The following is a 57671-nucleotide window of genomic DNA, read 5'->3' as shown; positions in this document are numbered from 1 at the left end:
AGGAGGAGATGCGGGCGGTCGTCGGGCACGAGGTCGGGCACGCGCTGTCCGGGCACGCGGTCTACCGGACCATCCTGCTGTTCCTGACCTCGCTCGCCGTCCGGGTCGCCTGGATCCCGCTGGGCAACGTGGCGATCATGGCGATCGTGACGGCCCTGCGCGAGTGGTTCCGCAAGTCGGAGCTGTCCGCCGACCGTGCGGGCCTGCTGGTCGGCCAGGACCTGCAGGCGTCCATGCGGGGCCTGATGAAGATCGCGGGCGGCAACCACCTGCACGAGATGAACGTGGATGCGTTCCTGGAGCAGGCCGAGGAGTACGAGGCGGGCGGCGACCTGCGCGACTCGGTGCTGAAGATCCTGAACGTGCTGCCGCGCACGCACCCGTTCACCACGGTGCGGGCAGCCGAGCTGAAGAAGTGGGCGGCCTCCCGGGAGTACCAGCGGGTGATGGACGGCCACTACCCGCGGCGCGACGAGGACAAGGACACCTCGGTGCGGGACTCCTTCCGGGAGTCGGCGGCCGGTTACGCCTCGCACGTGCGCAGTTCCAAGGACCCGCTGATGAAGCTGGTGACCGACATCGCGGGCGGCGCCGGTGACCTCGGCGACCGCGTGCGGCGGGGCTTCGGCGGTTTCACGTCCTCGCAGCCGCGGCCGCCCAAGGGCGACGCGGACGGGGACGGGGCGTCGGAGGGCCCGGGCGGGACGTCCGAGGGGCCCGAGGCGCCCGGCGGGGAGGCCGGTTCCGGAGGCCCGGAGGACCGTCCGCCGCGCGACGGCGCCTGAGCGGCCAGGTCTCCCGGGGGCACGGGGCAGGTCCCCGGGGCGGCGCCTCACACCTTCGGCTGCCTCACACCTTCGGCTGGGCGCCCTGCGCGAGGGTGCCGCACAGGGCCGTGGCGTTGTCCGAGGTGTACGGGTCGGTGCCGGCGGGCGTGCCGGTGCCCGCGCTGCGGCCGGCCAGCAGGGGGCGCAGGTGGTTCGCCGAGTCCTCGGCGCAGGAGAGCGGCCCTGCCTGGACGTACGAGGCGACGAGCTGGGTCTGGTGCAGGCGCAGGTCGTCCCGGTCGTAGCGGAAGTGCAGCTCGCGCCGGACGGTGAACAGCGACACCTCGGCCCGCGCGTCGCCGGCCGGGCGCAGCGCGTACACCATGGTGTGGTCGGCGGTGACCTCCAGGGTGGACGCGTCGCTCTCCACGACCCGCACGCTGCCGTCGACCCGAATCTCGGGGTCGGCCAGTTCCGCGTGGGACGGATCGAAGCGGATCAGCCAGCCGGTGGGGGTGTGCCGCCCGTCGACGGCCGGGCTCTCGAAGCTCTCGTCGAACTGGGAGAGCTGGTCCGGGTCGAGGAGCACGCGCACCGAGCGCACCGGGCCGCCGCCGAGCACCCCCGGGTCGAGCCCCGAGCGGACGATGTAGTTCTTGGCCGTGGTCAGCGCGTTGAGCACCTGGTCCTCGGAGAAGTGCGCCGTGCGCTCGGCCCCCGGCAGCGGGATGCCCTTGGCCGCGGACCGGAAGTGCTCCGCCGGGCTGTGCTCGTAGAGGAACGCCGCGTTCCCGCCCGCCGGCACCGGGTCCCGGGGGGCGAGCGGGACGACGGTCAGCCGCGCCGGGGCGGCGGTCCGCTGCCCGGCGGGCTCCTGGTACGGGTGCCGCACGCCCATGTAGATGGCGGTGCCGAAGGCGACCGCTATCAGGACGACGAGGATCAGCGCCTGCCGTGACAGGCCGGCCCGGCGCAGCGGGGGGCGGCGGCGCACGGCCGGGGCGTGGTCGGTGATGCGTTCCTGGGCGGAGAACTCCTGGAGCCGGGCAGCGCGGACGAACGACTCGTCGAAGACGACGGATCGGTATTCGTCCTCGCCGCCTCCGGAGCCGCCCTCGGGCGTTCCTCCGGGCGGCTCGCCAAGCCCTGCCATACCTTCAGGGTAGGTCTGCGGAAGGCCGCGTAAACGCGCCGGTGCAGGTCAAGTTGGGACAGCTTGTGACCTGCCGGACGGGCAGGTCAGGGAGTGCGCGGGAGCACCGGGACGGCCGGCTGGGAGTAGTCGGCGGAGGCCGAGGGGGTCACGGTGCCGCCCTGCTCCGGGCCGGTGGAGGCGGGCGGCGGCACCTGCTGGGGGCCGCCGCCCGAGGAGGCGCCCCGGTAGACGGCCACGAAGGCCAGCGCGACCATGCCGACGCCCATGACAAGGGCCAGTATCCAGGCGACCGGCCGGTGCCAGCGGACCTGCTTCCCGTACGCCGCAGGGGCGCCGTAGGGCCGGTCGAGGGGGTCGCGGTCGTCGTCGGGGTCGTCGAGGTCGGGATCATGGCCGAAATCGCCGTACCCGTCGTCGTAGCGTTCGGCGCTGCGGCCGCGGCGGGCCGCTTCGGCCTCGGTGGCCTCCGCCCTGGCCTGCGCGGCGGCAAGGAGGCGTTCGACGGCGGTCGGCTCGTGCACCCCGGCCGCCTGTACGAAGGCCTCGTCGAAGACCACGGAGGCGAACTCTTCGTCCGACACCCCGCGGTCGTGGTCGTCGTCGGGCTCCCAGCCGTCAGGGAACGGCGTGCCCCCCACGTCCTCCGGCACGGGTCCAGAGTAGACCTGGGGGGTCGTTTTGGGCAGACGGCGGGGAAATTGGTCCGGTGGGCGGGATGCCCCGGATGGACGCGGTCGACGCGTGTGCGGCCTGCCGTCAGCGCCGTACGTGCCCGTCGCCGGTGACGATGTACTTGGTGCTGGTCAGCTCCGGCAGGCCCATCGGGCCCCGGGCGTGGAGCTTCTGCGTGGAGATGCCGATCTCGGCGCCGAAGCCGAACTGGCCGCCGTCGGTGAAGCGGGTGGAGGTGTTCACGGCGACGGTGGTGGAGTCGACCAGCTGGGTGAACCGCCGGGCGGCCTGCTGCGAGGTGGTCACGATGGCCTCGGTGTGGCCGGAGGTCCACAGCCGGATGTGCTCGACGGCCCGGTCCAGGGAGTCGACGACGGCCGCCGCGATGTCGTACGACAGGTACTCGGTCTCCCAGTCCTCGGGGGTCGCCTCGACGACGGTCGCCCCGGAGTCCGCGGCGTACGCCAGCACCCGCTCGTCGGCGTGCACGGTGACGCCGGCCTCGGCGAGGGCGGCCAGCGCGCGGGGCAGGAACTCGGCGGCGACGTCCTGGTGGACCAGGAGGGTCTCGGCGGCGTTGCAGACGCTGACGCGCTGGGCCTTGGAGTTGATCAGGATGTCGACGGCCATGTCCAGGTCGGCTTCCGCGTCGACGTAGACGTGGCAGTTGCCGGTGCCGGTCTCGATGACGGGGACGGTGGACTCCTGGACGACCGTGTTGATCAGCGAGGCGCCGCCGCGCGGGATGAGCACGTCGACCAGGCCGCGGGCCCGCATCAGCTCGCGCACGCTCTCGCGGCCCTCGCCGGGCACCAGCTGCACGGCGTCGGCGGGCAGCCCGGCCCCGCCCACGGCGTCGCGGACGACCCGGACGAGGGCGGTGTTGGACTGGTACGCGGAGGACGACCCCCGCAGCAGTACCGCGTTGCCGGACTTCAGGCAGAGGGCGGCGGCGTCCACCGTGACGTTGGGCCGGCCCTCGTAGATGATGCCGACCACGCCGAGCGGGACCCGCACCTGGCGCAGGTCGATGCCGTTGGGGAGGGTGTTGCCGCGCACGACCTGGCCGACCGGGTCGGGCAGGGCGACGACGTCGCGCACGTCGGAGGCGATGGCACGGACCCGCTCCGGGGTGAGGGTGAGCCGGTCGATGATCGCTTCGCTGGTCCCGGCGGCACGGGCCTTGGCCACGTCCTGGGCGTTGGCCTCGACGATCTCGCTCGTACGGACCTCGAGCGCGTCCGCGACGGCGAGCAGCGCGTCGTCCTTGGCGGCCCGCGGCAGCGGCGCGAGGTCGGCGGCGGCGGACTTGGCCCGGTAGGCGGCCCTGGTGACCGGGGTCATCGAGTCGTACGGCGAGAGCGTGGTCATGGGGGAAGGGTAGTGCGCGGGGACCGGGCGTCCGTCTGCCGTCCCACCCCGCGAGACGGGTCAAAACGGGTGCACGCCGACGGGCGTCGCGGGGGCGGGCCCGTACCCCGCGGCGATGCGCTGGTGGTAGGTGGCCCGGTCGATGACCTCGAGGCCGACGATCTCCCAGGGCGGCAGGCCCGCGGTCTGCCGGTGCTCGCCCCACAGGCGCAGGGCGACGGCGGCGGCGTCGTGCAGGTCGCGGGCCTCCTCCCAGTAGCGGATCTCCGCGTGGTCGTCGGCGTACCTGCTGGTCAGCAGGAAGGGGTGGTCGTGCGCGAGCTGTTCCAGGGCGCGGCGGACCTCGGTGAGCGGGGCGCGGGCGCCGGAGACGCTGAGGGTGACGTGCCACAGGCGCGGGGTGTGGTCGGGTTCCTCGCCGCGGAACCGGTCGCCGGCCGCCACGCTGGTCAGGGCCCGTTCGTCGCCGGGGGCGCGGGAGGTGCCGCGGGTGCCGCCGGGACGGGATGCGGTGCCGCCGCGGGAGCCCGAACCGCCCCGGGTGCCGCTGCCGCCGCGGGAGCCGTTACTGCCGCGGGACGCCGCCGGTCCAGGGCGCACTCCGCTCACGACGGCCTCCTTCGCACATGGCTGGGCCCGGTGGTCGGCCGGGCTTGTCCCTGAGGAAAGTTGAGCAGGCCGCACGGGATCGCGGGGCGCTTTTGCGGAACGTCCACTACCGATTCGGGGACGTTTCGACCCATTACGGGTGCAGGATCACCAGATCGTCCCTGTGTACGACCTCGCGTTCGTACGCGGGTCCGAGTTCGCGCGCCAGTTCCCGGGTGGAGCGGCCGACCAGCCGGGGCATCTCCCTGGCGTCGAAGTTGACCAGCCCCCGGGCGACCGCCCGGCCGGTGCCGTCCCGCAGCTCGACCGGGTCGCCCGCGGCGAACTCGCCCTCAACGCCCGCGATTCCGGCCGGCAGCAGCGACTTGCGGCCCTCGACGACCGCGCGGACCGCCCCGTCGTCGAGGACCAGCGCCCCCTGCGGTGCGGAGGCGTGCTGCAGCCACAGCAGCCGGTCGGCGAAGCGCCTGCCGGTGGCGTGGAAGTAGGTGCCGGTGTCGCCCCCGGCCAGGGCGTCGGCCGCGTGGACCGCGCTGGTCAGCACCACGGGAATGCCGGCGGCGGCGGCGATCCGGGCCGCCTCGACCTTGGTGACCATGCCGCCGGTGCCCACTCCGGCCCGGCCCGCGCTGCCGATGTCGACGCCCGCGAGGTCGGCCATGTCCCGCACCTCGGCCAGCCGCGAGGTGCCCGGCCGGCTCGGGTCGCCGTCGTACACGCCGTCCACGTCGGACAGCAGCACCAGCAGGTCGGCGCGGACCAGGTGGGCGACGAGGGCGGCGAGGCGGTCGTTGTCGCCGAAGCGGATCTCGTCGGTGGCGACGGTGTCGTTCTCGTTGACGACCGGGAAGGCACCCATCGCGAGGAGCTTGTCCAGGGTGCGGGAGGCGTTGCGGTGGTGGGCGCGGCGGCTCATGTCGTCGCTGGTCAGCAGCACCTGGCCGACGCGGACGCCGTAGCGGGCGAAGGACGCGGTGTAGCGGGCGACCAGCAGTCCCTGTCCGACGCTGGCGGCGGCCTGCTGGCGGGCCAGGTCCCGGGGGCGGCGCGGGAGGCCCAGCGGGGCGAGGCCCGCGGCGATGGCGCCGGAGGAGACGAGGACGATCTCCTTGTCCGCGCCCCTCGCCTTGGCCAGCACGTCGACGAGCGCGTCGACCCGGTCGGCGTCCAGGCCGCCCGCCGCGGTCGTCAGCGAGGAGGACCCGACCTTGACGACGATCCTGCGGGCCTCGCCCACGGCCTGCCTCGTGCCCGGCCCTGTCCCCGGCCTTGCCCCTGCCACGGCCCGTCCGCCTCTCCCGTCGACATGCGCCGAATCCTGCGCCCGCCGGGCAATCTACGGGAACCGGGACCCGCGCCGCACCACGGTTCAGGCTGCGGACGGGCGCCGCTGCACGCGCCTCCTTCGCTGGTCGGCCCAGGCAGGGACCGGAGGCCGGCACGGGCGTGTCGTCCGACGGTCACCGCGCGTTAACCCGGTTGCCCGATGCGCGACGAGCCTGGAGAGACCGCAGTGCCCCTGTTCCCGCCCCGCCGCCGTCTCCCCCGCCGGCCCCGGCTGCCCCGGCCGGAGGGCCCCGCCCTGCCCCGTCGGCGGACCGCGGTGAAGCTGCTCGTCGTGGGCGGGCTGGCGTCCGTCTTCGCCGCGCAGGCGCTGGGCGCGCTGCTGCCGCACGTGCCGCTGCTGCTCGCCGCGACCGCCGCCTCGCTCGCCGCCGAGGGGGTGCTGCACCGGTGGGGACGGGGCATGGTGTCGCTGTTCGCCAAGTCGCACGCCGACGTCACGGTCCGGCACGTGCTGCGGGACCTGCTCCTCGTGGTGGGCCTGCTGCGCCTGGGCGAGCAGCACCGGGAGGGCGCGTACGCCCCGCTCGTCGCCGGGCTGCTCGTCCTGTACGCGCTGCACTGGGCGATCCAGGCGGTCTCCGTCCTGGTCCGGCGCACCCGGACGCTGCCCGTGGTGACCCGGAACATCGACGCGTCGGCGCTGCGGCTGACCCCGGCGCCCCCGGTGCTGCTGCGCCGCCCCGGGTACCGGCTGACGGTCTTCGGGCTGCCGTCTACGGCGGGGCTGCTCGCCACGGTGGCCGCCGACGCGCCGGTGTGGGGCGCGGCGGGCCTCGGGGTGTCCCTCGCCGTGGCCGTGACGGGCCTGGGGGCGCTGTCGCTGCGGCTGCTGCCGGGGCGCCGGCCCGCAGGCGAGCAGGAGGTGCTCGACTGGTTCGAGGGGTGGCTGGCGCGGTACCGGCCGACGGTCGGCCTGTACTTCTCGGGCGGGGCGTCCTCGGCGTACCAGGCGAACATGTGGCTGGAGCCCCTGGCCCGGCTGGCGGAGCGGCCGGTGATCGTGCTGCGGGAGCGGTTCATGGTGGAGCGGATCGCGGCGACGGACGTCCCGGTGGTGTGCCTGCCGAAGGTGACCACGCTGATGCGCCTGGAGCACTCCACGCTCCGCGTGCTCCTGCACCCGTCCAATTCCGGGAAGACCTCGCAGGTCCTGCGCATCCCCACGGTCAAGCACGCCTTCGTCAACCACGGGGAGAGCGACAAGCTGTCCTCGTGCAACCCGTACGCGAAGGCCTACGACGAGGTGTGGGTGGCGGGACCGGCGGCGCGGGAGCGGTACGCGCTGGCGGAGGTCGGCGTGGAGGACAAGGACGTGGTGGAGATCGGCCGCCCGCAGCTGGACGCCGTACGGCCGTGCGCGGGGCCGCCGGCGCCGGGTGCGTTCACCACGGTCCTGTACGCGCCGACCTGGGAGGGCTGGGACGGCAACCCCGGCAACACGTCGGTGGTCGAGGCCGGCGAGAACCTGGTGCGGGCGCTGCTGGCCGATCCGGGCGTCCGGCTGCTGTACAAGCCGCACCCGCTGACCGGGTCGGTGGACCCGCGGGCCGGGGCCGCCGATCTGCGGATCCGGGAGCTGGTGCGGGCGGCGAACCGGGCGCGCGGCGGGGCGCGGCCGGACGCGTCGGCGTCCGCGGGGACGGTCCGGCGGACGACGGATCCGGAGGGGCTCACCGCGGCCGGTTTCCGTGCGGCGGCCGACCAGGCGGAGCGGATGCTGCTGCGGTCCGCTCCGGAGCCCGGACGCGCCGGGGCTCTGGCGCGGGCGGCGGCGGCCCGGGAGGAGGCGTACTGGGCGTCGCTGCCCGAGGGGGAGCACCAGGTCGTCACCGGCGCCCGGCCGCCGCTCTACTTCTGCTTCAACCGGTCGGACCTGCTGATCAGCGACGTCTCCAGTGTGATCAGCGACTTCCTGGCCAGCGGCAAGCCGTACGCGGTCGCCAACACCAGCGGGCTGGCGGAGGACGTGTTCCGCAAGTCCTTCCCCACGGTGGCGGCGGCGACCGTGCTGACACCGGACGCGGCCGGGGTTCCGGCGCTCCTTGACACGGTCCGGCACCCCGAGCGGGACAAGCTGGCCGGGGAACGTGCCGCGCTGTCCCTGCGGCTGCTCGGCCCGGCCGACCCGCCCTCCCAGGAGCGCTTCGGGGCGGCGGTGCGGGCGCTGTCCGCCGTGGCCGAGGCACACCGCGCCCGCACGGTGGAACGCCTCGCCGCGGGCACCCCGCTCCCCGGCCCCCGGCCCCCGGCAGCGGACGGCACCGCTGCCCGCCGCCCGGCACAGCGCGAGGGCGCCTGAGCCGGGCGGCGGGCTCCGCACGAGGGCCCCTGAGCCGCCGGGCGCGGGCCGCCGCCGGGACGTCGCCGGCCCGCGGAAGGGCTGAGGGCTACGTCCGGCCGGAAGGCGGCCCGCGGGCCCGTGGCCGTGCGGCGCGCCTCCCCGGTCACGGCCCCCGCTCACGCCTCAGGGTCGCGGGTCGGACGGGCCCGGGCAGGCCCGCACCCCGGCCGTCCCACCGCGACACCGCACCCACGGAAACTTCGCGTGAATCCTTTACCCTGAGCCAGCGGCGCGCTTCGGGCCGTCCGACGCCCGAAGGGCGCGCCCCGACCCCGGCGCGTGGTCCCGTGATCAGATCCAGAACAGGTTGTAAGGATGCCCAAGCTCTCTCTCATCGTTCCCGTGTACAGGGTGCAGGGCTACCTGTACGAGTGCCTCGACTCGATACTCGGCCAGGACTGCACGGACTTCGAGGTGATCGCGGTCGACGACTGCTCACCGGACGGCTCGGGCGCCATCCTCGACGAGTACGCGGCACGCGACGCCCGGATCAAGGTGATCCACCTCGCCGAGAACGTGGGCCTCGGCCGCGCGCGCAACGCCGGGCTGGAGCAGGCCCGGGGCGACTACGTGCTGTTCCTGGACAGTGACGACACGTTCTCCGAGGGCGCGCTGGGGGCGATATGCGAGCGCCTCGAGGCCACGGGCAACCCCGAGATCCTGATCTACGACTACGCCCGCACCTACTGGAACGGCTCGGTCAAGCGCAATCAGCGTGCCGACCTCCTCGCGCAGGACGCCGGACCGGCCGCCTTCTCGCTCGACGACCGGCCCGAGCTGCTCGACCTGCTGCAGATCGTGTGGAACAAGGCCTACCGGCGCGACTTCGTGGAGCGGACCGGGCTGACCTTCCCGCCCGGGTACTACGAGGACGCCCCCTGGACGTTCTGCTCCATGATCAGCGCCGAGCGGATCGCCGTACTGGACCGCGTCTGCGTGTACTACCGCCAGCGCCGCGAGGGCGGGAACATCCTCAAGACGGTCAGCCGCAAGCACTTCGACGTCTTCGACCAGTACGAGCGTGTCTTCGCCTACCTCGACGCGCACCCGGAGCTGTCCCGGTGGCGCGGTGCGCTGTTCCGCAAGATGGTCGACCACTACCTGACGGTGCTGGAGCGTCCGGGCCGGCTGCCGCAGAACGCCAGGGCCGAGTTCTTCCACCGCGCCTCCGCCGACTACCGCGCCCGGGTGCCCGAGGGCTTCCAGCGGCCGGCCGACGGCCGGGGCCACAAGTACGGGACGCTGGAGCGGGACGCGTACGCGACGCTGACCGGTGCCACCCGGGTGCTCAGGCTGCGGCAGAAGGCGCGCACGAACGCCCGCAGGACCATCAACCAGTCCAAGCGCCGGGCGATGGGCGTCTTCTACCGTTCGCAGCTGCGGCTGCCGATCGACGAGAACCTGGCGGTGTTCTCGGCCTACTGGAGCCGCAGCGTCTCGTGCAACCCCGCGGCCATCGACGCCGCGCTGGCCTCCCTCGCCCCGCACGTCCGCCGGGTGTGGGTGATCCGGCCGGACGCCGTGGACCGGGTGCCCGAGGGCGTGGACTACGTACGCCTGGGTTCCAAGGAGTACTGGGCCGCCGTGGCCCGTGCCAAGTACCTGGTCAACAACGTGAACTTCCCCGACAGCGTGGTCAAGCGCGAGGGCCAGGTGCACGTCCAGACGCACCACGGCACGCCCCTGAAGACCATGGGCCTGGACCAGCAGAAGTACCCGGCCTCCACCAACATGAGCTTCGGCGCGCTCCTCAAGCGCTGCGACCGCTGGGACTACAGCATCAGCGCCAACCGGTTCTCCACCACGGTGTGGGAGCGGGTGTACCCCGCCTCGTACACGTCCCTGGAGACCGGTTACCCGCGCAACGACGTGCTGGTCACCGCGACGGCCGACGACGTGCGCGCGGCCCGCGGGGAGCTGGGTCTGGCCGAGGACACGACGGCCTTCCTCTACATGCCGACGCACCGGGAGTACCAGAGCGGTTTCGTGCCGCGTCTCGACCTGGAGCGGCTCGCCGAGCGGCTGGGCCCCGACGTCACGCTCCTCGTGCGCGGCCACTACTTCTACGGGACCTCGTCGTCGCGGCTCGCGGAGCTGCAGTCCGCGGGCCGGATCATGGACGTCTCGGACCACCCCTCGGTCGAGCGGCTGTACCTCGCCTCGGACGCGCTGATCACGGACTACTCGTCGGCGATGTTCGACTACGCCAACCTGGACCGGCCCATCGTGGTCTTCGCCGACGACTGGGACACGTACTCCGTGGTCCGCGGCGCGTACTTCGACGTGCTGAAGGAGGCTCCGGGCGCCGTCGCCACGACGCAGGAGGGGCTGACCGAGATCCTCCGCTCGGGCGAGTGGCGGGCGGAGCCGGCGGCCAGGGCCCGGGAACGCTTCCGGCGGCGTTTCTGTGATTTCGACGACGGGCGGGCAGCCGAACGGGTGGTCCGGCGCGTCTTCATGGGCGAGGACGCCGCGGAGCGCCTCCCCTTCCTGCCTCTGGAGGAAAGGACGCCGGCTCCGTCCGCCGGACCGGACCGCGCCGCGCCGGGTCCGGTACCCGTCAACTGACATGAGGCAGCCGCGCGGTCTGCCAGGAACGGGACCAGAACCGGGACCGGGGCGGCCGGCCGGGAACGTCGGCCGCGCCCCGGCCCGCCGCGGCCCCGGTCGCTTCGCCCGCCGGGACCGTGCCGCCCGCCCCGTCCTACCGCCTCCTGCCGCCGCTCCTCGCCCGTGGAGGTCTGCCGCCCGCCCGTGCGACCGCCTCCGTTCCCGCCCCGCACCCGGCGCCCGCGGCCTCCTCCGGCTCCACGCCCCTGAGGGCGGCGGCTGCGGTGAGCGGCGCGAGCAGAGGGTGGCGGCCCCGCGCGGCAGTACTGCCCGGAACGCTACGCCTCGACGGACGCAACGGCGCGGCCCGGACGGGTGCCGTCCGGGCCGCGCCCTCGCCGTACCGGTGCGGTTGGGGCGCGGCTCACCGGGCGAGTGGGGCGAGCCGTGGCGACGGCCTCCCGGTCAGTCCAGGGGCAGCGGCTCGGGGTCCGCCGGAGCGACGCCCGTGACCCGGAAGTTGTCGGCGTGTGCCAGGGTGAACCGCTCCCAGCCGGCGGCGGAGTCCGAGCGGGCGCGCAGCAGCCCCGCCTCTTCACCGGTGTAGTTGGACTCGGCGGCGACGTACTTGTCGTTCGCGTCCGACCGGAGGGAGTACTTCCCCTCCCCCTGCGGCACCAGCGTGAACCGCTCCCAGCCACCGGTCGGAGCGGCGCTGCGGGCGCGCAGCATGCCCTCGTGGGTCCCGGAGTCGTTCAGCTCGGTGGCGACGAACAGGCGGGAGGCCTCGGAGCGGAGCGAGACCGTCGTGCCGCCGTCGCGGGTGTGCAGCGTGAACTGCTCCCAGCCGGCCACCGTGTCGGCGCGGGCCCGCAGCCTGCCCTCCTGGTTTCCGGTGTTGTTCAGCTCGGCGGAGACGTACTTGCCGTTCACCTCGGCCTTCAGGGACCAGCGGGCCACCTGGGTGCCGATCCAGTCCGTGATGTCGTCCACCCGGGCCTGGACGGCGCCGCGGCGCGTCTCCTCGGAGCCGAAGCAGCCGCCCTGCCAGGAACGGCTGTTGACGGCTACGAGGGTGTCGCCCCCGGTGCCGGTGCGGACCGTCGGGCCGCCCGCGTCGCCCTTGCAGACGGCTGCGTCGCCCTGCCCCTCGACGTCCAGTTCCACCGCACGCGTACCGGTGACGGTGAAGGTCCCGGCGTGCGGCCGCCCGGGCACCCACTCGTCCGCGGTGCGGCCGAGTCCGACGACGGTGAGATCCTCGCCGGCCGTGGGTGCCCCGGCGTCGAGCGCCACCGGCTCGATGTCCGTCACCGGCGCGGACAGCCGCGCCAGCACCACGTCCCGGTCCGTGCGCGGCACCAGTTCGACGATGTCGCGCACCTGGCCGGAGGCTGCCGGTCCGTTGCCGCCGACGGTCGCCCGGGCCGGCCGTGAGGGCGGTCCGGCCGTGACCGGTCCGGGCAGGGCCGGGTCGTCCGCGAAGCAGCTCGCCGCGGTGACCAGCCAGCGGGCCTCGACCAGCGCTCCGGAACAGGCGTGTTCCGTGTCTCCCAGCTCGATCCGCGCGGCGTAGGACCTCTCCCCGTCGCCGACCGCTTCCCCGACCGTCGCCCGGGCCGGGCCCGCGACGAGGGTTCCGGCGGCGACCAGGGCGCCGGTGAGCCATGCGCCGTGTCTCCGCACCCTGTCCCTGTGTCTCTTCCTGGCCACGTCTGTCACCGGCTGCGTCCCCTCCTGTGTGTCCTGTGTGTGCCCGGCGCCGCCCCCTCGGGCTCGGGCGAGCGCAGCCGGACGGTCCGGCCGGGCCCTGCTCGCCCTACTTGCTCGTGACGATCTCGACCAGCATGTGGTCGCCGTCCTCCGGATCGGCCGCCTCGCCCACGTTGGTCCAGGCGTCCTTCGCGATCTCGTAGTGCTTCTCCTGGTCACCCACGGTCATGGTCACGTCGGTCTCGTAGGAGTTCCCCTTGACTCCGTACACGGCGGGGATCTCCATTGTCAGGCGCCCGGAGTCTCCGGTCACGCGGAAACAGATCTTCGCCTGGCTGCGCGACCAGACTTCCAGCAGCCCCGCCTCGCTGTCGCACTCCGCGAGGACGATATGGCCGTCACCCCTCTTGAGCAGAATTCCCTGCTCCTCCAAAATCTTGTCGGCCTGCGGATAGTTGAAATCCTCCACCGCGTAGCCCGGGGCGTCGTCGGCCACGCTGCTCATCGGCAGCGAATCATTCGCCTCCTGTCCGACACCGAATGCAATTCCGGCGCCGACGGCAGCCACTGCGACGACCGGCACGAGCAGACGAGTTGCGTTACGCATTCGCCCTCCCTCCCCAAAAAGTCAGCACAAGCGCACAGAACCTTCACCGTAAGTCAAAAGTTGACCACAGGACACCCCCTTTACTCACTCGTGATCTTGCGATCGCAGTCCGTTTCGGGTGCACATGGAGTATAAAACCTGTTCTTTCCCTCTTTTTGTTCACAAAGGGATCACGAAGGATCCGGGAGGAGCGGAGATGTCGCACGGAATCGCACTCTTGCCGAATTGCCAATTCCCCTGAAAGGTTGTCCACCGTCGACCAGAAATTCGCGCGCCGACGGTATCCGTACACCCGTAAGACGGACCGAGGAGACGAAGAATTCACATGCTGAGACAGAGACGACCGGGCCGGCAGGTTTCCGAGTGGGGCCCCTCACGCAGGCGCTTTCTCACCCTGGCCGTTGCCGCCACGGCCGCCACCGCGGTGGGAGGCCGCAACGCGCCGCACGCCAGGGCGGCCGACGGGGAGCCGGCGGAGGACGCCCGCTCCCGGGCCGTCGACGCCTGGCTCCTCGGCGGCCGGGCCGTGCGGTCCGAGGCCGAGGAGGCCCTGACCGGCACCCCCGAGGTGCTGACGGCGTTCCTCGCCACCGGACTCGCGCGCGCCCGGGCCGAGGACGAACGTGTCTCCGTGCTGGAGATGCTCAACTACGCGGGCCCCGGAGTCCGCGAGGAGGCCCAGGCCGCCCTCAGCGGCAGCGACGCGGACCTGCACGCCTTCGTCACCAAGGGGTACGAGGTGCCCCTGGCCGACGACCGGCGGGTCGCCGTCCTGACGGTCCTCGGCGCGGGCGGCAAGGCCGTGGTCCGCGAAGCCAACAAGGCGCTCGACGACGGCTCGCCCGACGCGCTGAACGCGTTCCTCGAGAAGGGGCAGTTCACCGCGCGCGAGGAGGACGAGCGGGTCGAGACGGTCACCATGCTGTCCGGCGCGGGGCCGAACCTGGTCCAGGCGATCAACCGGGCCCTGGACGGCACGGCGGCCGACATCAGGGAGTTCCTGCGGCACGGGCAGCACCTGGCCCGCGCCCGTGACCAGGAGCAGCTGACCATCGGACAGCTGGTGGTGCAGGCCCAGAACGCCGGCGCGCGCGCCCACGAGGCAACGGTCAAGGCGAAGGAGGCGGCGGAACACGCCGAAGCCGCCTCCCTGGAGGCCAAGAAGGCCGCCCTGCTGGCCGCCGAGGAGAGCGCCGCCGCCAAGGACGACGCCCTCAAGGCGTCCCGGGCGGCCGGGCGGGCCGCGGACGCCGCGAACGGGGCGGCCGCCGCCGCGCGCACGGCGGTCGCCGCCTCCCGCACCGCGATCTCCGCCGCCCGTACCGCCGCGAGCGCCGCGCAGGCCGCGGCCGCCGCCGCTGCCGCCGCCTCCCGCGCGTCCGTCCGCGCCTACCGGGCCGCCTCCGCGGCCTCCAAGGACGCCGGTCAGGCCTCGGCCGCGCGTCAGGCGGCCGAGGTGGCCCGGGACACCGCCAAGCGGGCGCGTACCGCCGCTGCCGCAGCCTCCGCGGCCGCCGACGCCAGCACGCAGGCCAAGACGTCGAGCGCCGCCGCGGCCCGCGCGGGGCAGAACGCGGCGGCCTCCGCCAACGCCGCCGCCCAGGCCGCCGCCTCGGCGGGCGTCTCCCAGGCGCAGGCCAAGCGGGCCCGGGACGCCGCCGCGCTGGCCACTCGCGCCGCCAACACCGCCACGGCCGCGGCGAACAGGGCCGGAGCCCTCGCCGACCGGGCGGCCGTCGCCGCGCGGGACGCCCACAAGGCGGCCAGCAGCGCCGCCGAGCACGCCGAGGCCGCGGCCGACGCGGCCGAGGACGCCGCCGAGCACGCGGGCGAGGCCGCGGACTGGGCGAACGAGGCGACCAAACAGGCCAACAAGGCCGTCGCCGCGGCCACGGACGCCGCCGACGCGGTCACCCAGGCACAGAACGTCGCGGCACTCGCCCGCGAGACCGAGGCCGCGTGGCTGGCCGAGGAGCGCGCCAGGGCCATCGAGATGGCCCAGGAGCTGAAGCAGGAGGAAGAGGAGTACCGGGCCCGGATCGAGCGGGTCCAGACCCAGCAGAAGCTGACCGACCAGGAGACCCTCAACCTGCTGGCCGAGGCCCGCGCCCAGAGCGACCCCGCCCAGGTGGCGGCCGTGGGACGCAAAGCCGCCGCCAGGCTCATGGACGCCACGGGCACCTGGACCCGGCAGGCCGCCCAGGACGCCCTGGCCGGCGACGACCAGGCCGTCGTCGACTGGGTCGGCCGGGCGCACGCCGAGGGCACCCGCCTCGACGACCGCGAGCGGGTGCTCACCCTGGCCACGGCGGGCAGCGCCGACCTCGCCGACGCGGCGCAGAAGGTGCTCGCCGACAGCGACGAGCAGGGCGTGACCGACTTCCTGACCGGCGGAGCCCTGACGGTCCAGGCCGACGACTACCGCGTCGAAGTGCTCAGGACCCTGCAGAACGCCGGCCGTGCCGTGACCGCGGCCGCGAACGCGGCGCTGGACGACGGCAGCGTCGAAGCCCTGCACGAGTACCTGCTCACCGGCTACCCCGAGGCCAAGGAGGAGGACGACCGCGTCGCGACCGTCTCGGCCCTCAGCGGCGCCGGACCCAACGTCGAGGCCGCGGCCCAGGCGGCGCTCGAGGGCCCGGGCTGGATGCTCGAGCGTTTCGTCTCGATCGCGCTGCACAAGGCGCAGCAGGCCGACGACGACACCGCCACCCACGTGGCGTCGATCCAGGCCCAGATCGCCCGCGCCGCGGCCATCGCGGCCGCGGCCTTCCAGGAGGCCGCCGAGGCGGCGAAGGCGGCGGCCGACGCCCGCGGCGCGGCGGACGAGGCCGCGGACTGGGCCACCAAAGCGGCCGCGTCGGCCAAGGACGCGAAGGGCCACGCCGAGGACGCGGCGCAGTCGGCCGCTTCCGCCGACGCGTCGGCCGCCGCCGCGGCGTCCTCCGCGCAGCGGGCGTCCGCCGCCGCGGCCACCGCGCGCTCGGCCGGCCGGCAGGCCAACTACTCCGCCAACCAGGCCATCGCCTCGGCCAACACCGCCGTGGCGGCGGCGAGCAGCGCGCAGGCCTCCGCGGACCGCGCGTACGCGGACGCGGTCGCGGCCGGCAAGGACGCCGCCGCGGCTCGGGCCGCGTCCCGGGAGGCGAAGGCGGCCTACCAGGAGAAGCGGCAGCAGGAGATGGCCCAGCAGGCGGCGAAGGCCGCCCAGGAGGCCAAGCACAACGCCGACAACAACGTCAATCCCGCCGACTCCGCCGCCAACGACAAGGTCGACTTCGACAAGATCGACCAGGACAACGTCGACAGCGCCGCCAAGGCCGCCACCTACATGGGCCGGGTGAGCGCGGTCCTGGGCGGCGCTGCGGTGGTCGCCGCGTTCATCCCGGGTGGGCAGCTGGTCGCGGCCGGGCTCGCCGGGGCGTCCCTGGTGTTCGCGGGGGCCAGCGCGCTGTACAACCTCAAGGCCTACGGCTGGGGTTCCGAGTTCGCCACCAGCGTGGCCGGCATCGCACTGACCCTGGGCCTCTCGGGAGTGGGCAGCCTCGCCGCCAACTCCATGGTCAGCAACGTGGGGAAGGCCGCCGTCAAGGGCGTCCACGATACCGTGTCCTCGGTCGTGGGCTGGTTCACCTCGTAGGCGCCCGACACACTCCGGGCGGGGGCGCGGCCGCGTCCCCGCCCGTCCACTAGGAGGGATCCGTGCACAACTCCCCGTGGTGGTGGCTCTTCGCCGCCCTCGGCGCGCTGTTCTGGTACGCGGTGATGCTGCCGGCGATGCCCACGGCCAAACACCGGGCGCTGGTCAGCCTGGGCCCGCCGCTGACGCTGGTCCCGCTGGCCGCGTACAGCCTGAAGGCCGGGGAGCCGCTCACCGGACTGCTCCCCGTCTACTGCGCGTTGGTCGCCTCCGTGCCCGTGGGCATCCTGGGGCACGGCAAGCGGCTGCGCGCCGTGCTGTCCGACCCCGACGTGCCCTACGACGAGGCGACCGGCCCCTGGACGCTCCAGGCGGCCTGCGCCATGGCACTGTTCGTCGGCCTCGCCGCCTACTACGTGAGCCGCTGAGCCGCGCCGGGACGCCCGCTCAGAACGGCTCGAAGCCGTCGAACTCCTGCTGCGCCTCGTCGCGTTCGGCATCCCGGTCGCGCCGCCGCTGGGCGGCCGGGCGGGGTGCCTCGAAGCGGTGGTCCTCGCCGCGGCGGCCGAGCATCTCGGCACCGGCCGACACGGACGGCTCCCAGTCGAAGACGACCGCGTTGTCCTCGGGGCCGATGGCCACGCCGTCGCCGTTGCGGGCGCCCGCCTTCATCAACCGCTCCTCGACACCGAGGCGGTTGAGGCGGTCGGAGAGGTAGCCGACGGCCTCGTCGTTGTTGAAGTCGGTCTGGCGCACCCAGCGTTCGGGCTTCTCGCCGCGCACCCGGAACAGGCCGTCCTCCTCGCGGGTGACGGTGAAGCCGGCGTCGTCCACGGCCTTGGGCCGGATCACGATCCGCGTGGCCTCCTCCTTGGGCCGGGCGGCACGCGCCCCGGCGACCAGGTCGGCCAGCGCGAAGGAGAGTTCCTTCAGACCCGTGTGGGCCACGGCCGACACCTCGAAGACGCGGTAGCCGCGCGCCTCCAGGTCGGGCCGCACCATCTCGGCGAGGTCCTTGCCGTCGGGCACGTCGATCTTGTTGAGGACGACGATCCGCGGCCGGTTGTCCAGGCCGCCGTACTCGCTCAGCTCGGCCTCGATGACGTCCAGGTCGGAGGCCGGGTCGCGCTCGGTCTCCAGCGTTGCCGTGTCCAGTACGTGCACCAGTACGCTGCACCGCTCGACGTGCCGCAGGAACTCCAGGCCGAGGCCCTTGCCCTGGCTGGCGCCGGGGATGAGACCGGGGACGTCCGCGACGGTGTAGACGGTCGAACCGGCGGTCACCACGCCCAGGTTGGGGACGAGCGTCGTGAAGGGGTAGTCGGCGATCTTGGGCTTGGCCGCGCTCAGCACGGAGATCAGCGAGGACTTGCCGGCGCTCGGGTAGCCGACCAGGGCGACATCGGCGACGGTCTTCAGCTCCAGGTGGATGTCCTGGAGGTCGCCGGGCTCGCCGAGCAGCGCGAAACCGGGCGCCTTGCGCCGCGCCGAGGCCAGCGCCGCGTTGCCGAGGCCGCCCCGGCCGCCCTGCGCGGCGACGTACGAGGTGCCGTGGCCGACCAGGTCGGCCAGCACGTTGCCCGCCCGGTCGAGGACCACGGTGCCGTCGGGCACGGGCAGGACCAGGTCCTGGCCGTCCTTGCCGGAGCGGTTGCCGCCCTCGCCGGGCTTGCCGTTGGTGGCCTTGCGGTGCGGGGAGTGGTGGTAGTCGAGGAGCGTGGTCACCGACTGGTCCACGGTGAGGATCACGTCGCCGCCCCGGCCGCCGTTGCCGCCGTCCGGGCCGCCGAGCGGCTTGAACTTCTCACGGTGGACGGAGGCACAGCCGTGGCCTCCGTTACCCGCGGCGACGTGCAGTTCGACGCGGTCCACGAAGGTGGTCATGGGATGTGCCTCCAGTTACTGCCTGCTGTTGCCGCCCGCTACGGGCGTGTCTCTTCTGGTCAACACGCGAAAGGCGGACCCGCTTCCCCCAGGGGAAGTGAGGCCCGCCTCGCGAAAGTGTCCGGTCAGGCGACCGGAACGATGTTCACGACCTTGCGGCCACGGTGGGTGCCGAACTCCACCGCACCGGCCTGCAGCGCGAACAGCGTGTCGTCGCCGCCACGGCCGACGCCGGCGCCCGGGTGGAAGTGGGTGCCACGCTGGCGGACCAGGATCTCACCCGCGTTGACGGCCTGACCGCCGAAGCGCTTCACGCCGAGCCGCTGGGCGTTCGAGTCGCGACCGTTCCGGGTGGACGATGCGCCCTTCTTGTGTGCCATGTCTCCTCAGTCCCTTACTTCGCAGCCGCGGGGATCTCAGTGACCTTGATCGCCGTGTACTGCTGGCGGTGGCCCTGACGACGGCGGTAGCCGGTCTTGTTCTTGTAGCGCAGAATGTCGATCTTCTGGCCCTTGTGGTGGTCCACGACCTCGGCCTGGACCTTGATGCCGGCCAGCACCCACGGGTCGCTGGTCACAGCGTCGCCGTCGACGACGAGCAGGGTCGAGAGCTCGACCGTGTCGCCAACCTGGGCGGTGGAAATCTTGTCAACCTCAACGATGTCGCCGACAGCAACCTTGTGCTGGCGACCACCGCTGCGCACGATGGCGTACACGCGGATCTCACTCTCTCGCTCTGGAACGGCACCCCCGCAGTCCAGCCGCCCGGTGACACACGGACGGCCTCTCCCGGCCGGGGCCGCGGAGGCCCGCACCCGGAAGGAAAGAGGTTTACGGGGATGTGACGCGTCAGTCGACACGCCGACGCCCAAGATTACGGGGCCGCAGGACAGGGGTCAAACCGGGCTCCGGACGCCGGAACGCGCAGGTCCCGTCCCCCGGATCCGTGCGGATTCCGGGAGGCGGGACCTGCGCGTCGTACGACGCCGGGTGCCGGATCAGCCCTCGTCGGTGGTGGCCGTGACCGAGGACGGGGCCTGCTGGGCGGCCGCCGCCGTCTTCTTCGACGCCGCCTTCTTGGCCGTGGTCTTCTTGGCGGCCGCCGACTTGGTGGTCGTCGACTTGGCCGCCTTCTTGGCCGTGGCCTTCTTCGCGGTGGTCGTCTTCTTGGCCGCCGCGGTCTTCTTGGTGGCGGCCTTCTTCGCCGTCGCCTTCTTGGCCGTCTTGCGGGCCGCCGCCTTCTTGGCCGGTGCGGCCTCCTCGGCGGACGCCGCCGGCCCGGACGCCTCGTCGGCCGCGCCCTGCTCGCCCTGCTCCGGCGCGCCGGCCGACGGGACGACCACGACGGCCGTCTCCTCGGACGCGGTGGGAGCGGTGGACTTGCGCACCGCCCGGCGCCGCGGACGGGCCGGGGCCGCGCTCTCGGCGGCCGGCTCCGCGGGGGCGTCGGCGGCAGCGGCCTGCGGCTCCTGCCCGGCCGGTGCCGGCTCCGCGGCCGGCGCGGACTCGGTGACCGTCAGGACGTCGGCCTCCGCGCCCGCGGGCGAACCGGCCGGCGCCGACACCTTGCGGGTGGCCCGACGACGGGTGCGGCCCTTGGGCGCGGCCTCCTCGGCGGCGGGGGCCGGTGCCTCGGCCGGGGCCGGAGCGGGGGCGCCGGAGACGGCGTCCTCGGCGGCGGCGGGCTCGGCCAGCACCTCGGCGGCGGGCTCGCGCCGCACGGGACGCTCGACCTCCTCCTTCACGGTGACGTCCTGCGCGGTCGGGGCCCCGCCGGTGGCGGTCTCGCCCTTCGCGGCCTTGGGGGCGCCCGCCGGGGCAGACGCCCGCCGGCCACCGCTGCGGCGCCGGCCGCGACCGCGTGTGGCGGCGGCCTCCGCCTCGGCGGCACTGCTGTACAGCTCCTCGTCCGGGGTGAACCCGGGCGCCGGGAGGGCGACCGGCTCGGCCGCCTCGGCGGCGACCTCGGCCTCGGACTCGGACTCCGCCTCCTGCTCCGCGGTCGGCCCGGTCTCGACACCGGCGACGGCCTCGTGCTCGTGCGGCTGCTCGGCCCCGGCCCGCGCCCGCTTGCGGCGCTTGCCGCCGCCACCGGCGGCCACCGGCTGGTCGAGGTGGACGATGACACCGCGGCCGTTGCAGTGGACGCAGGTCTCGGAGAACGACTCCAGCAGGCCCTGGCCGACCCGCTTGCGGGTCATCTGCACCAGGCCCAGCGAGGTCACCTCGGCGACCTGGTGCTTCGTACGGTCCCGGCCCAGGCATTCGAGCAGGCGCCGCAGCACCAGGTCCCGGTTGGACTCGAGCACCATGTCGATGAAGTCGATGACGATGATGCCGCCGAGGTCGCGCAGCCTGAGCTGGCGCACGATCTCCTCGGCCGCCTCCAGGTTGTTCCTGGTGACCGTCTCCTCCAGGTTGCCGCCCTGGCCGGTGAACTTGCCGGTGTTGACGTCGACGACGACCATCGCCTCGGTCCGGTCGATCACCAGCGAACCACCGCTGGGCAGCCAGACCTTGCGGTCCAGTGCCTTGGCGAGCTGCTCGTCGATCCGGTACGTGGCGAAGACGTCGACCTCGCTGGTCCACCGGGAGAGCCGGTCCGCGAGGTCCGGCGCCACGTGGGACACGTAGCCGTGGATGGTCTGCCAGGCGTCGTCGCCGCTGACGACGACCTTGGAGAAGTCCTCGTTGAAGATGTCGCGCACGACCCGGACGGTCATGTCCGGCTCGCCGTAGAGCAGCGTCGGCGCGTTGCCGCTCTTGGCCTTCTTCTGGATCTCCTCCCACTGCGCCTGGAGCCGCTCGACGTCGCGGCGCAGCTCGTCCTCGCTGGCGCCCTCGGCGGCGGTGCGCACGATCACGCCCGCGTCCTCGGGCACGATCTTCTTGAGGATCGTCTTCAGCCGGGAGCGCTCGGTGTCGGGCAGCTTGCGGCTGATGCCGGTCATCGAGCCCTCGGGCACGTAGACCAGGTAGCGGCCGGGCAGCGAGACCTGGCTGGTCAGGCGGGCGCCCTTGTGGCCGATCGGGTCCTTGGTGACCTGCACCAGGACCGACTGGCCGGACTTGAGGGCGGACTCGATGCGGCGCGGGCCGTTCGCCATGCCCAGCGCCTCGAAGTTGACCTCACCGGCGTACAGGACGGCGTTGCGGCCCTTGCCGATGTCGATGAAGGCGGCCTCCATCGACGGCAGCACGTTCTGCACCTTGCCGAGGTAGACGTTGCCGACGTACGAAGTGGCCTGCTCCTTGTTGACGTAGTGCTCGACGAGCACCCCGTCCTCCAGGACGCCGATCTGGGTGCGCTCGCCGTGCTGGCGGACGACCATGACGCGCTCCACGGCCTCGCGGCGGGCCAGGAACTCGGCCTCGGTGATGATCGGGACGCGCCGGCGGCCCTGCTCACGGCCTTCCCGGCGACGCTGCTTCTTGGCCTCCAGGCGGGTGGAGCCCTTGATGGACTGCACCTCGTCGGACGGCTCGCCCTTCTCCCGCGGTGGACGGGGCTCGCGGACCTTGACGACGGTGCGCTCGGGGTCGTCCGTGGCCGAGCCGTCGTCACCGGAGCCGTCCCCGGCGCGGCGGCGGCGACGCCGGCGACGGCGGCTGTTGCTGGAACCGCCGCCCTCACCGCCGGACTCCGCGCCCTCGTCGGTGTCCTCCTCGGCCTGCTCGGCACCGTCCACGGTGCCCTGCTCGGACCGGTCGGACCGGTCGGCCTGCTCGGCGGCGTGCTCGCCCTCGCCGTCCGTCAGGTCGCCGTCGGCGGCGTCACCCCGGCGACGGCGACGGCCGCCCCGGCGACGCCGGCGGCGCGAACCGGACTCCTCGGAGCCGTCGGCGTCGTCGTGGTCCTCGCCCTGCTCGTCGGCGTCGGCGTCAGTGCCGGAGTCGGCGCCGGAACCGGTGTCCGCGCCGCTCTCCGGCTGCTCCTGCGCTGCGGGGGCGGCGGTGCGGCCCTCGGTGCCCTCGTCGGCGGCGGCACCCCGGCGCCGACGGCGGCGGCGCGCCCCGGTGTTCTCCTCCGCCGTGTTCTCGGCGGTCTCGGCGTTCTCGGCGGTCTCGGCGGTCTCAGCCCGGCCGGCGGAGGGCGCGGAGGGAGCCGACCCGGTACCGGCCGCTTCCGCGGCGGCCTCGGCGGCGGCGCGCTCGGGCGTCTGGAACTGGGGTTCGGCGAACACGGGCGCCTGGAACACGGCGACGGCGGGCCGCGAGGGGCGCTTGGGGGCGCCGGCCTCGTCGGCCCCGGCGGCGTTCTGCGCCGGAGCGGCGAACCCGGAGGCGGCCTTGCGGGTGGACCGGCGGCGCGCACGACGCGGCGCGGCCTCCTCGACGGGCTCGGCGGGGGCAGCGGCCGGGGCGGGGGCGGGCTCGGCCGCGGGCGTCGGCTCGACCACCTCGGCGGCGGCCTCGGCGGGCGACTCGCTCGGCGCGGCGACGCGCCGCGTGGCGCGACGGCGGGGGGTACGGCCCTTGGGCGCGGCGTCCTCGGCCTCGGCCGACGCGGCCCCGGAGGGAGCCCCGGGGGCCTCGGCTACCGGCTCGGCGGAGGCGGAGGCGGGAGCGGTGGCGGAGGAGTCCGGAGCGGTGCCTGCGGCCGGCTCGGCGGGCGAGGTCACGGTACGGGTGGCACGGCGGCGGGTGCGGCGCGGCGCGGCGTCCTCGGAGACCTCGGCGGCCGGTTCGGGCGCGGCGGCGGGCTCCGCGGCCGTGGCGGCGGACGCCGGAACGACGGTCTCGGCCGCCTCGGCCGCAACGGGTGCCCCGGCGGGGGCGGAGGCACGGCGCACCGCACGGCGCCGAGGCCGGGCAGTGGCGGCCACGGGCTCCGCGGCCGCCTCGGCCTGCGTCTCCTGCGCCTCTGCCGTCTCGTCCGGCTCTTCCGCCTCGTCGGTCACGGCGGTCGGCTCGGTCGGCGCGACGGTCTCCGCCGGCGTCCCGGAGGCACCGGACGGCGGACCCGCGGGGCGGGACGCGGCCCTGCGCCGACGGCGCGGCGGCAGCGTGTCGCTGGGGGTGTTCGACTCGGAGTCCGTCGGAGTGGCCGAGGACTCGGTGGGTTCGGTCGGTTCGAGCATGCGGGGGTTTCTCCCGTCAGGCTCCCGGGCGCCGCGCCTGGTCCGGCATCGACATGTCGACCGCCGGTGACGTCCGCGGCTCGCGTGGTGCGCGGTCGCCGCCGTCCGGGGCGCGGGCGCCGCTCGGAAGCTCTCCGTGTCTTGTCTCGCCGGTTCCGTACGCCTTGTCGTGCACGGCCTGGCGAAAGTCTTGTGGTCGGTGCGCTGCCCGACCCAGGTGGCTCCCGAGTTCGAGGGCGGCGCTACGACGTCGTCCCTGGCGGAACCTTCCCTACGCCGGCGCCTTCGCGGCGGCCGAAGCGGCGGCCGAATGCGGCTCGGGCGCTTCTGCCTCGCGGTCGGGCGCGAGCGGGTCGGTCACCGCACCGGTCTCTTCATCGAACAGCCCCTGCGCCAGCCTGGTCACCGCTGCGGGGACCGGCGGCGCCAGGTCGGCCACGGCGCGAAGACCGGACAGGACGTCGTCGGGTCGTACGGCAGGCGTCACGTGCCGAACAACCAGCCGCAGTATCGCACAGGGCTGGTCGCCCGGCCTATCAGCCGGGGCATCGTGCGTGGTGACGCTCTCCAGGTGCGCGACCGCGGAGCGGGTGTCGAAGGTACGCACGCCGTTCTTCGTACGGCGCTGGACCTCCACGGCCGGGGCCGCGTTGAACGCCGCCACGGCGTCCTCGGCGGCCGCGGGCTCCACACCGTCGAGCCGCAGCTCCCACACGGAGGCCGTCAGCCGGTCGGCGAGTCCCGAGGTCCGGGACTCGACCGCGTCCACGATGTCGAGCCCGGTCGGCATCGACGCGTCGAGGAGCAGTCTGACCTGCTCCGGGTCACGCGCCTGGGTGAGCGCGATCTCCAGGTACTCCGCCTCACTGCCCGTGCCGGTGGGTGCGGCATTGGCGTACGACACCTTGGGGTGCGGGGTGAACCCCGCCGAGTACGCCATGGGCACCTCGGCGCGGCGCAGCGCACGCTCGAAGGCGCGCTGGAAGTCGCGGTGGCTGGTGAACCGGAGGCGGCCGCGCTTGGTGTAGCGCAGTCGGATGCGCTGCACCGCGGGAACGGGCGGCGGGCCTTCGGGCTGTCGCTTGCCCAGTGTCGTCAGTCCTTCGTGAGTGCGGTCGTACTCCTACCAAGAGTACGTGCCCCGGCGCCGGATGGTTCCCCCCGCTCCCGAGGGCGGTCGGCCCCCGTACGGACGGCGACGTCCCAGGCCGCCTCGATCATCGAGAAGACCTCGTCGACCGCGGCGTCCGGATCGGCCGCCTCGCGGGCCAGCGAGTACGCGTCGACCACGAACCGCGCGAGGGTCCGGCAGGCCGTCGGGGTCAGCGGCAGGCCGGGGTCGGCGGCGAGGGCCGCGGCCAGCGAGTCCGCGTGCCGCAGCCGCATCGACTCCTCGTACTCCCGCAGTGCGACCGAACCGGCGACCATCCGCCAGACGGGTGCGGCGCCGTCCGCCGTGCAGTGCCGCACCAGGGCCAGGATCTCCCGGCGCAGGGCGGGCAGCAGCGGCTCGTCCGGCGCCCGGCCGGTGACGGCTCCCGTGAGGCGCTGTTCGAAGTCCTGATCCTGCTCGAAGACGAGGGCCTCTTTGGCGGCGAAGTGCGAGAAGAGCGTGGTGACGGCCACGTCGGCCTCTGCGGCCACGTCGCGGATGCCCACCGCGTCGTACCCGCGCTCCAGGAAGAGCCGCATGGCGGCGTCGGCGATCTTCTGGCGGGTCGCGGCTTTCTTGCGCTCACGGCGCCCGGTCGGCACGGTCACGCCCTGACACTAGCAAATCCAAAGCCATACCGGTAACGAAATACTATCGACTACAAAACACTAACCGATAGTGCTACGGTCCCCGGCATGAAGAAAGTGAGCTTCGCCGAGTTCGGCGGTCCGGACGTGCTGCGCCTCATCGACGCCGAGGAGCCCCACCCCGGCCCCGGACAGATACGGGTCGCCGTGCGGGCGGCAGGCGTCAACCCCGTCGACTGGAGGATCCGCGAGGGCCAGGTCCTGGGCGCCCATCCGGTCGAACTGCCCGCCGGGGTGGGCCTGGACGCCGCCGGAGTGGTGGACGGGATCGGCGCGGGGGTGACCGGGGTCGCGATCGGTGACCGCGTGTTCGGCGAGGGCTCCAGCACCTACGCCGAGTTCGCCGTCCTGGGGGCCTGGGCCCGCATGCCCGAGGGGCTGTCGTTCGAGGAGGCGGCCGGGTACCCCTCGGTGGTGGAGACCGCGCTGCGCGTCCTCCGCGAGGTCGGTGTACGACCCGGGCAGACGCTGCTGGTCAGCGGCGCGTCCGGCGGAGTGGGCTCGGCGGTGCTGCAGATCGCCCGCGAGCGCGGCATCACGGTGATCGGCACGGCCGGGGCGGCGAACCAGGACTATCTGCGCGGCCTGGGCGCCCTCGCCACGACGTACGGCGAGGGCTGGGTGGAACGGGTTCGGAGGCTCGGCCGGGTCGACGCGGCCCTCGACCTGGCCGGTTCCGGCGTCGTCCGCGAACTCGTGGAGCTGACCGGCGACCCGGGCAGGGTGGTCTCCATCGCCGACCTCACCGCACCCGAGTTCGGCGTCCGCTTCTCCGGCGTGGCCGGCAGCGTCCCGGACGCACTCGCCGAGGCCGCCGACCTCGTCGCACGGGGCCGGCTGCACATCCCGGTCGAGCAGACGTACCCGCTCGCCGACGCCGCCGCGGCCCACGCGGACAGCCGGACCGGCCACGCGCGCGGCCGCCGCGTCATCGTGCCCTGAGGCGCCGTCCGTCCCGGCGGCCCGGTTACTTCACGGTCAGCGGCAGCAGCTTCTTGCCGGTCGGGCCGACCTGGATGGACGTGTCCATGGCAGGGCAGACCCCGCAGTCGAAGCACGGGGTCCAGCGGCAGTCGTCGACCTCGGTCTCGTCGAGGGCGTCCTGCCAGTCCTCCCAGAGCCACTCCTTGTCGAGGCCGGAGTCGAGGTGGTCCCAGGGCAGGACCTCCTCGTAGCCGCGCTCGCGGGTGGTGTACCAGTCGACGTCCACGCCGAAGGGCGCGAGGGCCCGGTCGGCGCAGGACATCCAGCGGTCGTACGAGAAGTGCTCGCGCCAGCCGTCGAAGCGGCCGCCGTCGTCGTAGACCGCCCGGATGATCGCGCCGGTGCGGCGGTCGCCGCGGGAGAGGAGGCCCTCGACGATGCCGGGCTTGCCGTCGTGGTACCGGAAGCCGATGGAGCGGCCGTACTTCTTGTCGCCGCGGATCTTGTCGCGGAGCTTCTGGAGGCGGGCGTCGGTCTCCTCGGCGGAGAGCTGCGGGGCCCACTGGAAGGGGGTGTGCGGCTTGGGGACGAAGCCGCCGATGGAGACGGTGCAGCGGATGTCGCCGGAGCCGGAGACCTCGCGGCCCTTGGCGATGACGCGGGTGGCCATGTCGGCGATCTGGAGGACGTCGTCGTCGGTCTCGGTGGGCAGGCCGCACATGAAGTACAGCTTCACCTGGCGCCAGCCGTTGCCGTAGGCCGTCGCGACGGTCCGGATGAGGTCCTCCTCCGAGACCATCTTGTTGATGACCTTGCGGATGCGCTCCGAGCCGCCCTCGGGGGCGAAGGTGAGGCCGGAGCGGCGGCCGTTGCGGGTGAGTTCGTTGGCGAGGTCGATGTTGAAGGCGTCGACACGGGTGGACGGGAGGGACAGGCCGATCTTGTCCTCCTCGTAGCGGTCGGCGAGGCCCTTGGCGACGTCGGCGATCTCCGAGTGGTCGGCGGAGGAGAGGGAGAGCAGGCCGACCTCCTCGAAGCCGGTGGCCTTCAGGCCCTTGTCGACCATCTCGCCGATGCCGGTGATGGAGCGCTCGCGCACCGGGCGGGTGATCATGCCGGCCTGGCAGAAGCGGCAGCCGCGGGTGCAGCCGCGGAAGATCTCCACGGACATCCGCTCGTGGACGGTCTCGGCGAGCGGGACCAGCGGCTGCTTGGGGTAGGGCCACTCGTCGAGGTCCATGACGGTGTGCTTGCTGACCCGCCACGGGACGCCGGAGCGGTTGGGGACGACGCGGGCGATGCGGCCGTCGGGGAGGTACTCGACGTCGTAGAAGCCGGGGACGTAGACGCCGCCGGTCTTCGCGAGGCGCAGGAGGAGCTCCTCGCGGCCGCCGGGGCGGCCCTCGGCCTTCCAGGCGCGGATGATCGCGGTGATCTCCAGGACGGCCTGTTCGCCGTCGCCGATGACCGCGCAGTCGATGAAGTCCGCGATCGGCTCGGGGTTGAAGGCGGCGTGGCCGCCGGCCAGCACGACCGGGTCGTCGATGCCGCGGTCCTTCGCCTCCAGCGGGATGCCCGCGAGGTCCAGGGCGGCCAGCATGTTGGTGTAGCCCAGCTCCGTGGAGAAGGAGAGGCCGAAGACGTCGAAAGCTCGCACCGGGCGGTGGCTGTCGACGGTGAACTGCGGGACGGAGTGCTTCCGCATCAGTTCCTCGAGGTCCGGCCAGACGCTGTAGGTGCGCTCGGCGAGGACGCCCTGCTGTTCGTTGAGCACCTCGTAGAGGATCATGACGCCCTGGTTGGGCAGGCCGACCTCGTAGGCGTCGGGGTACATCAGGGCCCAGCGGACGTCGCAGGATTCCCAGTCCTTGACCGTGGAGTTGAGCTCTCCGCCGACGTACTGGATCGGCTTCTGCACATGCGGGAGCAGAGCTTCGAGCTGCGGAAACACAGACTTCACAGACTCGGCGGCTTCGGCAGGCATCTCACGGAACCTTCGTGTGCTGACAAGGGGGACCATCCAGCCTAACCCGGCCGGACGGTCCCCCTTACCGCTCACCCCCGGATGACGGCCTACGCCGACATCGGCCGTTGCACGGTGATCGACTGGAGCAGACCCACCGCCATCCACACCGCGAACATCGACGAGCCGCCGTAGGAGACGAAGGGCAGCGGCAGGCCGGTGACCGGCATGATGCCGAGCGTCATGCCGACGTTCTCGAAGGTCTGGAAGGCGAACCAGGCGACGATGCCCGCGGCGACGACCGTCCCGTACAGGTCGGGGGTGCTGCGGGCGATCTTGCAGGCGCGCCACAGGACGACGCCGAGCAGGGCGATGATGAGGCCGGCGCCGAGGAAGCCCAGTTCCTCACCGGCGACGGTGAAGACGAAGTCGGTCTGCTGTTCCGGCACGAAGCGCCCGGTGGTCTGCGAGCCCTCGAAGAGGCCGGAGCCGGTCAGGCCGCCGGAACCGATGGCGATGCGGGCCTGGTTGGTGTTGTAGCCGACGCCCGCGGGGTCGAGGGCGGGGTTGGCGAAGGCGGCGAAGCGGGCGATCTGGTAGTCGTCCAGGATGCCGAGCTGCCACACCGCGAGGGCGCCGGCGGTGCCCGCGCCGAGCAGGCCGAAGATCCAGCGGTTGCTGGCGCCGGAGGCGAGCAGGATGCCGAGCACGATGATGACCATGACCATGACCGACCCGAGGTCGGGCATGAGCATCACGATCAGCATCGGGACGGCGGCCAGGCCGAGGGCCTGGAGCACGGTCCGGTGGTCGGGGTGCGGCCGGTCCCCCGCGTCGACGCGGGCGGCCAGCAGCATCGCCATGCCCAGGATGATCGTGAGCTTCACGAACTCCGAGGGCTGCAGGGAGAAGCCGCCGGGGAGCTTGATCCAGGAGTGGGCGCCGTTGATGGTCGAGCCGAGCGGGGTGAGCACCAGCAGGATCAGGAAGACGGAGGCGCCGTACAGGACGGGCACGGCGGTGCGCAGGGCGCGGTGGCCGAGCCAGACGACGCCGACCATCAGGGCGAGTCCGATGCCGGTGTTCAGCAGGTGCCGGGTGAGGAAGTAGTACTGGTCGCCCTGGTTGAGTTCGGTACGGTTGCGGGTCGCGGAGTAGACGAGCAGGGTGCCCATCAGGGACAGCGCGACGCAGGCCAGCAGTATCGGCCAGTCGAGCCGCCGGGCCAGGGAGTCCCGGGCGAGGAGCCGGGTCCAGCCGGCCTTCTCGGGGCCGTACCCGGAGACCTGGAAGCTGTTGGCTCCGGTCATGCGCGCGCCCTCCGGCTTCTGCCGAGTCCCGTGCGAGTACGGACGCGGGTACTGCTGCCGCGGGTACTCCCGCCGGTGCCGCCCCGCGCTCCGCCGCGTCGTCGGCGCCGGCGGGTGTCGCGGTTCTCGCCGTTCGTGTTGGGCGTGGTCGCGCCCTGGTCCTGGCCCTCGACGGGTGCGTACTCCTCGTCCGGGGAGGCCTGCTCGTCGGGCTGCAGTTCCTTGACGACGTCCTTGGGCATCTTGGGTGCGGTGATGGTCCCGTCGGTCCTGATCTCCGGGAGCTTCGCCTGGGGCTTGGGCAGCAGCGCCTTCTTGGGGTCGATGTCGCCGTCGTCCGAGACGCCGTACAGGGCGTCGTAGATGTTGCGGACGGCGGGTCCCGAGGCGCCGGAGCCGGTGCCGCCCTGGGAGATCGTCATGACGATCGAGTAGTCCTTGGTGTACGTCGCGAACCACGAGGTGGTCTGTTTGCCGTAGACCTCGGCGGTTCCGGTCTTGGCGTGCATCGGGATCTTGTCCTGGGGCCAGCCGACCTGCGCGAACCGCCAGGCGGCGGTGCCGCGGGTGGCGACGCCGGCGAGGGCGTCGTCCATCTTGGCGAGCGTGGTCTTGCTTATCGGCAGCTTGCCGTGCGAGGTGGGCTCGATCTCCTCGACCGTCTTGCCGTCGGGGCTGACCACGGCCTTGCCGATGCTCGGGTCGTAGAGGGTGCCGCCGTTGGAGATGGCCGAGTAGATGGTGGCCATCTGGATGGGGGTGACGAGGGTGTCACCCTGGCCGATGGAGTAGTTGATGGAGTCACCGGCGCGCATCTTGTTGCCTTCGAGGCAGTTCTCGTACGCGATCTTCTCGACGTACGAGCCGTCCTTCTTGCCGGTCTTGCACCAGGCGTCCTTGTTGGCCTCCCAGTACTCCTGCTTCCACTCGCGGTCGGGGACGCGGCCGGTGACCTCGTTGGGGAGGTCGATGCCGGTCTTGGCGCCGAGGCCGAACTGGTGGGCGGCCTTGTAGAAGTAGTCGTGGGGGTTCTTGGGGTTCGTCCCGCCGTCCTTCTTCCACTCCTGGTGGGACAGGCGGTAGAAGACGGTGTCGCAGGAGAGTTCCAGGGCGCGGCCGATGCTGATCATGCCCTCGTTGGCCGACTCGAAGTTCTTGAAGACCTGGCCGCCGACGTCGTAGGCGCTGGAGCAGTCGTAGTTGCCGTCGAAGTCGTAGCCGGCCTCCACCGCTGCGGCCGAGGAGACGACCTTGAAGATCGAGCCGGGGGCCGCCTGGCCCTGGGTGGCGCGGTTGAGCAGCGGGTAGTTGGAGTCCTTGCCGGTGAGTTTCTTGTAGTCCTTGGCGGAGATGCCGCCGACCCAGGCGTTCGGGTCGTAGTCGGGGTTGGAGGCCATGGCGACGACGCGTCCGGTCTTGGCCTCCATCACGACGACGGCGCCGGCGTCGGCCTCGTAGGTCCGGTTGGTGTTGCGGTCCATCTCCTTGCGGGCGGCCTTCATCGCCTCGTTCAGCTCGTACTCGGCGACCCGCTGGACGCGGGCGTCGATGCTGGTGACGAGGTTGGAGCCGGGGGTGCCCCGGTCGGACTCGGCCTCACCGATGACGCGGCCGAGGTTGTCGACCTCGTAGCGGGTGACACCGGCCTTGCCGCGCAGCTCCTTGTCGTACTGGCGCTCGATGCCGGAGCGGCCGACCTGGTCGGAGCGCAGGTAGGGCGAGTCGGTGTCCTGAGCCTTCTGCAGCTCCTCGTCGGTGACCGGCGAGAGGTAGCCGAGGACCTGGGCGGTGTTGGACTCGCCGGGGGCGGCGTAGCGGCGTACGGCCATGGGTTCGGCGGTGATGCCGGGGAAGTCCTCGGCGCGCTCGCGGATCTGCAGGGCCTGCTTGACGGTGGCCTCGTCGGTGACGGGGATCGGCTGGTAGGGCGAACCGTTCCAGCAGGGCTGCGGGGTCTCGGCGTCGCAGAGCCGGACCTTGTCGATGACGTCCTGGGGCGCCATGCCGAGGACCCCGGCGAGCTTGGTGAGGACGGCCTTGCCGTCGTCCTTCATCTTCAGCAGCTCGGTGCGGGAGGCGGAGACGACGAGCCGGGTCTCGTTGTCGGCGAGGGCCACGCCGCGGGCGTCCAGGATCGAGCCGCGGGTGGCGGGCTGGACAACCTGCTGGACGTGGTTGCCGGAGGCCTCTTCGGCGTACTCGTCGCCCTGGCGGATCTGGAGGTACCAGAGCCGGCCGCCGAGGGTGGCGAGGAGGGAGAGGACGAGGATCTGGATGACGACGAGCCGGGTCTGGACGCGGGTGCTGCGGCCGGTCTCGGGGATGTTAGTCATGGGCGCAGCCCATTCGGTTGAGGGTGGCGGTGGGCGACGGGAGGGCGTTGGTCACTGCTGCCTCCCCCTCACGTGGTGCGTGCTCCTTGGGTGGTGCGGTGTCGGTGGGTGGGGTCGTGCCGTCACGAGTGGTGCCGTCACGATTGGTGTCGTCAGGGGTGGTGCCGTCACAGCCGCTTGACCCCCTTGATGCGTCCGGCGCGGGCCACGCGGGCCCGGGCCGCCTTCACCCGCAGCGCGTTGCGCTGTCTGCCGATGCGCAGGCCGGTGCCCGACGAGAGCCAGCCGGAGGTGATGTCGGGGCCCTTGGCGGCGGAGTTGGTGTCGGCCAGCGGGTCGTTCTCGGCGCGCCGGGCGAGGGCCATGATGCCGGGCACGACGAAGGGCGCGAGCAGCAAGTCGTACAGGGATGCCGTGAACAGCAGGCTGGGCAGGCCGACGTGGCGGGCGGCGGTGTCGCCGACGAGGGCGCCGACGCCGGCGTAGAGCAGGGTGGTGCCGATGGCGGCGGCGACCACGACGACCATGGGGCCGGTGGCCGAGCGGAGCCGTCCGTTGTCCGGTTTGGCGAGACCGGCGAGGTAGCCGACGACGCAGAGCACCAGGGCGTAGCGTCCGGCGGCGTGGTCGGCGGGCGGGGCGAGGTCGGCGAGGAGTCCGGCGCCGAAGCCGACGAGGGCCCCGCCGACGTGGCCGTAGACCAGGGCGAGGCCCAGGACGGTGAGCAGCAGCAGGTCGGGGACGGCGCCGGGCAGGTGGAGGCGGGCGAGGACGCTGACCTGGATCACCAGGGCGACGACGACCAGGGCGACGGACAGCAGGATCCGGTTGACGCGCATGGGGTGAAGGCTCCTACGGCTCGGTCTGCTCGTTCTGCTGGTCGGTCTGGTCGTTCTGCCCGGTGGCGTCGTTCTGCCCGGTCGCCTCGTCCTGGCCGGCCGCGTCGTTCTGGCCGGTGGCGCCGCCCTCGTCGTTCTGTGCCTGGCCCTCGGGGTCGGCCCCGGGAGTCACGGTCACCGTCACGGTCGGCGTGGGCTTCGGTTTGTCCTGCTCCGGGAGCACCGTGTCGCGCGGGTCCTTCTGCGGGGCCTGGACGACGACGCCGACGACGTCGAGCTTGGTGAAACTGACGAACGGGGTGACCTCGAGGATCCGGGTCAGGTCGCCGCCGTTGGGGTCGACGCGGGAGACGGTGCCGACGGGGACGCCGGGCACGAACGGCTTGTCGGCCTGGGAGCCGAAGGTGACGAGGCGGTCGCCCTTCTTCACGTCGGCCTTGCCGTTGAGGAGTTCGACGCGGAAGGGCCGGCTGCCCTGCCCGGCGGCGAAGCCGAGCTCGTCGCCGGCCTCCATCCGGGTGCCGACGGTGAAGTCCGGGTCGTTGGCGAGCAGCACGGTGGCGCTGTTGGGTCCGACGGTGGTCACGCGTCCGACGAGGCCGTCGCCGTTGAGGACGGTCATGTCGCGCTTGACGCCGTCGTTGGCGCCGGCGTCGATGGTGATCGTCCAGGAGAAGCCCTGGGCCGCTCCTATGGCGATGACCTGGGCGCCCTTGATGCCGTACTGACCGGCTCCGGCGAGGCCCAGCATCTTGTCGAACTGCTTGAGCCGGCTGCGGCCCCGCTCGTCGCTGCCGAGCTTCGCCTTCAGGGCCGCGTTCTGCGTCTCCAGCTCGGCGAGCCGGTCGTGCCGGTCGCCGGAGTCGCGGATCGCGGAGACCGCGTTGCCGACCGGGTCGACGGCGGACGACACCCCGTTCTCGATCGGACCGAAGACGCCCGCCGCGGCCTGCCGGGCACCGTCGACCGGTGAGTCCTCCCCACCGCGGATGTCCACCGTGATCAGCGCGAACGCGATGGCGATCAGCAGCACCAGGAGCAGCCGGCTCTCTTTCGTGTCCCTCACGTGCGGCGGCCGTGCCTTCCTCGTCGAAATTCGGGAAATCTCGGAATGTACGTGGGCATGTACGTGGGCGGTGTTCAGGTATTCAGGTGATTCGGTACGCCGGGCGCGTGCGGAGCGGCACCGGCACTTCCCGCACATCCGGTACGGGACCTCTCATCCGGTACGGGACTCTCATCCAGCACCGGACCTCTCATTCCGGTACTGGAACCCTCATCCAGTACCGGAACCCTCTATATCAACGATCCGCCGCACGAGAGGAGATCGTCTCGTACGGCGGAACCGAAGTGTTACGTCATCTGCGGGGCGAGGCGTCCAGCACCTGCTGGAGCGCCTCGAACTCCTCGACGCACTTGCCGCTGCCGAGCGCCACGCTGTCGAGCGGGTCCTCGGCGATGTGGATCGGCATTCCGGTCTCCCGGCGCAGCCGCTCGTCGAGGCCGCGCAGCAGCGCGCCGCCGCCGGTCAGGACGATGCCCCGGTCCATGATGTCGCCGGACAGCTCCGGCGGGCACTTGTCGAGGGTGGTCTTGACGGCGTCGACGATCGCGTTGACCGGCTCCTCGATCGCCTTGCGCACTTCGGCGGCGGAGATGACGACGGTCTTGGGCAGCCCGGAGACGAGGTCCCGGCCGCGGATTTCGGTGTGCTCGTCGGAGTCGAGGTCGTACGCCGAGCCGATCGTGATCTTGATCTGTTCGGCCGTGCGCTCGCCCAGCAGAAGGCTGTACTCCTTCTTCACGTGCTGGATGATCGCGTTGTCCAGCTCGTCACCCGCGACGCGGATGGACTGGGCCGTGACGATGCCGCCGAGCGAGATGACCGCGACCTCCGTGGTGCCGCCGCCGATGTCCACCACCATGTTGCCCGTGGCCTCGTGGACCGGCAGGCCGGAGCCGATGGCCGCGGCCATGGGCTCCTCGATGATGTGCACCTGACGGGCGCCGGCCTGGGACGACGCCTCGATGACGGCGCGGCGCTCGACGCCCGTGATGCCCGAGGGCACGCAGACGACGACCCGCGGACGAGCCAGATACCGCCGCTTGTGGATCTTCAGGATGAAGTAGCGGAGCATCCGCTCGGTGATCTCGAAGTCGGCGATGACGCCGTCCTTCAGCGGACGCACGGCGACGATGTTGCCCGGCGTGCGTCCGATCATCTTCTTCGCTTCGGCGCCGACCGCGAGGATGCCACCGGTGTTGGTGTTGATCGCGACGACGGACGGCTCGTTGAGTACGATCCCGCGACCCCTGACGTACACCAGCGTGTTGGCGGTCCCGAGGTCGACAGCCATGTCACGGCCGATGAACGACATTGAGTTCCCCATCAGGATTCGACTGGCCTTCCCAGGAGCTTTTGAGGGCTTTTCAGGTAGGCGAAGTGGGTGCAGTGACGCGTGGAGGCTTCCATCGTAGACGCGCTTTCGCGAACACTGCGCGAGGGTCTTCGCCATTGTCAGCAGATGGCGCACCGCCTCGCCTGTGGAGACGGGCCAACGGTGGGATCCGTTCCCCCGATCAGGCACGCATATGCCACAGGGCGGCCGCTTTTAGGCGACCGCCCCGGCTTCGCCTGGACCATTCGGCTGACGTGTCGTCAGAAAAAAGACCGTTCGGCGTGTCTGGAAGGAGAATCAGACCCGGCCCGGGAAGAAGATCTTCAGCTCGCGCTCGGCGGACTCCTCGGAGTCGGAGGCGTGGATCAGGTTCTCCCGGACGATCACACCGAAGTCCCCCCGGATGGAGCCGGGCGCGGCGGCGATCGGGTCGGTCGGACCGGCCAGCGCGCGCACGCCCTCGATGACCCGCTCGCCCTCGACGACCATCGCCACGACCGGGCCGGACGCCATGAACTCGACCAGCGGCTCGTAGAAGGGCTTGCCCTTGTGCTCGCCGTAGTGCTGCTCCAGCGTGTCGGCGTCCAGGGTACGCAGCTCCAGCGCCGTGATCTGCCAGCCGGCCTTGCGCTCGATACGGCTGATGATCTCGCCGGTCAGGCCACGACGGACGGCATCGGGCTTGAGGAGGACGAGGCTGCGCTGGGTCACGAGGGCTCCCTTGGAGATGTGCGGTTGTGCGGGTGATGACTGAGGTTACCGGGCGTGTCGCGGCACCCGTCACGCAGCGTCGGCCCGGGCACCCGTCATACGCGCCGGTCCGGGCGGCCGCCATGCGTCGGCCCGGGCGCCGGATGCCGCGTTCAGGCCGCGTCGGCCTGGGCCGCGAACCGCGCCTTCGCCTCGTCGATCTTCCGCCCGTAGTGCACGGAGGCCCACCACAGGGCGGCGAAGACTGCGCCCAGGAAGAACATGGTGGGCACCACGAACCCGGAGGCGATCAGCGCGACCTGCAGCGCCCAGCCGAGCGCGACGCCGCCGGGCCGGGTGATCACACCGCACAGCAGCACGCACAGGAACATGGCGATGCCGCTGACCGTCCACACCGTCCCGGTGGACAGGTCGGGGTCCTTCATGGCGACGAGTCCGGCGAAGCCGATCACGAACAGCTCGCCGATCAAGGTCGAAGCACAGAGCGTACGCACGGGCTCTCAGCCCTTCCCCAGAAGCAGTCGGGCCTCGCCGACGGTGATGACGGAACCGGTCACGAGCACCCCGCCGCCCGCGAACTCGCCCTCCTCCTCGGCCAGCGTGATCGCGGCCTCCAGGGCGTCCGGCAGCCGCGGCTCGACCTGCACGCGGTCCTCGCCGAACACCTCCACGGCGATGCCCGCCAGTTCGTCGGCGTCCATCGCGCGGTGGCTGGAGTTCTGCGTGACGACGACCTCGGCGAAGACCGGCTCGAAGGCCTCGAGAAGGCCCCGCACGTTCTTGTCGCCGCTCGCGCCGACGACCCCGATGAGCCGGCTGAACTGGAAGGCCTCCCCCACCGCCTCGGCGGTGACCCGGGCCCCGGCCGGGTTGTGCGCGGCGTCGAGGACGACGGTCGGCGAGCGCCGCACCACCTCCATCCGCCCCGGTGAGGCGACGGCGGCGAAGGCCCTGCGCACGGTGTCCAGGTCCAGCGGCTCGGGACGCTGCGCGCCGACGCCGAAGAACGCCTCGACGGCGGCCAGCGCCACGGCCGCGTTGTGCGCCTGGTGTGCGCCGTGCAGCGGCAGGTACACCTCGTCGTACTCGCCGCCGAGGCCGCGCAGGGTGACCAGCTGCCCGCCGACGGCGACCTGCCGGGCGACGACGCCGAACTCCAGCCCCTCGCGGGCCACCGTGGCGTTGACGTCCACTGCCTTCTTCAGCATGACCTGCGCGGCGTCCACCGGCTGCTGGGCCAGGATCACGGTGGCGTCCTGCTTGACGATGCCGGCCTTCTCGGTTGCGATCTCGCCGGGCGTCCCGCCGAGCCGGTCGGTGTGGTCCAGGTCGATGGGGGTGACGACGGCGACGTCGCCGTCGATGACGTTGGTGGCGTCCCAGGAGCCGCCCATCCCGACCTCGACGACGGCCACGTCCACGGGAGCGTCGGCGAAGGCGGCGTACGCCATGCCGGTCAGCACCTCGAAGAAGGACAGCCGGTACTCCTGCTGTGCGTCGACCATCTCGACGTACGGCTTGACGTCGTCGTACGTCTCGATGAACCGCTCCGCCGACACCGGCGCGCCGTCCAGGCTGATCCGCTCGGTGATCGACTGCACGTGCGGCGAGGTGTACCGCCCGGTGCGCAGCTCGAAGGCGCCGAGCAGGGCCTCGATCATGCGGGCGGTGGTGGTCTTTCCGTTCGTCCCCGTGATGTGGATCGACGGGTACGAGCGCTGCGGCTCGCCCAGTACGTCCATCAGCGCGGCGATCCTGGCGACGGACGGCTCCAGCTTGGTCTCGCCCCAGCGGGTCGCCAGCTCCGTCTCGACGGCGCGCAGGGCCGCGTCCACCTCGGGGTCCTCGGGGCGCCCGGGGATGTCGGCCTCGGGCGGGCCGCCCTGGGTCCGCAGGGTGCGGCTGCCCGCCTCGATGACGGCGAGGTCGGGGTCGCGGGTGGTCTCCGCGTCGATGATCTCGTCGAAGGAGTCGGAGGGGTCGGAGGGGTCGGGCCGGCCGTTCTCGCCGGGGTTGTCACTCACGGGGACCAGTCTACGTACCGCCCGACGGCAACCGCGGGCGCCCGGAACCTCCCGGCTCCGGGCGCCCGCACCGACGTGGCACCGGCGGGCTACGCCTCCGGCAGCTTTTCGAGCTGTGCGGCGATGCGGGCGATGTCCTCGTCCGCCTTGGCCAGGCGCCCCCGGATCTTCTCCACGACGTGGTCCGGCGCCTTGGCGAGGAACGCCTCGTTGCCGAGCTTGCCGTTGGCCTGGGCCTTCTCCTTCTCCGCCGCCGCGAGGTCCTTCGCGAGCCGCTTGCGCTCGGCCGCGAAGTCGATGACCCCGGAGAGGTCGAGGGCGACCTCGACGCCCGCGACCGGCAGCGTCGCCGTCGCGGTGAACCCGTCGCCCTCCGGCTGGAGCCGCAGCAGCTGCCGGACGGCCGCCTCGTGGGCCGCGAGCGCGCTGCCCGCGAGGGTGAGGCGGGCCGGGACCCGCTGGCCGGGCTGGAGCCCCTGGTCGGCGCGGAAGCGGCGGACCTCGGTGATCACCGACTGAAGCGTTTCGATCTCGCGCTCGGCGTCCGCGTCCCGGAAGCCCGAGTCCTGCGGCCAGTCGGCGATGACGACGGACTCACCGCCCGTGAGCGTCGTCCACAGCGTCTCGGTGACGAAGGGCACGACCGGGTGGAGGAGCCGCAGCGTCACGTCGAGGACCTCGCCGAGGACGCGCTTGCCGACCTCGGCGGCCTCGCCGCCCGCCTGGAAGGTGGTCTTGGACAGCTCGACGTACCAGTCGAAGACCTCGTCCCAGGCGAAGTGGAACAGGGCGTCGGACAACTTCGCGAACTGGTAGTCCTCGTAGTACGCGTCGACCTCGGCGACGACCGAGTTGAGGCGGGAGAGGATCCACCGGTCGGTCGAGGACATCCTCGACGCGTCGGGCAGCGGGCCCTCGACCGTCGCACCGTTCATCAGCGCGAAGCGGGTGGCGTTCCAGATCTTGTTGGCGAAGTTGCGCGAGCCCTGGACCCAGTCCTCGCCGATCGGCACGTCGACGCCCGGGTTGGCGCCGCGCGCGAGGGTGAAGCGGAGGGCGTCGGAGCCGTACTTGTCCATCCAGTCCAGCGGGTTGACCACGTTCCCGAAGGACTTGGACATCTTCTTGCCGTTCTGGTCACGGACCATGCCGTGCAGGGCGATGGTGTGGAACGGCGGCGTGCCGTCCATCGCGTAGAGGCCGAACATCATCATCCGGGCGACCCAGAAGAAGAGGATGTCGTAGCCGGTGACCAGGACGGAGTTCGGGTAGAACTTCGCGAGCGACTCGGTCTGCTCGGGCCAGCCGAGGGTGGAGAACGGCCACAGGCCGGAGGAGAACCAGGTGTCGAGGACGTCGGGGTCCTGCCGCCAGCCCTCGCCGCTGGGCGGCTCCTCGTCGGGGCCGACGCAGACGACCTCGCCGTTCGGCCCGTACCAGACCGGGATGCGGTGGCCCCACCACAGCTGGCGGGAGATGCACCAGTCGTGGAGGTTGTCGACCCAGTCGAAGTACCGCTTCTCCATCTCCTGCGGGTGGATCCTGACCTTGCCGTCGCGGACCGCGTCACCGGCGGCCTTGGCGAGCGGGCCGACCTTGACCCACCACTGCATGGACAGGCGCGGCTCGATGGTGGTCTTGCAGCGCGAGCAGTGGCCGACGGAGTGGACGTAGGGCCGCTTCTCGGCGACGATCCGGCCCTCGGCGCGCAGCGCGGCGACGATGGCGGAGCGGGCCTCCAGGCGGTCCAGTCCCTGGAAGGGGCCGTGCGCGGTGATGACGGCGTGCTCGTCCATCACGGCGATGGCGGGCAGGTCGTGGCGCCGGCCGATCTCGAAGTCGTTCGGGTCGTGGGCCGGGGTGACCTTGACGGCACCGGTGCCGAACTCGGGGTCGACGTGCTCGTCGGCGACGACGGGGATGGAGCGGTCGGTCAGCGGCAGGCGGATCTGCTTGCCGATCAGGTGCTGGTACCGCTCGTCCCCGGGGTGCACGGCGACCGCCGTGTCGCCGAGCATGGTCTCGGCGCGGGTCGTGGCGACGACAATGGTGTCGTCCCCCTCGCCGTACTTCATGGAGACCAGTTCGCCGTCGTCGTCCTGGTACTCGACCTCGATGTCGGAGATCGCGGTCAGGCAGCGGGGGCACCAGTTGATGATGCGTTCGGCGCGGTAGATCAGCTCGTCGTCGTAGAGCCGCTTGAAGATGGTCTGGACGGCCTGCGAGAGGCCCTCGTCCATCGTGAAGCGCTCACGGGTCCAGGCGACGCCGTCGCCGAGGCGGCGCATCTGCCCGCCGATCTGGCCGCCGGACTCGGCCTTCCACTGCCAGACGCGCTCGACGAACGCCTCGCGGCCGAGGTCGTGCCGGGACTTGCCCTCCCGGCCCAGCTCGCGCTCGACGACGTTCTGCGTGGCGATGCCGGCGTGGTCCATGCCGGGCTGCCACAGCGTCTCGTGGCCCTGCATGCGCTTGCGGCGGGTCAGGGCGTCGATGAGCGTGTGCTCGAAGGCGTGCCCGAGGTGGAGGCTGCCCGTGACGTTCGGCGGCGGGATGACGACGGTGTACGGCGGCTTGTCGCTCTTCGCGTCGGCCTCGAAGTAACCGCGTTCTACCCAGCGCTCGTACAGCTGCCCCTCTACCTCGGCCGGCGCGTACTGGGTCGGCAGTTCGGTGGTGGGTGCGGGCTGCGGCTGCTGAGAGTTCTCGGTCACGGGGTCAGTTTAAGGGCGTCACGACCCTGTCCCGAAACGCGTTTCCTTTGTAACGGTGCGGCCCCCGGTTACCTGTGCGCGCCGGTCCTGGGTCAGGATGTCGGGACCACGTAAACATCCGAGGGGGAACCCAGAAATGAGTCACAACCAGCCGGGCCCGTACGGCGGACAGCCCCAGCAGCCCGGACCGTACGGCCAGCCGGGACCGTACGGCCAGCAACCGCCGCAGGCCCCCCAGCCCGGCTACGGCTACCCCCAGCAGACGCCTCCCCCGCAGCCGGGCTACGGCTACCCGCAGCAGGGCGGCGGTGTCCCGCCGCAGACGCCGCCGTACGGCCAGCAGCCTCCCTACGGCCAGCAGCCCCCCTACGGCCAGCAGCCTCCCGGCCAGCCGCCGTACGGCATGCCGCAGCCGCCGGCGCCGGGCGGCGGCAAGAAGAAGACCGGCCTGATCATCGGTGCGGTGGCGGTCGTGGCCGCGATCGGCGTGGGCGCCTACTTCGTGTTCGGCACGGGCGGCGGCGCGGGCGGCGACGTCGAGGACGACGGCCCGCACAAGCTGACGGCGCCGGAGAAGGTCCTGACCGACTACACGCGCGCCGGTGACGAGGGGGCCGCGGCCGACGACGAGTCGGTCGAGCAGCTGAAGAAGAGCGGAGTCGAGGACGGGACCACCGTGACCGGCTTCTACTCCACGGCCGACCTGAGCGGCTACGACCCCTCCGACCCGAGCACCGCGCCCGACGCGACCGAGATGGCGAAGGCCAAGGGCATCACCTTCATCGGGGCCTACGGGAAGATCTCCGACCCGGAGGCCACGGTCGACAAGCTCTTCGCGGAGTTCAAGGCCGAGTCCGAGAAGAGCTCGTCCTCGTCGTCCGGGACCGGCGGCGGCAAGGTCGTCGGCGAGCCCGAGTCGGTCGAACTCGACGGCGCGGTCATGAAGTGCCAGGGGGTCGAGGGCAAGAACCAGCTCACCAAGAAGGACAAGACCGACTGGATCTGCGCCTGGGCGGACTACAGCACGCTCGCCCTGGTCTCCCCCGGTGACGCCACCCAGGGTGTGTCGAAGGACGTCGCCGCCGACGTCACCACCAAGCTCCGCAAGGAGATCCGCGTCAAGGCCTGACGAGCGAACCACGGACGAACGCGGAAGGGGCCCCGGTCGACGGGGCCCCTTCGGCGTTGGTGTGTGCCGCCGCGTACGACCGCGGCTCGTGGTGGTCTCAGGCCGTCTTCTGCTCGCCCGAGCCCCGGCCGCGCGAATCCCGCGGGATCAGTGTCGGGTTGACGTTGGACAGGACCACGTCTGCGGTGATGACGACGCGGGCGACGTCCTTGCGGGAGGGGACCTCGTACATGACGCCCTGGAGGACCTCCTCCATGATGGCGCGCAGGCCGCGGGCGCCGGTCTGGCGGAGGATGGCCTGGTCGGCGATGGCCTCCAGGGCCTCGCGCTCGAAGTCCAGCTCCACGCCGTCGAGTTCGAAGAGGCGCTCGTACTGCTTGACGAGTGCGTTGCGCGGCTCGACCAGGATCTGGAGGAGTGCCTCGCGGTCGAGGTTGTGCACGGAGGTGATGACGGGGAGCCGGCCGATGAACTCGGGGATCATGCCGAACTTGACCAGGTCCTCCGGCATGACCTGCTCGAACTGGTCCTTGGACTCGATCTCCCGCTTGGAGCGGATCTGCGCACCGAAGCCGATGCCCTTGGCGCCGGCCCGCCCCTCGATGATCTTCTCCAGGCCCGAGAAGGCGCCGCCCACGATGAACAGGACGTTCGTCGTGTCGATCTGGATGAACTCCTGGTGCGGGTGTTTGCGACCGCCCTGCGGCGGCACCGAGGCCGTGGTGCCCTCCAGGATCTTCAGCAGGGCCTGCTGGACGCCCTCGCCCGAGACGTCACGGGTGATCGACGGGTTCTCGCTCTTGCGCGCGACCTTGTCGATCTCGTCGATGTAGATGATGCCGGTCTCGGCCTTCTTGACGTCGTAGTCCGCGGCCTGGATCAGCTTCAGGAGGATGTTCTCGACGTCCTCTCCGACGTACCCCGCCTCGGTGAGCGCGGTGGCGTCGGCGATGGCGAACGGCACGTTCAGCATGCGCGCCAGGGTCTGGGCGAGGAGCGTCTTGCCGGAGCCCGTGGGGCCCAGCAGGAGGATGTTGGACTTCGCCAACTCGATGGCGTCCTCGCGGCCTTGGGCTCCGCCGTTCTCGCCGGCCTGGACCCGCTTGTAGTGGTTGTACACCGCGACGGAGAGCGCCTTCTTGGCTGCTTCCTGGCCGACCACGTAGCTCTCGAGGAACTCGTAGATCTCGCGGGGCTTCGGGAGTTCCTCCCAGCGCACCTCGCTGCTCTCCGCGAGCTCTTCCTCGATGATCTCGTTGCAGAGGTCGATGCACTCGTCGCAGATGTACACACCGGGCCCTGCGATGAGCTTCTTGACCTGCTTCTGGCTCTTCCCGCAGAACGAGCACTTGAGCAGATCGCCGCCGTCACCGATGCGTGCCACGGTGTGCTTCCCCTTCGCCTGGGAGACTCCTGGACGTCGACGTCACGTCGCCGTACAGCGGACTCCTGGTGCTGCCTTATGTCCGACGGTACCTTGCCGGGCCCCTCGTCCGGGCCCCCCTTGGCACGGTTCGCCTTGACGTGAACCGCGTCAAACCGTGCCAAGGAGCGGCAGACGATACAGCCTCCCGCCTAGCGGAGAGAGGAGTTGTCCATCTTCCGGGTGGTGATGATCTGGTCGATCAGGCCGTAGCCCAGCGCGTCCTCGGCCGTGAGGATCTTGTCGCGCTCGATGTCGTCGCGGATCTTCTCGACGGGCGTGGTGGAGTGCTTGGCCAGCATCTCCTCCAGCTGCGAGCGCATCCGCAGGATCTCGTTGGCGGCGATCTCCAGGTCGGAGACCTGGCCGCGGCCGGTCTCGCTGTACGGCTGGTGGATCAGGACGCGGGCGTTCGGCAGCGCCATGCGCTTGCCCGGGGTGCCGGCGGCCAGCAGGACGGCGGCGGCGGAGGCGGCCTGGCCCATGCAGACCGTCTGGATGTCCGGCTTCACGTACTGCATCGTGTCGTAGATGGCCGTGAGCGCGGTGAACGAGCCGCCGGGGCTGTTGATGTAGACCGAGATGTCCCGGTCGGGGTCCATCGACTCCAGGCACAGCAGCTGCGCCATGACGTCGTTGGCGGAGGCGTCGTCGATCTGGACGCCGAGGAAGATCACGCGCTCCTCGAAGAGCTTCGCGTACGGGTCGTACTCGCGCACGCCCTGCGAGGTGCGCTCGACGAAGCGCGGGATGACGTAGCGGGACTCGGCCTGCGGGCCGGTGTAGCGGCCCTGGGACGCGGCGGCGCCCATGTCCTGCGTGGCGTGCATGCGGTCGTACAGGCCGCTGCCGGGGAAGTCGTTCACAGTGTCTCCTGTAAAGGGGCTGAGGCGGTCGGCTCGGGGCGGGGGATGGCTCAGGCGCCCGTACCGCCGCCGCCCGGCATGCCGGCGGCCGTGGTGATCACGTCGTCGACGAGGCCGTACTCCTTGGCCTCGAAGGCGTCGAACCAGCGGTCGCGGTCCGAGTCGCGGGTGATCTGCTCGATCGTCTGGCCGGTGTGCTGCGAGGTGAGCTCGGCCATGCGCTTCTTGGTGTGCAGCAGCCGCTCGGCGTGGATCTTGATGTCCGAGGCCGAACCGGCGAGGCCGGCGGAGGGCTGGTGGATCAGGATCTCGGCGTTCGGCAGTGCGAAGCGCTTGCCCGGGGTGCCCGCGCTGAGCAGGAACTGTCCCATGGAGGCCGCGAGGCCCATGGCGATCGTCACCACGTCGTTCTTGATGTACTGCATGGTGTCGTAGATCGCCATGCCGGCCGTGATCGAACCGCCCGGGCTGTTGATGTACAGGAAGATGTCCTTGTCCGGATCGGCGGCAAGGAGCAGCAGCTGCGCGGTGATCTTGTTGGCAATGTCGTCGTCGACCGGCTGGCCGAGGAAGATGATCCGCTCGCCGAGCAGCCGGTTGTAGACCTGGTCGCCGAGGCCGCCACCGATGGAGGGCTCGCCGGCGGCTGAGGGCATCAGATTCGTCACGTATCCACCTGCTCGTCTTACGACGGCGCCGGGCCGTCTCACGTTTCCCTGCGGGGCTGGAGCCGCTTTCGTCAGACTCCCCTGCCCTCGTATTCATGGACCCTAACGCGGGGGGCCTGTGGCGCCATCCCGGTTCCGCGGGTGTTCGCCTCGGGCGTAGCGCCGCCACGGGGCCTGTCCGGTGCCTGTCCGGTGCCGGGTGCGGCTTCGTCGCGGTTGCTCGCGCCCGCGCGGCGCAGCCGCACACCGGCACGGCCCCGCGCCCCCGGGGTGCTGTCCCTGCCGTATGCAGAACGGGCCCCGGCGCTCGTCGTCCGGGGCCCGTTCTGCGTCCGTCTGGAAGGACGCGAGGGGGATCAGCCCTCGGTCTTCTCCTCGGCCTTGTCCTCAGCCTTGTCGGCCTTGTCCTCGGCCTTGTCGGCGTCGGCGGTCTCGGTGGCGGCGGCCTCGGCGGCCTCCGTCTCCTCGTCCTCCTCGTCGTCCAGGTCGACGACCTCGCCGTTGGTGTCCTTGACCGTGGCCTTCTCGACCACGGCGGCCAGGGCCTTGCCGCGGGCGACCTCACCGACGAGGAGCGGGACCTGGCCCTGCTCGACGACGGCCTGGGCGAACTGGTCGGGGGACATGCCGGAGGAGGAGGCACGGCGCATGAGGTGCTCCGTCAGCTCTTCCTGGCTGACGTTGAGGTTCTCCTGCTTGACCAGCTCGTCGAGGACGAACTGGGTCTTGATGCCCTTGACCGCGGCCTCGCGGGTCTCGGTCTCGAACTCCTCGGCGGTCTTGCCCTGGATCTCCAGGTACTTCTCCAGGTCGAGGCCCATCTGGCCGAGCTGGTGGTGCTCCAGGTTGTGCTTGCGGGTGTTGATCTCGTCCTCGAGGAGCTTCTCGGGGACGGGGACCTCGACCAGCTCGAGCAGCTTGTCCAGGACGCGCTCCTGGGCCTGCGTGGCCTGGTCGTACTGCTTCATGTTGGCGAGGCGCTTGCGGCTGTCGGCCTGCAGCTCCTCCAGGGTGTCGAACTCGGAGGCGAGCTGGGCGAAGTCGTCGTCCAGCTCGGGCAGCTCGCGCGCGGCGACCTGGCTGACCTTGACGGTGACCTCGGCCGCCTTGCCGGCCGCCGAGCCGCCCTTGAGCTCGGAGGTGAAGGTGGCCTCACCACCGGCCTCCAGGCCCTTCACCGCGTCGTCGATGCCGTCGAGCAGCTCGCCGGAGCCGATGGTGTAGGAGACGCCGTCGGCGACGCCGTCCTCGAGGACCTCGCCGTCGACCTTGGCCTCCAGGTCGAGGGTGACCACGTCGCCGTCCTCGGCGGCGCGCTCGACCGGCGAGGTGGAGGCGAAGCGCTCGCGCAGCTGCTCCACCGACTTCTCGACGTCCTCGTCACTGACCTCGACGGCGTCGACCTCGACCTCGATGCCGGAGTAGTCCGGGATCTCGACGGTCGGACGGATGTCGACCTCGGCGGTGAAGTTCAGCGTCTCGCCGTCCTTCAGCTCCGTGATGTCGACCTCGGGCTGGCCGAGCGGGTTCAGCTCGGCCTCGTTGACCGCGTCGGTGTAGAACTTGGGAAGCGCGTCGTTGACCGCCTCCTCCAGCACCGCACCGCGGCCGAACCGCTGGTCGATGACCCGGGCCGGGATCTTGCCCTTGCGGAAGCCCTTCACCGTGACCTGCTGGTTGATCTTCTTGTACGCCGCGTCGAGGCTGTCCTTGAGCTCCTCGAAGGGCACCTCGACAGTGAGCCGAACCCGGGTCGGGTTCAGGGTCTCCACGGCGCTCTTCACGGTTCGGTCTCCTTGGTGGCTGACTTCTTGGGTTCTGCCGGAAACAGAGGGCGTCCGGCAAATTTCGCCGCCCGGAGACTTCAGACGCTGAGACACACGGGCGTGCAGCTTGCATAGTAACGGCAGCGACTACCCGACCCAAAAGGCGATCACGGGGGCTCGTCCGAGGGGTCCGGACGCCCGCCGGAGGGGGGATCGGCCGACAACGGCCGAGGTGGTCGGGGTGGCGGGATTTGAACCCACGGCCTTCCGCTCCCAAAGCGGACGCGCTACCAAGCTGCGCCACACCCCGTCTGGTGCGACACGTAGGGTACATGCAGCCAGGCACCGGGGACCGCAGGGTTTCCCGGGCACCCCGAAAGGTCCGGCGCGGACCGGGAGGGGTGTGCGGTGAAGGGGTGCGACCCGCTACGATGCCTGCAGTGCCGCGGTCACCGACCTGCGGCGCGTGTTGTGCGGGCGTAGCTCAATGGTAGAGCCCCAGTCTTCCAAACTGGCTACGCGGGTTCGATTCCCGTCGCCCGCTCCAGACGGCCGGGGCCGGGTCGGAGGGTCGTTCCTCCGGTCCGGCCCCGGGTGTTTTCCGGCTGCCCGTGCGTTTCCCGGCTGCCCGTGCGTTTTCCGTTCCGGGAACGTCCCGCGGTGACGGGACCGGTCCCGTCTGCGGCTGCTTACGGTGCCGCCATGACCACCGTGGAGCCGGGCATGACCCGCAGTCAGGTGAAGCGTCTGCTCGGGAACCCCGCCCAGTCGATCACCGACAGGGACTACATGTCGCTGTACACGAGCACCTCCGGCCGGGGTTTCAGGCTCTGGAGGCGGAGGGGCCGTTCCGAGGCCTGGCTGTACGTGGGTACTCCGCGCACGGGATGGGCGACCTGGATCCACTTCAGCCGGGGGCGCGTCGACAAGGTGACGGCCGCCCCGCTGTCCACGGACCCTCCCGAGGGGTCTTCGGAGGGCACTGGCTGACGGGCCTCGAAGACGCCTCCGGCCCGGTCCCCGAGAGGATCGGGCCGGGGGCCTTCGTATGCTCCGGGGCCGGTGGCCGGTCGGGCTCTCGGGTGCCGGACCGGGGGCCGTGGCCTCATGGCGGGTGCGTGGCCCCGCACGGGCCCGGTGAGCCTAGAACTGGATCGAGTTGACCATGTCCGCTATCGAGTCCAGGAAGCGCTGGATGTCGTCGGCCATGCCGGTGGAGGCCAGGAAGAAGCCGAAGAGGACCGCGACGACGGCCGGCCCCGCCTTGATGGAGCCTCCCCTGAGCAGCACCACCAGGATGATCGCCAACAGCAGCACCACTGACAGTGAAATGGCCACAACTGATCACACCCTCGGTCGGTCCGCTCTCCCGGCCCGGAGGTGCGGCTGCGTGCACCCCCCGCCAGAACCATCGTGCCACCAACCGGGCCCCGCTATGCGGCAGGTGACACATCGTTCGGCCGGATCTCCCGCCGGCATGCTCCCGCGTGCACGCGGGCGTGCTCAACCATCGCACCCCGCGCAGGGGCGCGACAGGGCCTCCGTACGGAGAATTCCGGTCAGTTCGTTTCCATGCCCACACAACGCGTTCGCAGGCATTTCGAATTGTCGCGGGGGACACATCACCGATGTGCGTCGACGCGTACATCGACGGACACTCCGGCGGAGTCGCCCGTCGGTCTTATGCGCCGTTTAGTCAGGACGAGTCATGACAAGTGGGGTGCCCTGCCAGGCGCTTCCGGACAGGGCCTACCCAGCGGTGTGGGTACCGTCACGCGATCGGCGGCGTCAAGTTCCGCGGAATACGGGGCACCCGGTAGGTAGTCGGGATCCGAAATGCAGGAATGACGTCGAGGGTTTTACGTCTGCAGAGGGAGAACGCTAGGGTGCCTCAGATGTTCTACGCTGCCTCGTCCCCCAGCAGAGCAGCGAGGTCCTGTGCCGACTCGCCGGGTTTTCGGCGGGGGGTTGCATGACTAGCTCGCTGCGATCGCACGGCGACCTGAAATCGCCGCCCTCACCGGATCAGCAGACACCGCAGGCACGGGCTCAGCCGAGTCGGCAGCGCGACGCGTTCTTCGACAACGCCAAGTTCCTGGCTATCGCGCTGGTCGGCATCGGCCACTCCTGGGGCCAGATCCTCAACGGGAATCCGACCGTGGAGGCCCTCTACCGGGTCCTTTACACGTTCCACATGCCGGCGTTCATCATCATCTCCGGCTACTTCTCCCGCAGCTTCGACGGGAGCCCGCGGCGCGTCAAACGGCTGATCACGGGTGTCGTCGTCCCGTACATCGTCTTCGAGACCGCCTACGCGCTGCACCGCCGCTTCAGCGAGGACCCGTCGAACGACATCAGCCTGCTGGATCCCACCTATCTGCTGTGGTTCCTGTGCGCGCTGTTCGTCTGGCGGCTGACCACCCCCATCTGGCAGACGCTGCGCTGGCCGCTCCCCGTCTCCCTGGTCATCGCCGCCCTGGCGTCCGTGACACCCACCATCGGCAACGACCTGAACATGCAGCGCGTGCTGCAGTTCCTGCCGTGCTTCGTGCTGGGGCTGATGCTGCGCCCCGAGCACTTCCAGCTGGTGCGCCGCCGCTCCGTGCGCATCCTGTCGGTCCCGGTGGTCGCGGCGGCGCTGGCGATCGCCTGGTGGTCGATGCCGCGCATGCAGACCGACTGGTTCTACCGCAACGCCTCCGTGGAGGACCTGAGCGCCCCCTGGTGGTCGGGGCCCATCGTGACGGTGGCGCTCTTCGGGTGCTCGGTCGTGCTGACCGCGTGCTTCTTCTCCTGGGTGCCGGGGCGCCGGATGTGGTTCACGACGCTCGGCGCGGGCACGATCTACGGCTACCTGCTGCACGGTTTCCTGTCGAAGGAGGCCACGTTCTCGGGCTGGTTCCACGATGCCTGGTGGGACACGCCGCTCGGCGGAATCGTGCTGACCGTCCTCGCGGCCACCGTCATCACCCTGCTGTGCACCAAGCCGGTCCAGCGGGTCATGCGGTACGTGGTGGAGCCGAAGATGGACTGGGCCTTCAAACGGGACGCGGGTGCCGGTGCCCGCAGCCGTGAGCAGCGGGCGCGCGGCGAGGCCCGCGACACGTCCGCCGCGGCGGCCTCCGGGCCGAAGGCCGCCGCGGACGACGCTCCGGGCGCCTCCGACACGTCCAGTACGCCCACCACGCCCAGCGGGAGCGGCGGCAAGGTCTCCGTCTAGCGCGCGTACCGCGCGATCCCTCCCCGCGATCACCCCTGGCCGAGAAGCGCGCGCATCCGCGTGTACTTCTCGGCCAGTCGTGTGCGGGTGGCCGAATCGAGGACCGCGAGCCGCGCCGGGTCGGCGTTGTGTGCCAGGTCCGCCTCCTTGACCAGTCGTGCGCCGGGTGTGGCCAGGATCCGCGCGGCGTACGCCTCGGGCGGCTCCCCGGGCCGCCGGGTGAGGGCCAGGACGATGTCCTTGGTGCGGCGGGACAGCGCGGCTCCGTTCAGCCACCGCTCCGGGAGAGCGTCGTCCTCGACGGCGTCGTGCAGCCAGGCCGCCGCGATCTGGTCGTCGTCGCCGCCGCGGCGCCGTACGCCCTCGGCGACGGCCCGCAGGTGTTCGGCGTAGGGCCGGCCCGCCTTGTCGGTCTGCCCGGCGTGGGCGGCCCTGGCGGCGGTCTCGACCTCCGCCAGGGAGAGGCGGGGACGGGGGCCGGGGCGGTCTTCGGGCGGCGTGGGCGGCGTGGGCGGCGGGGTGGTGTCGGACACGTCGTCCAGTGTGTCAGCCGGCCGTCGCCGCGGACTGGGCCGTCGGGCCCTCCCGGCAGATCAGCAGCAGCGCCCGGTCGTCGTTGACGTCCTTGGCCACCGCCTCGATCAGGTGCCAGGCGGCGCCGTGGAAGCCGCCCGCGACATAGCGGTCGGCCTCGCCGGTGAGGCGGTCGATGCCCTCGGAGATGTCCCGGTCGGAGGTCTCCACGAGGCCGTCGGTGAAGAGCATCAGGACGTCTCCGGCGCGCAGCGAGCCCTTCACGGAGTCGAACTGCGCACCGTCGTACACCCCGAGGAGCGGTCCTTCGGCCGACTTCTCCTCCCAGCGGCCGGTGCCCGCGCTGAGCTGGAGGCCCGGCGGGTGCCCCGCGGAGTACAGCTCGTAGTCGCCTGAGTCGAGGTCCAGGACGAGGTGGATGGAGGTGGCGAAGCCCTCGTCCCAGTCCTGGCGCAGCAGGTAGCCGTTGGCGGCCGGCAGGAAGGCGTGCGGGGGCAGGCTGCCGAGGAGTCCGCCGAAGGCGCCGGACAGCAGCAGGGCGCGTGAACCCGCGTCCATGCCCTTGCCGGAGACGTCGGTGAGGACGACCTCCAGTGTGCGGCCGCCGCCCGTGCGGGCCGCGACGACGAAGTCGCCGGAGAAGGACTGGCCGCCGGCCGGGCGCAGCGCCATCTCCTGGTGCCAGCCCTTCGGCAGCCGGGGCAGCTTGCTCTGGACCCGGATGCGTTCGCGCAGGTCGAAGAGCATGGTGCCGCCGCGCCGCCAGGGCACCCCGACGCGGCTGCGGAACTGGGCGACGATCAGCCCGAAGAAGCCGCAGGCCGCGACGACCAGCACCACGCCGGGGGTGACCCGGGAGGGGCCCTCGGTGTAGGGGCCGAGCTGTATGGACTCCACGATCAGCGCCGTGGCCGCCGCCGCGTACAGGCCGAGCAGGCTCGCGGGGCGCAGCAGCAGGCCGCCGGCGACGATCGGGACGACCAGCGCGGAGGGCGAGCACCACACGGAGTTGGCCATGGTGGTGGCGGCGATGACGGGGATGGTCAGGAGGAGCCCGGCGAGCGCGATCCAGTCCGAGCCGTCGCCGCGGAAGTAGTCGACGGCGGCCCTGCGCACGCCGACGCGGGCCCGGTGCCACTGCTTCTTGCACCGGGCCGTGAACGTCTCGGCCGCCGCACGCCGCTGTCGTCCTGCTGTCATTAGTTCGGGACCCTATCCATCGGACCGGCCGCTTGGCACGGGAGGTCCCACTTGTCCCCCGTCCGGGGCCGGACTTCACAGTGAACTTCACGAACGGACGTCGCGCCGCAACCCTGTGGAAATTCCTTCGCCCGACTTCGTACGGCCCTGGTACGCATGAGGCATGGAACGGTTCACGGGTGAGGACGGCGGCGCGGCGACCACGGAGTTGCGGGTGTTGCGGCGTGACGAGTGGGACACCTGGTACGGGTCGCTGATCCGTGCCTTCGGCGGGGTCGCGGAGGCGCCCGAGCGGCTGGCACTGTACCGGGAACTGACGCAGGTGGACCGCTCGATCGGCGTCTGGGAGGGTGCGGAGCCCGTGGGGTCGGCGGGGGCGTTCGGCTTCCGGATGACGGTGCCGGGCGGTGCGGAGGTGCCCGCGGCGGGCGTGACGATGGTGGGTGTCGCCGCCACGCACCGGCGGCGGGGTGTACTGACGTCGATGATGCGGCGGCAGTTGGACGACGTACGGTCCTGGGGCGAGCCGCTGGCCGTGCTGACGGCCTCCGAACCGGCGATCTACGGCCGTTTCGGGTACGCCGCCGCGACCTTCGAGGTCAACGCGGAGATCGACACGGACCGGGTCCGGCTGTCGGTGCCGGCGGGCACGGATGACGTACGGGTGCGGTACACGGCGCCCGAGGAGGCGCTCGACGCGTGCGAGGCCGTGTACGCGCGGCTGGTGCCGGGGCGGCCGGGGATGCTGGCCCGGCGGCCCGGCTGGGAGCGGATGGGGGTGCTGGACCCGCCCGTCGAGCGGGAGGGCGCCTCGCCGCTGCAGTGCGTGCTGGCCCGGCGGGACGGCGCGGTCACCGGGTACGCGCGGTTCCGGGTGCGGCCCGGCTGGAACGACGCGGGGCCCGCCGGCACGGTGGAGCTGAAGGCGCTCGCCGGGCTGGATCCGGCGAGCGAGGCGGCGCTGTGGCGCTTCCTCCTCGGCGTCGACCTGACCTCGAAGCTGGCGGTGCGGGGGCGGCCGGTCGACGAGGCGTGGCAGCACCAGGTCTCGGACCTCCGGCGGTGCCGGCCGTCGCTGCGGGACGCGCTGTACGTCCGGCTGGTGGACGTGGGGGCGGCGCTCGCGGCGCGGACCTACCGGGCGCCGGTGGACGTGGTGTTCGAGGTCGAGGACGCCTTCTGCCCCTGGAACGCGGGGCGTTGGCGGCTGAGCGGGGACCCGAAGGGGGCGTCCTGCGAGCGAACGACCGACGCCGCCGACCTCGCGCTGTCCGTACGGGAGTTGGGGGCGGCGTACCTCGGGGGTGTGAGCCTGGCGTCGCTGGGTGCGGCCGGACGGGTGCGTGCGGTGCGGCCGGGGGCGCTGGCGGCGGCGTCGGTGGGTTTCGGGTCGGACGTCGCGCCGTGGCTGCCGCACGGGTTCTGAGCGCGGGGTGCTACCGCTGCTGGCAGGCGGGGCACCAGAAGAGGTTGCGGGCGGCGAGGCCGGCGGTGCGGACGGGGCCGCCGCACACGTGGCAGGGCTGGTTCGCCCGGCGGTAGACGTAGACCTCGCCGCCGTGGTCGTCGACGCGGGGCGGGCGGCCCATGGCCTCGGGGGTGTGTTCGGGGCGGACGGTGTCGATGCGGTTGTTCCGTACGCCCTCGCGCATGAGGCCGACGAGGTCCTGCCAGATCGCGTCCCACTCGGCGCGGGTGAGGTCCTTGCCGGGGCGGTACGGGTCGATGCCGTGGCGGAAGAGGACCTCGGCGCGGTAGACGTTGCCGACGCCGGCGACGACCTTCTGGTCCATGAGCAGGGCGGCGACGGTGGTGCGGCTGCGGGAGATCCGGCGGTGGGCGGCCTCCGGGTCGGCGTCCGGGCGCAGGGGGTCCGGGCCGAGGCGGTCGTGTATCGCCTGCTTCTCCGGCTCGGTGATCAGGGCGCAGGTGGTGGGGCCGCGGAGGTCGACGTACGCGGTGTCGCCGGCCAGGCGGAGGCGGACGGTGTCCGTGGGCGGGGGCGCGGGGGCCGGGCCGAAGGTGACCTTGCCGAAGAGGCCGAGGTGGATGTGGACCCAGCCGGCGCCGAAGCCCAGGAAGAGGTGTTTGCCGTGGGCGTCGGCGGTGGTGAGGACGGTGCCGTCGAGGAGGGCGGCGGCGTCGGCGAACTTGCCCTGGGGGCTGGTGACGTGGACTGCCGTCCGGGCGAAGGCGGCGGTGTAGTCCTGGGCCAGTCGGTGAATCGTGTGCCCTTCTGGCACGGGGGGTCCTTTCTCGGGGAGGGGCGGTGTGCTCCGGGGGTTCTGTTCGAGTTCTCGCCCACCCGCCCGCCCGACTCGGTCGGTCGAGAGGCTGGACTTACCCGGGGCTCCGCCCCGGCCCCCGGCGGGGACTGCGGCCCCCCGTCGAGGGGCTCGGCTCGGCCCCGGGGGCTCCGCTCCGTCCCCCGGCGGGGGGGGCGCCTCCCTGCGCGGCGGAGCCGGGTTCCTGCTGCGTCGGGTTGGCGCTCGGCACACAGGCGGTTCCGCCCTCGCGGGGTTGCCGCGGAGTCCGGGTTCCGCTCGCGGAGCGGGGTGCGTGGCGCTCAGCTCCCTGACGTGCAACCGGGGTTCGGCTCCCGCCGGACGGTGTGCGTGGCACGCAGCCGGGTCCCTCCCGCCGGGCCGGAGGCATGTGACGGAGTCCGCGGATCCGCACGCCGGGCCGGGGTGCGGGAGACGGCCCCGGAGCCCCGGCCCGGCCGGGCGGCGGTGTCCACGGCGCGGGCTCCGGGACGCTCCTGCCGGGGTGGAGTGCCTGTCGCGGAGGCGGAGGGACGGCTCGCCGGGGCGGGGCGTGGGTGGCATCCCGCACCAGGGTCCGGAGCCTCGTCCGCCGGGTCTGCCGGCGGGCAGGGCGGTGGGTGTTACTGCTGGGGGTGGTGGGGCGGGATGGGGGGAAGGTCGCCCGTCGTTTCGTACGACGTGAGCATGTCGATGCGGCGGATGTGCCGCTCGTCGCCGGAGAACGGGGTGGCGAGGAAGGTCTCGACGAACTTCGTGGCCTCGTCCTGCGTGTGCATGCGCGCCCCGACGGCCACGACGTTGGCGTCGTTGTGCTGGCGGCCCAGGGACGCCGTCTCCTCGCTCCAGGCCAGCGCCGCGCGGACCCCCTTCACCTTGTTCGCCGCGATCTGCTCACCGTTGCCGGAGCCGCCGATCACGATGCCGAGGGCGTCGGGGTCCGCGGCGGTCCGCTCGGCGGCGCGCAGGCAGAAGGGCGGGTAGTCGTCCTGGGCGTCGTAGAGGTGCGGGCCGCAGTCGACGGGCTCGTGGCCCGCCGTCTTGAGCCATTCGACGAGGTGGTTCTTGAGTTCGTAGCCCGCATGGTCGGAGCCGAGATACACGCGCATGCGTCGAGTGTGACACGCGGGTCGCGGGGTGGACGCCTCGGGTGGCTGCCTCGAAAAGGTTCAGTAAAGCTGTGGAAGCTCAGGAAAACCTCAAGTAACAATCCGGATTCAAAGGTTCCTGAATTCGTTCGCCTCCGTTTCACTGGTCCGGCTCGTACGCCGCCCGTACGGGAAAGTGCTCGACCGGCGCAAAGGAAACCCCCCATGACTTCGCAGCCGACCCTGACCAAACCCGAGGAGGGCCCCGAAGGCCCCTCGCAACCCGGGTCCGGGCTCCAGGCCGGGCTCAAGAACCGCCACCTCTCGATGATCGCCATCGGCGGCGTCATCGGGGCCGGGCTGTTCGTCGGATCCAGTACCGGCATCGCCACCGCGGGTCCCGGCATCCTCCTCTCGTACGCCCTCGTCGGCACGCTCGTGGTGCTGGTGATGCGGATGCTCGGGGAGATGTCGGCCGCCAATCCGACCTCGGGCTCCTTCTCCGCACACGCCGACCGGGCGCTCGGCCCCTGGGCCGGATTCTCCATCGGCTGGCTGTACTGGTTCTTCTGGGTCGTGGTGCTGGCCGTGGAGGCGACGGCCGGGGCCAAGATCCTGGAGGGCTGGATACCGGCCGTGCCGCAGTGGGGGTGGGCGCTGATCGTGATGGTCGTGCTGACCGCCACAAACCTCGCCTCCGTCGGCTCCTACGGCGAGTTCGAGTTCTGGTTCGCCGGGATCAAGGTCGTCGCGATCGGCGCGTTCATCGTGATCGGCGGGCTGGCCGTCTTCGGACTGCTGCCCGGCGTGGACAGCGAACAGGCGGGACTGGGGAACCTGACGGAACACGGCGGGTTCCTGCCGAACGGGGCCGGGGCCATCCTCACCGGTGTGCTGCTCGTCGTGTTCTCGTTCATGGGCAGCGAGATCCCCACCCTCGCCGCCGGCGAGTCCGAGGACCCGCAGCGTGCCGTCACCAAGGCGACCAACAGCATCATCTGGCGCATCGCCGTGTTCTACCTCGGGTCCATCTTCGTGGTGGTCGCGCTGCTGCCCTGGGACTCCGGGTCGATCGCCGACAAGGGGTCGTACGTGGCCGCGCTGGACTCGCTCGGCATCGCGAACGCCGGTCAGATCATGAACTTCATCGTGCTGACGTCCGTACTGTCCTGTCTGAACTCCGGGCTCTACACGGCCTCCCGCATGGCCTTCTCGCTCGGTGAGCGCGGTGACGCGCCCCGCGCCTTCGCCCGGACCACCCGGCGCGGGGTGCCGCGGACGGCGATCCTGGTCTCCGTGGTGTTCGGCTTCGTGGCCGTCTTCTTCAACTACGAGTTCCCGGACTCCGTCTTCCTCTTCCTCGTCAACTCCTCCGGCGCCGTGGCCCTCTTCGTATGGCTGGTGATCTGCTTCTCCCAGCTGCGGATGCGGCGGATCATCCAGGCGGAGGCCCCGGAGAAGCTGGTGGTACGGATGTGGCTGTTCCCGTATCTGACCTGGGCGGCCACCGCGGTGATCGTCTTCGTGCTCGGCTACATGCTCACCGACACCGAACACGAGGGGCGCACCACCGTGCTGCTGTCCCTGCTCGTCGCCGCGCTGGTGCTCGTGGTGGCCGTCGTCAAGCAGCGGTGGGGGACGGCGAAGACCGCCGCCGGGAAGGACTGACGTCCGGCTGAGCCGCGCGCCCAAACCGAAGGGGCCCGCCGGTCGCTGCTGCGATCCGGCGGGCCCCTTCCGTGATCCTGCGGTGCGCCACCTCGGTTCCTCGGTTCCTCGGTCCTGCGGTGCGCTGCCGCGGTCCTGCGGTGTGCTACCGCTTGTCGACCAGCTTCCAGGCGGCGGGCACGGCGCCCATCGCCAGCGCCGCCTTGAGCAGGTCGCCGATGAGGAACGGCGTGAGTCCGGCCGCGATCGCGGCGCCGAGGGACATGTCCGCGGCGAGGGCGAGGTACGGCACGCCGACGGCGTAGATGAGCGCCTCGCCGAGCAGCATCGCGCCGGCCATGCGCAGCATGGAGCGGTCGGCTCCGCGGCGGGCCAGGGCGCCCACGACCGTGGCGGCGAGCAGCATGCCGAAGACGTAGCCGAGCGACGGCGCGGCGGTGCCGGAGACGCCCTCCGCGAACCAGGGCATGCCCGCCATGCCGACCAGGGCGTAGAGCGCGAGCGAGAGCAGGCCGCGCCGGGCGCCGAGCGCGGTGCCGACCAGCAGCGCCGCGAAGGTCTGGCCGGTCACCGGCACCGGGGAGCCGGGCACGGGCACGGCGATCTGGGCGGCGACGCCGGTGAGCGCGGCACCGCCGGCCACGAGCGCGACGTCCCGGACTCGGGAGGAGGGGATGAGGTCGGCGAGGACCTGCCCGGAGCGGCGGGCGGGAACGGCAGCGGTGCTCATGGGGGACTCCGCGGTGGTGTGGACATGTCGGGACACCGTGACGCTATCCCAGCGCGGCGGGCCGGTTCACCGGCAGCGCCCGACAAAGGGGCGAGCGACGCCTTGGTGGGCTCCCGACAAAGGCGCGACTTACACCCGATCCCGGGTGACACCGGTCACCGTGGGGGCGAGGCGCGCGTCACGGGGGCGAGCCGGTGCCGTGTCCGAGCGATGACGTTCCGTATTCGGAGTGTCCGTATCGTGGGCGACCGGTGTCGCCGACCGGTGCGACACCGGAGACTGTGGGCGTTTTTGCCCCGCCTCCCCCATCCCAGGGGGGTATTAACAAAGACGAGGCCCCGCGACGAAGGGGGAGGGGGGG

At 72.0% G+C, this 57671-nt stretch carries 44 protein-coding genes and 2 tRNA genes (1 of these 46 running past the window's edge); 12 read left to right on the top strand and 34 right to left on the bottom strand.

Features of this window, described 5'->3' with window-relative positions; translation table 11 throughout:
* Window positions 1-785, top strand: the 3' portion of a protein-coding gene (locus HZS56_RS05310; protein ID WP_216719511.1) for a M48 family metallopeptidase. 397 nt of this gene lie to the left of the window's left edge; only the last 785 of its 1182 coding nucleotides appear in the window; its start codon lies off the left edge, out of view; it ends in the stop codon at window positions 783-785.
* 64 nt (window positions 786-849) lie between these two features.
* Here HZS56_RS05310 and HZS56_RS05305 read toward each other — a convergent pair whose 3' ends face one another.
* The 5 genes from HZS56_RS05305 to proB form a co-directional block, all read right to left on the bottom strand.
* A complete protein-coding gene (locus tag HZS56_RS05305) occupies window positions 850-1920 on the bottom strand; it encodes an SCO2583 family membrane protein (protein WP_216719510.1) in 1071 nt (356 codons plus the stop codon).
* 86 nt (window positions 1921-2006) lie between these two features.
* Complete coding sequence (locus tag HZS56_RS05300) at window positions 2007-2573, bottom strand: SCO2584 family spore wall biosynthesis protein (protein WP_216719509.1); 567 nt, start codon at window positions 2571-2573, stop codon at window positions 2007-2009.
* Between the two features lie 106 nt (window positions 2574-2679).
* Complete coding sequence (locus tag HZS56_RS05295; protein WP_216719508.1) at window positions 2680-3966, bottom strand: glutamate-5-semialdehyde dehydrogenase; 1287 nt, start codon at window positions 3964-3966, stop codon at window positions 2680-2682.
* A gap of 60 nt (window positions 3967-4026) precedes the next feature.
* Window positions 4027-4575, bottom strand: a complete 549-nt coding sequence (locus tag HZS56_RS05290; RefSeq protein WP_216719507.1) for a DUF8830 family protein — start codon at window positions 4573-4575, stop codon at window positions 4027-4029.
* Between the two features lie 133 nt (window positions 4576-4708).
* Complete coding sequence (gene proB / locus HZS56_RS05285) at window positions 4709-5812, bottom strand: glutamate 5-kinase (RefSeq protein ID WP_216719506.1); 1104 nt, start codon at window positions 5810-5812, stop codon at window positions 4709-4711.
* A 249-nt stretch (window positions 5813-6061) separates the two neighbouring features.
* Here proB and HZS56_RS05280 point away from each other — a divergent pair, with 249 nt between their 5' ends.
* Together HZS56_RS05280 and HZS56_RS05275 are read left to right on the top strand one after the other, a co-directional pair.
* Entirely contained in the window at window positions 6062-8221 is a 2160-nt protein-coding gene (locus HZS56_RS05280; protein ID WP_253913761.1) for a hypothetical protein, read from the top strand.
* A gap of 357 nt (window positions 8222-8578) precedes the next feature.
* Complete coding sequence (locus HZS56_RS05275; protein WP_216719505.1) at window positions 8579-10831, top strand: bifunctional glycosyltransferase/CDP-glycerol:glycerophosphate glycerophosphotransferase; 2253 nt, start codon at window positions 8579-8581, stop codon at window positions 10829-10831.
* A gap of 447 nt (window positions 10832-11278) precedes the next feature.
* Here the strand turns inward: HZS56_RS05275 and HZS56_RS05270 are convergent, their stop codons facing one another.
* Both HZS56_RS05270 and HZS56_RS05265 read right to left on the bottom strand, forming a co-directional pair.
* Window positions 11279-12499: a trypsin-like serine protease gene (locus HZS56_RS05270; protein ID WP_216719504.1), complete on the bottom strand. Its 1221-nt coding sequence runs from the start codon at window positions 12497-12499 to the stop codon at window positions 11279-11281.
* Between the two features lie 133 nt (window positions 12500-12632).
* Window positions 12633-13133, bottom strand: coding sequence for a hypothetical protein (locus HZS56_RS05265; RefSeq protein ID WP_253913760.1), 501 nt, complete (start codon window positions 13131-13133; stop codon window positions 12633-12635).
* A 325-nt stretch (window positions 13134-13458) separates the two neighbouring features.
* Here HZS56_RS05265 and HZS56_RS05260 point away from each other — a divergent pair, with 325 nt between their 5' ends.
* Both HZS56_RS05260 and HZS56_RS05255 read left to right on the top strand, forming a co-directional pair.
* Entirely contained in the window at window positions 13459-16773 is a 3315-nt protein-coding gene (locus HZS56_RS05260; RefSeq protein ID WP_216719503.1) for an ALF repeat-containing protein, read from the top strand.
* Window positions 16774-16835: 62 nt separating this feature from the next.
* Window positions 16836-17201 (top strand): hypothetical protein, encoded by a 366-nt coding sequence (locus HZS56_RS05255; protein WP_216719502.1) that lies wholly within the window; start codon window positions 16836-16838, stop codon window positions 17199-17201.
* A gap of 19 nt (window positions 17202-17220) precedes the next feature.
* On the opposite strand, the gene obgE is transcribed toward HZS56_RS05255, so the two are convergent.
* The 6 genes from obgE to HZS56_RS05225 all read right to left on the bottom strand — a co-directional run bounded on the left by obgE (window position 17221) and on the right by HZS56_RS05225 (window position 25498).
* Complete coding sequence (gene obgE / locus HZS56_RS05250) at window positions 17221-18657, bottom strand: GTPase ObgE (RefSeq protein WP_216719501.1); 1437 nt, start codon at window positions 18655-18657, stop codon at window positions 17221-17223.
* A gap of 125 nt (window positions 18658-18782) precedes the next feature.
* On the bottom strand, window positions 18783-19037 hold the full coding sequence (gene rpmA / locus HZS56_RS05245; protein WP_216719500.1) for a 50S ribosomal protein L27: 255 nt from the start codon (window positions 19035-19037) through the stop codon (window positions 18783-18785).
* 14 nt (window positions 19038-19051) lie between these two features.
* A complete protein-coding gene (rplU, locus tag HZS56_RS05240; protein WP_007449531.1) occupies window positions 19052-19372 on the bottom strand; it encodes a 50S ribosomal protein L21 in 321 nt (106 codons plus the stop codon).
* 282 nt (window positions 19373-19654) lie between these two features.
* The gene (locus HZS56_RS05235; protein WP_216719499.1) at window positions 19655-23737 is read right to left on the bottom strand and encodes an Rne/Rng family ribonuclease; all 4083 of its coding nucleotides are present in this window, start codon (window positions 23735-23737) and stop codon (window positions 19655-19657) included.
* Between the two features lie 271 nt (window positions 23738-24008).
* Window positions 24009-24785, bottom strand: a complete 777-nt coding sequence (locus HZS56_RS05230) for a TIGR03936 family radical SAM-associated protein (protein WP_216719498.1) — start codon at window positions 24783-24785, stop codon at window positions 24009-24011.
* Between the two features lie 47 nt (window positions 24786-24832).
* On the bottom strand, window positions 24833-25498 hold the full coding sequence (locus HZS56_RS05225; protein ID WP_216719497.1) for a TetR/AcrR family transcriptional regulator: 666 nt from the start codon (window positions 25496-25498) through the stop codon (window positions 24833-24835).
* Between the two features lie 87 nt (window positions 25499-25585).
* On the opposite strand from HZS56_RS05225, the gene HZS56_RS05220 reads away from it, so the two are divergent.
* A complete protein-coding gene (locus tag HZS56_RS05220) occupies window positions 25586-26479 on the top strand; it encodes an NADP-dependent oxidoreductase (RefSeq protein ID WP_216719496.1) in 894 nt (297 codons plus the stop codon).
* A gap of 25 nt (window positions 26480-26504) precedes the next feature.
* Here HZS56_RS05220 and HZS56_RS05215 read toward each other — a convergent pair whose 3' ends face one another.
* From HZS56_RS05215 to HZS56_RS05170, 10 genes are all read right to left on the bottom strand, one after another.
* Complete coding sequence (locus HZS56_RS05215; protein WP_216719495.1) at window positions 26505-28445, bottom strand: TIGR03960 family B12-binding radical SAM protein; 1941 nt, start codon at window positions 28443-28445, stop codon at window positions 26505-26507.
* A gap of 89 nt (window positions 28446-28534) precedes the next feature.
* Entirely contained in the window at window positions 28535-29734 is a 1200-nt protein-coding gene (rodA, locus tag HZS56_RS05210; protein WP_216719494.1) for a rod shape-determining protein RodA, read from the bottom strand.
* A complete protein-coding gene (gene mrdA, locus HZS56_RS05205; protein WP_216719493.1) occupies window positions 29731-32067 on the bottom strand; it encodes a penicillin-binding protein 2 in 2337 nt (778 codons plus the stop codon). Before mrdA ends, rodA begins: the two co-directional genes overlap by 4 nt.
* A 167-nt stretch (window positions 32068-32234) precedes the next feature.
* Window positions 32235-32906, bottom strand: coding sequence for a rod shape-determining protein MreD (gene mreD / locus HZS56_RS05200; protein WP_216719492.1), 672 nt, complete (start codon window positions 32904-32906; stop codon window positions 32235-32237).
* Window positions 32907-32919: 13 nt separating this feature from the next.
* Complete coding sequence (mreC, locus tag HZS56_RS05195) at window positions 32920-33972, bottom strand: rod shape-determining protein MreC (protein WP_216719491.1); 1053 nt, start codon at window positions 33970-33972, stop codon at window positions 32920-32922.
* A gap of 292 nt (window positions 33973-34264) precedes the next feature.
* Entirely contained in the window at window positions 34265-35284 is a 1020-nt protein-coding gene (locus HZS56_RS05190) for a rod shape-determining protein (RefSeq protein ID WP_007449816.1), read from the bottom strand.
* A gap of 318 nt (window positions 35285-35602) precedes the next feature.
* Window positions 35603-36016 (bottom strand): nucleoside-diphosphate kinase, encoded by a 414-nt coding sequence (gene ndk, locus HZS56_RS05185; protein ID WP_216719490.1) that lies wholly within the window; start codon window positions 36014-36016, stop codon window positions 35603-35605.
* 152 nt (window positions 36017-36168) lie between these two features.
* Window positions 36169-36510 carry a DUF4233 domain-containing protein gene (locus HZS56_RS05180; protein ID WP_216719489.1) on the bottom strand — a complete coding sequence of 114 codons (342 nt, stop codon included), beginning with the start codon at window positions 36508-36510 and terminating at the stop codon, window positions 36169-36171.
* A gap of 6 nt (window positions 36511-36516) precedes the next feature.
* On the bottom strand, window positions 36517-38040 hold the full coding sequence (gene folC, locus HZS56_RS05175) for a bifunctional tetrahydrofolate synthase/dihydrofolate synthase (RefSeq protein ID WP_216719488.1): 1524 nt from the start codon (window positions 38038-38040) through the stop codon (window positions 36517-36519).
* An 89-nt stretch (window positions 38041-38129) separates the two neighbouring features.
* Window positions 38130-40754, bottom strand: a complete 2625-nt coding sequence (locus tag HZS56_RS05170; protein ID WP_216719487.1) for a valine--tRNA ligase — start codon at window positions 40752-40754, stop codon at window positions 38130-38132.
* Between the two features lie 136 nt (window positions 40755-40890).
* On the opposite strand from HZS56_RS05170, the gene HZS56_RS05165 reads away from it, so the two are divergent.
* Entirely contained in the window at window positions 40891-41883 is a 993-nt protein-coding gene (locus HZS56_RS05165; protein WP_216719486.1) for a hypothetical protein, read from the top strand.
* Window positions 41884-41980: 97 nt separating this feature from the next.
* Here HZS56_RS05165 and clpX read toward each other — a convergent pair whose 3' ends face one another.
* The 5 genes from clpX to HZS56_RS05140 form a co-directional block, all read right to left on the bottom strand.
* Complete coding sequence (gene clpX, locus HZS56_RS05160; protein ID WP_216719485.1) at window positions 41981-43267, bottom strand: ATP-dependent Clp protease ATP-binding subunit ClpX; 1287 nt, start codon at window positions 43265-43267, stop codon at window positions 41981-41983.
* 191 nt (window positions 43268-43458) lie between these two features.
* Window positions 43459-44172, bottom strand: coding sequence for an ATP-dependent Clp protease proteolytic subunit (locus HZS56_RS05155; protein ID WP_308408003.1), 714 nt, complete (start codon window positions 44170-44172; stop codon window positions 43459-43461).
* Between the two features lie 50 nt (window positions 44173-44222).
* The gene (locus tag HZS56_RS05150; protein ID WP_031040345.1) at window positions 44223-44828 is read right to left on the bottom strand and encodes an ATP-dependent Clp protease proteolytic subunit; all 606 of its coding nucleotides are present in this window, start codon (window positions 44826-44828) and stop codon (window positions 44223-44225) included.
* Between the two features lie 368 nt (window positions 44829-45196).
* Complete coding sequence (gene tig, locus HZS56_RS05145) at window positions 45197-46624, bottom strand: trigger factor (protein WP_216719484.1); 1428 nt, start codon at window positions 46622-46624, stop codon at window positions 45197-45199.
* 215 nt (window positions 46625-46839) lie between these two features.
* Window positions 46840-46916: transfer RNA gene (locus tag HZS56_RS05140), tRNA-Pro, on the bottom strand.
* 163 nt (window positions 46917-47079) lie between these two features.
* On the opposite strand from HZS56_RS05140, the gene HZS56_RS05135 reads away from it, so the two are divergent.
* Together HZS56_RS05135 and HZS56_RS05130 are read left to right on the top strand one after the other, a co-directional pair.
* A tRNA-Gly gene (locus tag HZS56_RS05135) sits at window positions 47080-47153 on the top strand.
* Between the two features lie 155 nt (window positions 47154-47308).
* Window positions 47309-47596: an outer membrane protein assembly factor BamE gene (locus HZS56_RS05130; RefSeq protein WP_216719483.1), complete on the top strand. Its 288-nt coding sequence runs from the start codon at window positions 47309-47311 to the stop codon at window positions 47594-47596.
* A 153-nt stretch (window positions 47597-47749) separates the two neighbouring features.
* Here the strand turns inward: HZS56_RS05130 and HZS56_RS05125 are convergent, their stop codons facing one another.
* Window positions 47750-47944, bottom strand: coding sequence for a hypothetical protein (locus HZS56_RS05125; protein ID WP_216719482.1), 195 nt, complete (start codon window positions 47942-47944; stop codon window positions 47750-47752).
* A gap of 634 nt (window positions 47945-48578) precedes the next feature.
* Between HZS56_RS05125 and HZS56_RS05120 the strand changes: the two genes are divergently transcribed.
* On the top strand, window positions 48579-49826 hold the full coding sequence (locus HZS56_RS05120) for an acyltransferase family protein (protein ID WP_216719481.1): 1248 nt from the start codon (window positions 48579-48581) through the stop codon (window positions 49824-49826).
* 29 nt (window positions 49827-49855) lie between these two features.
* On the opposite strand, the gene HZS56_RS05115 is transcribed toward HZS56_RS05120, so the two are convergent.
* Window positions 49856-50284: an HD domain-containing protein gene (locus HZS56_RS05115; protein ID WP_216719563.1), complete on the bottom strand. Its 429-nt coding sequence runs from the start codon at window positions 50282-50284 to the stop codon at window positions 49856-49858.
* 88 nt (window positions 50285-50372) lie between these two features.
* The gene (locus HZS56_RS05110; RefSeq protein ID WP_216719480.1) at window positions 50373-51560 is read right to left on the bottom strand and encodes a PP2C family protein-serine/threonine phosphatase; all 1188 of its coding nucleotides are present in this window, start codon (window positions 51558-51560) and stop codon (window positions 50373-50375) included.
* A gap of 163 nt (window positions 51561-51723) precedes the next feature.
* Here HZS56_RS05110 and HZS56_RS05105 point away from each other — a divergent pair, with 163 nt between their 5' ends.
* Window positions 51724-52986 carry a GNAT family N-acetyltransferase gene (locus tag HZS56_RS05105; protein WP_216719479.1) on the top strand — a complete coding sequence of 421 codons (1263 nt, stop codon included), beginning with the start codon at window positions 51724-51726 and terminating at the stop codon, window positions 52984-52986.
* 10 nt (window positions 52987-52996) lie between these two features.
* On the opposite strand, the gene HZS56_RS05100 is transcribed toward HZS56_RS05105, so the two are convergent.
* Window positions 52997-53803, bottom strand: a complete 807-nt coding sequence (locus tag HZS56_RS05100; RefSeq protein ID WP_216719478.1) for an Fpg/Nei family DNA glycosylase — start codon at window positions 53801-53803, stop codon at window positions 52997-52999.
* Between the two features lie 644 nt (window positions 53804-54447).
* Window positions 54448-54933 carry a ribose-5-phosphate isomerase gene (locus tag HZS56_RS05095; RefSeq protein ID WP_216719477.1) on the bottom strand — a complete coding sequence of 162 codons (486 nt, stop codon included), beginning with the start codon at window positions 54931-54933 and terminating at the stop codon, window positions 54448-54450.
* 204 nt (window positions 54934-55137) lie between these two features.
* Here HZS56_RS05095 and HZS56_RS05090 point away from each other — a divergent pair, with 204 nt between their 5' ends.
* Window positions 55138-56580 carry an amino acid permease gene (locus HZS56_RS05090; RefSeq protein ID WP_216719476.1) on the top strand — a complete coding sequence of 481 codons (1443 nt, stop codon included), beginning with the start codon at window positions 55138-55140 and terminating at the stop codon, window positions 56578-56580.
* A 145-nt stretch (window positions 56581-56725) separates the two neighbouring features.
* On the opposite strand, the gene HZS56_RS05085 is transcribed toward HZS56_RS05090, so the two are convergent.
* Window positions 56726-57310, bottom strand: coding sequence for a biotin transporter BioY (locus tag HZS56_RS05085; protein WP_216719475.1), 585 nt, complete (start codon window positions 57308-57310; stop codon window positions 56726-56728).
* Window positions 57311-57671: the final 361 nt, after the last annotated feature.

It is taken from the genome of Streptomyces mayonensis, assembly GCF_018982965.1.
In the GTDB taxonomy this organism is placed as follows: domain Bacteria; phylum Actinomycetota; class Actinomycetes; order Streptomycetales; family Streptomycetaceae; genus Streptomyces; species Streptomyces mayonensis.
Note: the sequence above shows the minus strand (reverse complement) of the source record. Positions and strands in the feature narration are given on the sequence as shown.

Coding starts and splice junctions, on each gene's coding strand:
- HZS56_RS05305 (WP_216719510.1), bottom strand. CDS start 1,920: ATGGCAGGGCTTGGCGAGCCGCCCGGAGGAACGCCCGAGGGCGGCTCC.
- HZS56_RS05295 (WP_216719508.1), bottom strand. CDS start 3,966: ATGACCACGCTCTCGCCGTACGACTCGATGACCCCGGTCACCAGGGCC.
- HZS56_RS05280 (WP_253913761.1), top strand. CDS start 6,062: ATGCGCGACGAGCCTGGAGAGACCGCAGTGCCCCTGTTCCCGCCCCGC.
- HZS56_RS05275 (WP_216719505.1), top strand. CDS start 8,579: ATGCCCAAGCTCTCTCTCATCGTTCCCGTGTACAGGGTGCAGGGCTAC.
- HZS56_RS05265 (WP_253913760.1), bottom strand. CDS start 13,133: ATGCGTAACGCAACTCGTCTGCTCGTGCCGGTCGTCGCAGTGGCTGCC.
- HZS56_RS05260 (WP_216719503.1), top strand. CDS start 13,459: ATGCTGAGACAGAGACGACCGGGCCGGCAGGTTTCCGAGTGGGGCCCC.
- obgE (WP_216719501.1), bottom strand. CDS start 18,657: ATGACCACCTTCGTGGACCGCGTCGAACTGCACGTCGCCGCGGGTAAC.
- rpmA (WP_216719500.1), bottom strand. CDS start 19,037: ATGGCACACAAGAAGGGCGCATCGTCCACCCGGAACGGTCGCGACTCG.
- HZS56_RS05235 (WP_216719499.1), bottom strand. CDS start 23,737: ATGCTCGAACCGACCGAACCCACCGAGTCCTCGGCCACTCCGACGGAC.
- HZS56_RS05220 (WP_216719496.1), top strand. CDS start 25,586: ATGAAGAAAGTGAGCTTCGCCGAGTTCGGCGGTCCGGACGTGCTGCGC.
- HZS56_RS05215 (WP_216719495.1), bottom strand. CDS start 28,445: ATGCCTGCCGAAGCCGCCGAGTCTGTGAAGTCTGTGTTTCCGCAGCTC.
- rodA (WP_216719494.1), bottom strand. CDS start 29,734: ATGACCGGAGCCAACAGCTTCCAGGTCTCCGGGTACGGCCCCGAGAAG.
- mrdA (WP_216719493.1), bottom strand. CDS start 32,067: ATGACTAACATCCCCGAGACCGGCCGCAGCACCCGCGTCCAGACCCGG.
- mreD (WP_216719492.1), bottom strand. CDS start 32,906: ATGCGCGTCAACCGGATCCTGCTGTCCGTCGCCCTGGTCGTCGTCGCC.
- HZS56_RS05190 (WP_007449816.1), bottom strand. CDS start 35,284: ATGTCGTTCATCGGCCGTGACATGGCTGTCGACCTCGGGACCGCCAAC.
- HZS56_RS05165 (WP_216719486.1), top strand. CDS start 40,891: ATGAGTCACAACCAGCCGGGCCCGTACGGCGGACAGCCCCAGCAGCCC.
- HZS56_RS05150 (WP_031040345.1), bottom strand. CDS start 44,828: ATGCCCTCAGCCGCCGGCGAGCCCTCCATCGGTGGCGGCCTCGGCGAC.
- HZS56_RS05130 (WP_216719483.1), top strand. CDS start 47,309: ATGACCACCGTGGAGCCGGGCATGACCCGCAGTCAGGTGAAGCGTCTG.
- HZS56_RS05120 (WP_216719481.1), top strand. CDS start 48,579: ATGACTAGCTCGCTGCGATCGCACGGCGACCTGAAATCGCCGCCCTCA.
- HZS56_RS05110 (WP_216719480.1), bottom strand. CDS start 51,560: ATGACAGCAGGACGACAGCGGCGTGCGGCGGCCGAGACGTTCACGGCC.
- HZS56_RS05105 (WP_216719479.1), top strand. CDS start 51,724: ATGGAACGGTTCACGGGTGAGGACGGCGGCGCGGCGACCACGGAGTTG.
- HZS56_RS05095 (WP_216719477.1), bottom strand. CDS start 54,933: ATGCGCGTGTATCTCGGCTCCGACCATGCGGGCTACGAACTCAAGAAC.
- HZS56_RS05090 (WP_216719476.1), top strand. CDS start 55,138: ATGACTTCGCAGCCGACCCTGACCAAACCCGAGGAGGGCCCCGAAGGC.
- HZS56_RS05085 (WP_216719475.1), bottom strand. CDS start 57,310: ATGAGCACCGCTGCCGTTCCCGCCCGCCGCTCCGGGCAGGTCCTCGCC.